A 54,193-nucleotide genomic window follows, 5' to 3' on the forward strand; every position below is an offset into this window, starting at 1 on the left:
TGCGTAACCGGGCATTGACAGACCTGTTCGAGCCGGGTTCGACAATGAAGCCTATCTCCATGAGCGCGGCGCTCCAAACGGGCCGCTGGAAGCCCAGTGATCTGGTCGAGGTCTGGCCAGGCTGGTTGCGCATCGGTCGCTACACCATTCGTGATGTCACCAGATCCGAAGGGCGCGAACTGGACCTGACCGGCATCCTCATCAATTCGTCCAACGTTGGCATGAGCAAGATCGCCTTCGATATCGGTGGCGCAGCCATTCATGACGTCATGAGCAAGGTCGGTTTCGGTCAGGCGACCGGCCTGGGCTTCCCCGGTGAGCGAGTCGGCAACCTTCCCAGTCATCGCGAATGGCGCCGGGCCGAGACCGCCACGCTTTCCTATGGGTACGGCCTGTCGCTGACCGCGGTGCAATTGGCTCATGCCTATGGCGCGCTGGCCAACAATGGTCGCCTTGTGCCCTTGTCGCTGACCCGCGTCGATCAGCAGCCAGAGGGCGTCGAAGTGGTTCCGCCAGAGGTTGCCAAGACGGTCCAAGGCATGCTGCAGGAGGTCATCGAGGCCCCGCGCGGCGTGTTCCGGGCCCAGGTGCCGGGTTATCACGTGGCGGGTAAGAGCGGTACTGCACGTAAGGCATCGTCAAGCAGCCGGGGCTACCAGGAAGATGCCTATCGCTCGATGTTTGCCGGTTTCGGGCCGATGAGCGATCCGCGCATTGCCATTGCGGTGGTGATCGACGAGCCCAGCAAGGGCGGTTACTACGGGGGCCTGGTGTCGGCTCCGGTATTCAGTCGCGTGATGTCCGGCGCGCTGCGCCTGATGAATGTTGCCCCCGACAATCTGCCCCCAGTGGAAGAAGTCCAGACGGCCGAGACGGCCAAGCCGAAGGGAGGGCGGATCTGATGCCGATGCCGTTGAATCAACTGCTACCGCAGGCCGGCAGCGCCACTTTGATCCGTGAGCTGACGCTGGACAGCCGCAAGGTGCGTCCGGGTGACCTGTTCCTCGCTGTGCCTGGCTTGCAGCAGGACGGTCGCTTGCACATCGCGGATGCGATTTCCCGCGGCGCGGCCGCGGTCGCTTACGAAGTTGACGGCGCGGCCGAAATGACGGCAGTAAGCGCTGTGCTGGTGCCGGTCCGCGACCTGGCGGAGCAGTTGTCAGCGATCGCTGGACGTTTCTATGGCGAGCCAAGTCGCAGCCTCCACCTCGCTGGGGTTACCGGAACCAACGGCAAAACCAGCGTGACCTATTTGATCGCCCAAGCGCTGGATCGTCTGGGCGAACGTTGCGGGATCATCGGTACCCTCGGCACTGGTTTTCATGGTGAGCTAGTGCTCGGCCAGCACACCACCCCGGATGCGATCGGTGTGCAGGCCAATCTTGCGAACCTGCGCAAACAGGGCGCACGCGCCGTGGCTATGGAGGTGTCATCCCACGGTCTGGATCAGGGCCGGGTTGCAGCGCTGGCGTTCGATGTTGCCGTATTCACAAACCTGTCTCGCGACCATCTGGATTATCACGGATCGATGGAGGCCTACGGTGAGGCCAAGGCGCGACTGTTCACGGTGCCCGGGCTCAGCTGCCGTGTGATAAATCTCGATGATGCGTTCGGGCGCGTCCTTGCTGCTGAAAAAGGCGAATCACGGCTGATCACTTACAGCCTGGACGATGCCTCCGCTTATCTTTACTGCACGCAGGCGCGGCTGGACGACGATGGGATTCATGCTCGCCTTATCACACCGCAAGGAGAGCGTTCGCTGCGCAGCCCGCTGCTGGGCCGTTTTAATGTCAGCAATGTCCTTGCTGCGATAGGTGCGCTGCTGGGAATGAACTATCCGCTGGACGAAATTCTCTCCGTATTGCCGGAGATCGAGGGTCCTGTCGGTCGCATGCAGCGTCTGGGCGGCGGCGATCGCCCATTGGTGGTGGTTGATTACGCACATACGCCCGATGCCTTGGAGAAGGTTCTTGGGGCACTGCGACCTCATACCCGCGGCAAGCTGCTGTGCCTGTTCGGCTGCGGCGGCGAGCGTGATCGTGGCAAGCGTCCGCTGATGGCTGAAGTCGCCGAGCGGTTGGCTGATCGAGTCGTGGTGACCGATGACAATCCACGCAATGAGGATCCCATACAGATTCTCGACGAGATCCGTGCCGGCTTCAGCACACCGGAAAACGCGACCTTTGCGCCGGGGCGCGCCGCAGCCATAGCGAGCTGCATCGCGGCTAGCCATGTCGACGACGTGGTGTTGCTGGCCGGCAAAGGCCATGAGGATTACCAGGAAATCAAGGGAGAGCGCTTGCCGTTCTCCGATCTCGACCAGGCCGCGATCGCCCTGGCTGCGTGGAGGGGCTCCGATGCTTGAAGCCATGCGTTTGACGGATCTTGTCGCCTCACTACCCGCTGAGTTGGTGGGTGCTGATGTGTCATTCAGCTCGGTTAGCACCGATAGTCGTGCGATCGCGCCGGGGCAGTTATTTGTCGCCCTGACCGGCCCTCGTTTCGATGGTCATGCATACCTGGCCGAGGTCGCGTCAAAAGGCGCCGCCGCCGCTTTGGTCGAACGGCGTGTGGAAAATGTTTCGTTGCCCCAACTGGTGGTTGCGGATAGCCGCATCGCTTTGGGCCAGTTGGGTGCGATGAATCGCGCTGCCTTTGCCGGGCCTGTAGCGGCAATTACCGGTTCCAGCGGCAAGACCAGCGTCAAGGAGCTGCTCGCCAGCATCCTACGCGCCGCCTACGGTGCCGACGCGGTGCTCGCCACTCGCGGCAATCTCAATAACGATCTTGGCGCTCCGTTGACTCTGCTCGAGTTGGCACCACAACACAGCGCAGCGGTGATCGAGTTGGGCGCATCGCGTCCCGGAGAGATCGCATATACGGTCAGCCTGACGCAACCAGATGTCAGCTTGATTACCAATGCCGGTACCGCCCATGTCGGCGAGTTCGGCGGGCCCGAGAAAATCGTCGAGGCCAAGGGCGAGATACTCGACGGACTCGGCGCCGATGGCATCGCGGTGCTCAATCGCGACGACAAGGCCTATTCGATTTGGGAGCGACGGGCAGCCGGTAAACGCGTGCTAAGCTTCGCGACGAAGAGTCCCCTGGCTGATTTCCATCCCGCTTCGATTGCCTACGATCCGCGCGGTTGCCCGAATTTCGTACTAAACGGGCCCTCCGGATCCATGCGTGTGCAGCTTAATCTGCTCGGCCGCCACAGCGTGGCCAATGCACTCGCCGCAGCGGCCGCGGCGCATGCGCTGGGTGTCGCGCCGGAACACATCGTCGCCGGCCTGGAGAGTTTGCAGCCGGTCAAGGGCCGAGGTGTTGCGCAGATGCTAGGCAATGGCGTGCGCCTTATCGACGATACCTACAACGCCAATCCGGCATCGATCTGCGCGGCCATCGACGTGCTGACCGGCTTTGCCGGGCGCACCGTGTTGGCGCTAGGCGACATGGGCGAACTGGGCGATTGGGCCGAGCAGGGGCACCGCGAAGTCGGCAGCTATGCGATCGGCAAAGTCGATACGTTATTTGCCGTCGGTCCGCTGATGAAGCATGCCGTCGATGCCTTCGGTGCTGGTGGTCGTCATTTTGCCGATCAGCAAAGCCTGATCGCGGCCCTGCGCCTGGAGCAGGGCAACGCCACCACTATTTTGATCAAGGGATCACGGAGCGCCGCGATGGACAAGGTCGTCGCTGCGCTTTCCGCATCCAGCACGGAGAAACGTTGATGCTGCTGCTACTCGCCGAGTATCTGCAACAATTCCACACGGGCTTCGCGGTCTTTCAGTATCTGTCCCTGCGTGGAATTCTCGGCGTACTCACCGCGCTGGTGCTCTCCCTATGGATGGGGCCCTGGTTGATCCGCACCTTGCAGTTGCGCCAGATCGGTCAGGCTGTACGTACTGACGGTCCGCAGTCGCACCTGTCAAAATCCGGCACGCCGACCATGGGCGGGGCATTGATCCTCAGTGCCATCGGTATCAGCACGCTGCTTTGGGCTGACTTGGCCAACCGCTACGTCTGGGTGGTCTTGGCCGTCACGTTGCTGTTCGGCGCGATTGGCTGGGTCGATGACTATCGCAAGGTCATTGAAAAGAATTCCCGCGGCTTGCCAAGTCGCTGGAAGTACCTCTGGCAGTCCGTGTTCGGTCTCGGTGCTGCGATCTTCCTTTATATGACTGCGCAAACGCCGGTAGAGACGACACTGATTCTGCCGCTGCTGAAGAACATCGAAATACCGCTGGGTATTGGCTTCGTAGTCCTGACTTACTTCGTCATCGTCGGTTCGAGCAATGCGGTGAATCTCACCGACGGGCTCGATGGCTTGGCGATCATGCCGACCGTGATGGTCGGTGGCGGGTTGGGCATCTTCTGCTATCTGTCGGGTAACGTGAATTTCGCCGAGTATCTGTTAATTCCCTACGTACCGGGTGCCGGCGAGTTGATCGTGTTCTGCGGCGCGCTGATCGGCGCTGGGTTGGGCTTTCTATGGTTCAACACCTACCCGGCCCAAGTCTTCATGGGTGACGTCGGTGCGCTGGCGCTCGGCGCCGCGTTGGGGACTATCGCAGTGATCGTCCGCCAGGAAATCGTGCTGTTCATCATGGGCGGCGTGTTCGTGATGGAAACCCTGTCGGTAGTAATTCAGGTCGCCTCGTTCAAATTGACCGGCAAGCGGGTTTTCCGCATGGCACCGATTCATCACCACTTCGAACTCAAGGGCTGGCCCGAGCCCCGTGTGATCGTGCGCTTCTGGATCATCACGGTGATTCTGGTTCTGGTCGGTCTCGCCACCCTGAAACTGAGGTAATAAAGAGTGCTCATCGCTTCCGATCAGTTCCGCATCGTCGTCGGTCTCGGCAAGAGCGGTATGTCCCTGGTTCGTCATCTGGCGAGCCATGGCGTACCGTTTGCCGTGGCTGATACGCGCGCGAACCCGCCGGAACTTGCCGCTCTTCAAGCGCAATATCCGGGCATCGAAGTGCGTTGTGGCGAGCTTGATCCCGAGTTTCTTTGCCGCGCCAGCGAATTGCTGATCAGTCCAGGGCTGCCGCTCAGTACGCCGGCGCTGCAGGTTGCCGCGTCCCGAGGCGTGAAAATCTCAGGCGACATCGAGCTGTTCGCCCGCGAAGCCAAGGCGCCAATCATCGCGATCACCGGTTCCAATGCGAAAAGCACCGTGACCACGCTAGTCGGCGAGATGGCCGTCGCAGCCGGTCGCAAGGTGGCGGTGGGTGGAAATCTAGGCACCCCGGCACTGGATCTGCTTAGCGATGACATCGAACTCTATGTACTCGAACTGTCGAGCTTCCAGCTCGAAACTACCAACCAATTGAATGCCGAAGTCGCGACCTGCCTGAACGTCAGCGAGGACCACATGGATCGCTACGACGGGCTGCCTGCCTACCATCAGGCCAAACACCGGATCTTCCGCGGTGCGCACCAAGTCGTGATCAATCGCGACGATCGCCTTAGCCGTCCGCTAGTTGGCGATGACGTCCCGATCTGGTCGTTCGGCCTCGGCAAACCCGATTTCAAGGGCTTCGGACTGTTCGAGGAAAATGCTCAGAAGTACCTGGCCTTCCAATTCGACGCCCTGATGCCAGCGGACCAGTTGAAGATCCGCGGCGCGCACAATCAGTCCAATGCATTGGCTGCCTTGGCCCTCGGGCATGCGGTAGGGCTGCCGTTCGAACCGATGCTGGCGACCCTGCGCAGCTTCGCCGGGCTCGCGCACCGCTGTCAGTGGGTCGGCGAGCGCAAGGGCGTTGCTTACTATGACGATTCCAAGGCCACCAATGTCGGCGCCGCGCTTGCAGCGATCGATGGGCTGGGCAGCGACATCGCCGGCAAACTGGTGCTGATCGCTGGTGGTGACGGCAAGGGCGCGGATTTCTCCGCTCTGCACAACCCTGTCGCACGAAATTGCCGCGAAGTCATCTTGCTTGGGCGTGATGCCGAACTTCTGGCTGTTGCCCTCAAAAGCGCGGCGCCGATTCATCGTGTTCAGACGCTTCAGGAAGCCGTGCAATTGGCGGCCAGAAATGCGCAAGCAGGCGATGCGGTGCTGCTTTCACCGGCCTGTGCCAGCCTCGATATGTTTGTCAATTTCGAAGATCGCGGACGTCAGTTCGCCACTGCGGTGGGGGCGCTCAACTGATGCTCGCCTTCCTGCGCACTGCACCTTCGCCCCTGTTCGGCCGCCGCGGTCTGGACCTCGACTTCCCGATGCTCGCTGGCTGTTTGGCGCTGCTGGGGCTGGGCCTGGTGATGATCACCTCGGCGTCTTCCGAAGTCGCTGCGGTGAATGCCGGTAACTCCATGTATCACATGGTCCGCCATCTTGTTTACATACTGCTTGGCCTTGGCGCTGCTGCTGTTGTGTTGATGGTTCCCCTGTCGGCTTGGCAACGGCTGGACTGGATGCTACTGCTGGGCGCGTTCGCCTTGCTGATTCTCGTGCTGATTCCCGGCATCGGTCGTGAGGTCAACGGCTCCATGCGCTGGATCGGCTTCGGCGCGTTCAACGTGCAGCCTTCGGAGATAGCCAAGCTATTTGTCGTGGTCTACCTCGCGGGCTATCTGGTGCGCCGCCAGGAAGAGGTACGTGAAAGTTTCTGGGGCTTCCTCAAGCCGTTTCTCGTGCTGCTGCCAATGGCGATGCTGCTTCTGCTTGAACCCGACTTTGGCGCAACCGTCGTTATGATGGGCGCGGCGGTGGCGATGCTGTTTCTCGGCGGCGTCGGCTTGATCCGATTCAGCCTGCTGGTGCTGTTAGCCGTCGGTGCTGTGTTCGTTCTGGTACAGACACAGGAATATCGCCTGCAGCGCTTGATCACTTTCACCGATCCCTGGGCTGACCAGTACGGTGCCGGCTATCAATTGACCCAGGCGCTGATCGCGTTCGGTCGCGGTGAATGGCTGGGGGTCGGGCTAGGAAACAGCGTGCAGAAGCAATTCTATCTGCCTGAAGCGCACACCGACTTCGTGTTTTCGGTTCTGGCTGAGGAGCTGGGCATGGTTGGCGCTTTGCTGACCATCTTGCTGTTTGCGTTCGTTGGCGTGCGCGCCCTGTACATCGGTCTAGCTGCGGAACGGGCGCGGCAGTTCTTCGCGGCTTATATCGCCTGGGGTGTCGCATTCCTCTGGCTCGGGCAGTTCCTAATCAACGTCGGTGTGAACGTCGGTTTATTGCCAACGAAAGGCCTGACTCTGCCATTCCTCAGCTATGGCGGCAGCTCGCTGGTGGTGACCTGCGCCAGCATGGCGTTGTTGCTGCGCATCGAGTGGGAAAGCCGCACCGTATTGGGCAGCGAAGATGCTGAGTTCAGCGAAGACGATTTCGCCGAAGTGCCTGCGGCCAGGAACAAGGGGGTCGCAGATGGGCGCTAACGTGCTGATCATGGCCGGCGGAACCGGCGGGCATGTATTCCCGGCGCTGGCCTGCGCCCAGGAATTTCAGAACCGTGGCTACAGCGTGCACTGGCTGGGTACGCCTCGCGGCATCGAGAGCGAAGTGGTTCCAGCGGCTGGCTTGCCGCTGCACTTGATTCATGTCAGCGGGCTGCGCGGCAAGGGCGTGGCTTCTTTACTCAAGGCGCCGTTACAGCTACTGCGTTCGTTGTGGCAGGCCCGTCGCATCATGCGCGAGCTTAAGCCCGTTTGCGTATTGGGTCTCGGTGGCTACGTAACTGGTCCCGGAGGATTGGCGGCGAAGCTTGCCGGGATACCGCTGATCATTCACGAGCAGAACGCCGTGGCCGGTACCGCAAACCGTAGCCTGGTGCCATTTGCACAGCGCGTTTGCGAAGCCTTTCCTAATACATTCAACAACAGCGACAAACGGCGTACGACCGGTAATCCGGTGCGCCACGAACTGTTCGTCGAAACACCAAGGCAGACCCTGCTCAACCGCAGGCCACGCCTGCTGGTGTTGGGTGGCAGCCTGGGTGCCGAGCCCTTGAACAAGCTGCTGCCGGAGGCGCTCGGTCAGCTGGCTCAGGAGCTGCGTCCCGAGGTTTTTCATCAGGCTGGCAAGCAGCACGCCGGCATTACTCAGGAGCGGTATACCGCTGCCGGAGTCGAGGCCGAAGTAGCCCCCTTCATTAAAGACATGGCCCGCGCTTATGCCTGGGCCGATCTGGTGGTCTGCCGCGCTGGCGCCCTGACTGTCTGCGAGTTGGCGGCGGCCGGGTTGCCTTCATTTCTGGTGCCGTTACCGCACGCGATCGACGATCACCAGACCCGCAATGCTGAATATCTGGCGAAGGAGGGCGCAGCCGTTCTTCTCCCCCAAGCAAAAACCGATGCTGCCGCGCTGGCCGCGCAGCTGACCGAGGTAATGATGCAGCCGGAAAAACTCAAGGCCATGGGAGCTACGGCGCGCCGTCTGGCTCGGCCGGACGCCACCCGCACCGTCGTCGATATCTGCCTGGAGGTGGCGCATGGCTAAATCCCCCGCAGCGGTAAAAGCCGAGGTGCGTCGCATGCGCCGTATCCGCCGAATTCATTTCGTCGGCGTTGGCGGTGTCGGCATGTGCGGCATAGCCGAGGTGTTGCTCAACCTAGGGTACGACGTCTCCGGTTCGGATCTGAAGACTTCCGCAAGCACCGAGCGTCTGCAGAATTTCGGCGCGCAGATTTTTATTGGACACCAGGCCGGCAACGTGGCCGGGGCGGACGTGCTGGTGGTATCGAGCGCTGTCAACGCTGCCAATCCCGAGGTCGCATTCGCGCTTGAGCAGCGGATTCCTGTCGTACCGCGCGCCGAGATGCTTGCCGAGCTGATGCGCTACCGCCACGGGATCGCCGTTGCCGGCACTCACGGCAAAACCACCACGACGAGTTTGCTGGCCTCAGTGTTTGCCGCGGGCGGGCTTGACCCGACGTTCGTCATTGGCGGCCGTCTAACTGCGGCGGGAACCAATGCACAGTTGGGCACCAGCCGCTACCTGATTGCCGAAGCCGATGAGAGCGATGCCAGCTTCCTGCATTTGCAGCCGATGGTTGCGGTGGTGACGAATATCGACGCCGACCATATGAGCACCTATGGCGGCGACTTTGGCAGGCTGAAGAAAACTTTCGTCGAGTTCCTACACAACCTGCCGTTCTACGGGCTCGCGGTGCTTTGCGTCGACGATCCGGTAGTGCGCGAGATCATTCCCCAGGTCGGCCGCCCGATTACCACTTACGGCTTCAGCGAAGATGCCGACGTGCGCGCTATCAACATTCGTCAGGAAGGCATGCGTACCTTCTTTACCGTGCTGCGCGATGGATTCGATGCGCTCGATGTGTCGGTCAAGATGCCAGGCAATCACAATGTCCTCAATGCGCTGGCGACAATCGCCATCGCCACAGACGAGGGCATCGATGACGACGCGATTGTCCAGGGACTGGCGGAGTTTGGCGGTGTCGGCCGGCGCTTTCAGGTCTATGGCGAGCTGCCGGTAGACGGCGGCAGCGTGATGCTGGTCGACGATTACGGCCATCACCCGCGCGAAGTCGCAGCGGTGATCCAGGCTGTTCGCGGCGGCTGGCCCGAACGTCGTCTGGTGATGGTCTATCAGCCCCATCGTTTCAGTCGTACCCGCGATCTGTACGACGACTTCGTTCAGGTGCTGACCGACGCCAATGTGCTGTTGCTGATGGAAGTCTATCCGGCCGGCGAGGAACCCATTCCCGGAGCTGATAGCCGCCACCTGTGCCATAGCATCCGCCAGCGCGGCCAGCTCGATCCGATCTACATCGAGCGCGGAGTTGAACTGGCGCCCCTGGTCAAGCCGCTGCTGCGTGCGGGCGACATTCTGCTTTGCCAGGGCGCCGGCGATATCGGCGGATTGGCTCCCCAACTGATCAACAGTCCCCAGTTTGCTGGCGATGCAATCGCCGCGAGGAAGAGCGAATGACTGCCCTGCAATCGACTCGTGATCCCCAGGCGTTCGGCCGGGTTGCCGTGCTGTTCGGCGGCAAGAGTGCCGAGCGCGAAGTGTCCCTGAAATCCGGCGCTGCGGTGCTGTCGGCGCTACAGGCCGCGGGAGTTGATGCCTTCGGCATCGATGTTGGCGATAATCTGCTGACGCGTCTGAGCACCGAGCGCATCGATCGCGCCTTTATCGTGCTGCATGGGCGTGGCGGCGAAGATGGCAGCATGCAGGGCCTGCTCGAATGCGCGGGGATCCCCTACACCGGCAGCGGCATCCTTGCTTCTGCACTGGCCATGGACAAGCTGCGCACCAAGCAGGTATGGCAGAGCCTCGGCCTGCCAACACCGCGTCATGCTGTGTTGGCCAGCGAGGCTGACTGTCAGGCAGCCGCCAACGATCTCGGCTTCCCACTGATCGTTAAACCGGCCCATGAAGGGTCGAGCATAGGCATGGCGAAAGTCGGCGGCATCGCAGAGCTGATCGCCGCCTGGCGTGCTGCCAGTGCCTACGATTCTCAAGTGCTGGTCGAACAGTGGGTTCAGGGACCTGAGTTCACCATCGCTACGCTACGCGGTTCGGTATTGCCGCCGATCGGGTTGGGCACGCCGCACAGCTTCTACGACTACGACGCCAAGTATGTCGCCAACGATACCCAATACCGCATTCCCTGCGGTCTGGATGCCGCTAAGGAGCAGGAACTCAAGGATCTGTCCGCCCGTGCCTGCGACGCCGTGGGTATCCAGGGTTGGGCGCGTGTCGATGTCATGCAGGACGGTGCCGGTGCTTTCTGGCTGTTGGAGGTGAACACCGTTCCGGGGATGACCGATCACAGTCTGGTACCGATGGCTGCACGTGCTGCAGGGCTGGATTTCCAGCAATTGGTGCTGGCCATCCTCGATGCCAGCCTGGCGGTAGGGAACTGACCATGATCACCACGCTGCGTCACTCACAACCCGCCACTGGTCGCGCCTCGCGCAAGCCGGCACAGCGCGGTGCGAGTCGCCTGGTGCAACGTGAGCCGCTTTCGGCGCGTCTGCCGCGCCCAAGCCTGAGTTCGCTTAAGCGTGTCCTCTGGCCGGTGCTGTTGGTGGCGCTGGTGGTCGGGCTTTACGAGCTGGGCGAGCGGCTAGCGCCTTATGCCGATAGGCCAATCGCCAAGGTCAGCGTTCGTGGCGAGCTGACCTATGTCGATCAGCAGGTCGTACAGGCGCGTATGGCGCCGTTCGTCGAGGCCAGTTTTTTCAAGGTTGATCTTGATGCCTTGCGTCACGACCTTGAACAGATGCCATGGATAGCGCATGTCGAGGCACGTCGGATCTGGCCGGACCAGGTCATGGTTCGCCTCGATGAACAGCTGCCTATCGCCCGCTGGGGCGACGAGGCGCTGCTGAACAACAACGGTCAGGCCTTTGCGCCGAATGACCTGACTCAGTATGAACACTTGCCGCAATTGTATGGTCCGAAGCGGGCCCAGCAGCGGGTGATGCAGCAGTACCAAGTGCTCAACCAGATGTTGCGGCCGCTCGGCTTTTCCATCGCTCGCCTAGAGCTGCGTGCAAGGGGCAGCTGGTTCGTGACGACCAAACAGGGCGTCGAGCTGCTGCTGGGCAGGGACCAGATAATCGAAAAAATGCGTCGCTTCACTGCCATCTACCAGCAAGCGCTGGCGCAGGAGAGCGAGAAAATTGCGCGGATCGACCTCCGCTACGCCAACGGCCTGGCCGTGGCCTGGCGCGAGCCGAGTCCGACCACGACGGAAGAACCCGTCGTTGCGAAGAATTGAGGAATGAAACACATGTCTAGCGTGCAAAGCGGCAAGATGATCGTCGGTCTCGATATCGGCACCTCTAAGGTGGTGGCGCTGGTGGGCGAAGTGACGCCGGACGGCGAGCTCGAGATCGTCGGAATCGGCACACATCCGTCGCGTGGGTTGAAGAAAGGCGTGGTGGTCAATATCGAGTCCACCGTTCAGTCGATTCAGCGAGCCGTCGAAGAAGCGCAGCTGATGGCCGGCTGCCGCATCCACTCTGCCTTCGTCGGTCTGGCCGGTAATCACATCCGCAGCCTCAACTCCCACGGCATCGTCGCCATTCGTGACCGCGAAGTCAGCAATGCCGATCTCGAACGTGTGCTAGATGCCGCCCAGGCCGTGGCGATCCCGGCTGATCAGCGCGTGCTGCATACCTTGCCCCAGGATTACGTAATCGATAATCAGGAAGGCGTCCGCGAGCCGCTGGGCATGTCCGGCGTGCGTCTGGAAGCCAAGGTTCATGTGGTCACCTGCGCAGTGAACGCGGCACAGAACATCGAAAAGTGCGTGCGTCGCTGTGGCCTGGAAGTCGATGACATCATTCTCGAGCAGCTCGCTTCGGCCCATGCAGTGCTGACCGATGACGAAAAGGAATTGGGTGTCTGCCTGGTGGATGTCGGCGGTGGTACCACTGACATCTGCATCTTCACCGAAGGCGCGATCCGCCATACCGCGGTCATTCCGATCGCTGGTGACCAGGTCACCAACGACATCGCTATGGCGCTTCGCACCCCGACCCAATATGCCGAAGAGATCAAGATTCGCTACGCCTGCGCACTGGCCAAACTGGCTGGCCCAGGAGAAACCATCAAGGTACCGAGCGTCGGAGACCGTCCGCCGCGGGAACTCTCACGGCAGGCTCTGGCCGAAGTCGTGGAGCCTCGTTATGACGAGCTCTTTACGCTGATTCAGGCCGAACTGCGTCGCAGCGGCTATGAGGATCTGGTTCCGGCAGGGATCGTCCTCACAGGCGGTACAGCGAAGATGGAAGGAGCCATCGAGCTGGCTGAAGAAATCTTTCACATGCCGGTGCGCCTGGGCGTACCGCACAGCATCAACGGACTCACGGATGTCGTCCGTAATCCAATCTATTCAACGGGTGTGGGCCTGTTGCTGTACGGCATGCGCAAGCAGACCGACGGTATCTCCATGTCCGGTCTCGGCAGTGTCGCCGAAGAACCCAAAACATCTGTCGTGGACCGGCTCAAAAGCTGGATCCAGGGCAATTTCTGAGCAGTGCGGCTGTACCTAAAACTAGAAAGCTGGAAGGAGAGAGGGAAATGTTCGAACTCGTAGATCATACCCCGCAGAGTGCAGTGATCAAGGTCATTGGCGTAGGCGGCGGCGGCGGTAATGCCGTCAATCACATGGTGCGCAACAGCGTTGAAGGCGTGGAATTCATCTGCGCCAACACCGATGCCCAGGCGTTGAAGAAAATCGAAGCGCGGACCGTATTGCAACTGGGTTCCGCCATCACCAAGGGCCTGGGCGCCGGGACCAATCCCGACATCGGCCGTCAGGCCGCGATGGACGACCGCGAGCGCATCGCTGAAGTGCTGCAAGGGGCCGACATGGTATTCATTACCACCGGCATGGGCGGTGGTACCGGTACTGGCGCCGCCCCGGTCATCGCTTCGGTCGCCAAGGAAATGGGTATCCTGACCGTCGCCGTGGTGACGCGTCCGTTTCCGTTCGAAGGTCGCCGCCGTATGCAGGTTGCAGACGAAGGCATTCGTCAGCTGTCCGAGTGCGTTGACTCGCTAATCACCATCCCCAACGAAAAACTGCTGACCATCCTCGGTAAGGATGCCAGCCTGCTGGCCGCCTTCGCCAAGGCCGATGACGTGCTCACCGGCGCGGTGCGCGGCATTTCCGACATCATGCAGCGTCCCGGCCTGATGAACGTCGACTTTGCCGACGTGAAAACTGTCATGGGCGAAATGGGCATGGCCATGATGGGTACCGGTTGTGCTACTGGCCCGAACCGCGCACGCGAAGCCACCGAAGCGGCCATCCGCAACCCGCTACTCGAGGACGTAAATCTGCAGGGCGCTCGTGGGATCCTGGTTAATATCACCGCTGGTCTGGATCTTTCGCTCGGCGAGTATGCAGCTGTCGGCGAGATCATCGAAGCCTTCGCGTCCGATGAGGCGACTGTCAAGGTCGGCGCCGTCATTGATCCGGACATGCTCGATGAGCTGCACGTTACCGTTGTTGCCACTGGTCTCGGTCCTCGTAATGAGAAGCCGGTCAAGGTTGTGGACAATACACTGCAGACCGCTGCTGTCGCGCCTCAGGCCGCGCCGGCTCCACGGCAGGATCAGGCAGCGGTGAATTACCGTGACCTGGAGCGTCCGACCGTCATGCGCAACCAGGCCCACGCGGCCGCTACGGCAGCAAAGATGCATCCTCAGGAGGATCTGGACTATCTCGATATTCCTGCATTCTTGCGTCGTCAGGCTGATTGATTGCATGTATCAGGACTATTGGGGTGATTGGTATTCAGCAAAGTGGGCTTCTGCTATGATCGCCACCTTTGTTGGAAACCATTCGCAACAGCGCAATAGCGAAACCAAGCCATGATCAGACAACGCACCTTAAAGAACATCATTCGCGCCACCGGCGTCGGCCTGCATTCGGGAGAGAAGGTGTATCTCACCCTGAAGCCGGCCCCAGTGGACACCGGGATAGTGTTCTGTCGCACCGATCTCAATCCACCCGTGCAGATTGCCGCGCGGGCTGAGAACGTTGGCGAAACCACCATGTCGACGACGCTGATCAGCGGTGACGTCAAGGTCGATACGGTGGAGCATTTGCTTTCGGCAATGGCTGGACTTGGAATCGACAATGCCTGTGTCGAGCTTTCCGCCTCGGAAGTGCCGATCATGGATGGCAGCGCTGGACCCTTCGTATTCCTGATTCAATCGGCCGGCCTGCAGGAGCAGGACGCCCCCAAGAAGTTCATCCGTATCATCCGTGAGGTCACAGTGGAGGATGGCGACAAGCGCGCCACATTCCTGCCATTCGAAGGCTTCAAGGTGAGTTTCGAGATCGATTTCGACCACCCGGTTTTCCGTGGTCGCACCCAGACCGCCAGCGTGGATTTCTCCAGCACTTCCTTCGTCAAGGAAGTCAGCCGTGCACGAACCTTCGGTTTCATGCGCGACATCGAATTCCTCCGCTCGCACAACCTGGCCCTGGGCGGGAGTGTCGACAATGCGATCGTGGTCGATGAAGACCATGTGCTCAACGAAGACGGCCTGCGTTACGAGGACGAATTCGTGAAGCACAAGATTCTCGATGCAATTGGTGATCTGTACTTGCTGGGCACCAGCCTGATCGGCGAATTCCGCGGCTTTAAATCCGGACATGCATTGAACAACCGTTTACTGCGCACCTTGATGGAACAGAAGGATGCGTGGGAAATGGTGACCTTCGATGATTCCCAGACCGCACCGATCTCCTACATGCGCCCGGCAGCTGCCGGCTGAGTAGTACTCTCTTTCCTTTTTGAGGCCACCTTCGGGTGGCTTTTTTTTTAGCTTCAAGTTTCCAAGAAGCGGCATCAACGCCCTAATCTACGAACCACACGCTGACCCCGCTATCCTTTGCCACCGGCTGGCACCTGAGCGTCCGGACCGGTCCAATGTTCTTCAGCTAGTAGCTTCAATTCATGCCGTCGAGCAGGCTGGCCATGTCGTCGGCGTGTTCCTCTTCTTGCGCGAGGATATCTTCGAAGATGCGCCTTGTGGTGGGGTCTTTGTCGCCAATGTACTGGACGATTTCTCGGTAACTATCGATGGCGATGCGTTCGGCGACGAGGTTTTCGAAGACCATATCGCGCAGTCCATTGCCTTCGGCATATTGCGCGTGTGCCCGCTCGCTCAGGCTGTCCGGGTTGAAGTCCGGCGCGCCACCGAGCTGTACGATACGTTCGGCCAGTCGGTCGGCATGCTCCTGCTCCTCATTGGCGTGCTCGAGAAACTCATCGGCGGCAACGCTGGATTTCAGTCCTGTCGCCATGTAGTAGTGGCGCTTGTAGCGCAGGTAGCAGACCAGTTCGGTCGCCAATGCCTCGTTGAGCAAGTTGATCACGGTGTCGCGATCCGCCGAATAGCTTTCGGTCACCGCACCGTTTTCGACATGCTGTCGAGCGCGCTCGCGCAGGGTCTGTTTGTCGCTCAATTGTACGTAGCTCATCATGGTCTCCTGAATGCTGGGCTGTGGCTTATTGTTCAGCCACGCTCTGACCACTGCGCCTATTGGCGTCTCTCTGGGCCGTTAGCTGTGATAGATGGACAGACGAAAAGTTTAGCCAGGGGCTTCGTCCGCTGGCCGATCAGGTTTGCCCGGCTCCTCAATGGGGACCGGTTCGCCGGGTTCTTTCCGCTCTGGCACCGGAATGGGGCTTGGCGTGCCGTCATCTCGAGGGTCGGGTTCATGCATGGTTGTGTTCCTTCAGCTGAGCGCCTTGATGAGGTCGTCTTTGCGCATCTTCGAGCGTCCATGAACGTCACGCTCACGGGCTTTCTGCATCAACTCATCTCGGGTGAGGTCGGTGAGTGACGTGCTGCCCGAGCGGTTGCTGCGCGCCGAGCCTTTATTTGGCGAGTCGCCGTCACGAGTCTTTGCCGCTCGGTGCGCCGAATCCTTGCGGTCCGCTCGCTTGGCCGTCTCGCTTTTCTTTTGCCCTGAACCGCCCTTGCGCTCGCCGCCACCGGATTGCTTGTTGACCGTGGCCCAGGCGCGCGCTTCGGCTTCCTTCTCCGGTACACCGCGATCTTCATAGCTGTCTTCGATGTGCTCGGCTTTACGCTGCTGTTTATCCGTGTACTTGGATTTTTCGCCTCTGGGCATGACCTCTCTCCTCGTGCAGGTATGGGATGACCGCGGGCCGCAGATGCCTGACTGCAAAACTGGTCCGCTACAGCTTTGCTGTTCTGTTTTGGTCCACATGGCAAGTTGGGAGTTTCACTCGTGTTAGCATCACGCGCCTCGTTCGGCACCGGTCCGTTCTAGCTCGCATGATTCAGGACGTCAGCGATGGCTATGCGAGCAAGGTCGGATATAGCTGGAAATATAATTGTCAGCAGGCTTTGGTTCGGGGGAACAAAAACCATTTATGTTGGCCTGAACAAAGCACGCGCCGCGCTAGCTCGGTGCTTTAGCTCGATGGACGTGTATCGAATCTGTTTTACAAATCCATGCTTGCCGCTTTAACCGGCGGGCTTTCGATGAGGCGATAACCAGATGCGAATCCTTGTATGCGGTGCCAGTGGCCAGGTCGGCCACGAGTTGGTAGACCGTGCCCGTGCATATGGTCTCGAGGCGCTTGGCATGACCCGGAGGCAGCTGGACATCACCAACAGTGGTCAGGTTCGACAGCTAATCCGTCAGCTCAAGCCCGGGCTGATCATCAACGCGGCGGCGTACACCCATGTCGATAACGCCGAGACGCATAGCGATCAGGCTTACGCCGTCAATCGCGATGGTGCCGCACGGCTCGCTGAAGCAGCCCGGGAGGCAGCTATTCCGCTGCTGCACATTTCGACCGATTATGTCTTTTCCGGCGAAGCCCAGACGCCTTACAACGAAACGGACGAGGTCGCGCCAACTGGCGTTTACGGCGCGAGCAAGCTGGCGGGGGAAGCGGCCATTCAGGCTGTTCTAGACCAGCATGTAATTCTGCGGACCAGCTGGGTCTATGGAGTGCATGGCCATAACTTCGTGAAAACCATGCTGCGCCTGGGGCGCCAGCGCGATTCGCTATCGGTGGTCGCCGATCAGTTCGGATGCCCCACCCAGGCAGGCGGCATCGCCGATGTTTTGCTGCAGCTATCCCAGCGTTATGCTCGCGAAGGTACGCTCGCCTGGGGGCTTTACCATTACAGCGGTCAATCGTTCTGCTCCTGGTTCGATTTCGCCGTGGAAATTTTCCGCCAGGCAGAGGCCAAGGGCATTCTTCCCAAGCAGCCGCAGGTGTCGTCGATCACGACCGCGCAATACCCGACACCCGCGCGCCGTCCGGTCTGGTCAGTTCTAGATTGCTCCAAGTTCGAAACAACCTTTGGCATTGCCGCACATGATTGGCATGAAGGTCTGGGGGCCGTGCTCGATGCGCTGGGCAGTACAGATGCTTATCCGGCGAGTTTAGCTGCCCACCACTCTCAAGCCTGATTCGCTGACCTATCCGGGTTCGACAATCGGACGACGCTGTCCCGGATTCGAACAGTTAGCTGATTGATGATCTCGCCCCGAAGTCGGAGTATTCTTTGCGCCTTTTTGCGGGGCGACAAGAGGTCGCGCCGGTTGCTGGAGAATGCCGCGTGGTCGTGTTTCAGGCGATTTTGCCTATTTTTGGCGTGATCATGCTTGGCTACGTGCTCGGCTGGCGGCGCTGGCTCGCCGGCGAAGCCGCTACCGGCCTCGCGAATATCACGTTCAAGTTGTTCATGCCGGCTGTTCTGTTTACCGGTATCGCCCGAGCGCAACTGAGCGATGGCATGTCGTCCATGCTATTGCTGGCGTATTTCGGACCGGTACTTGCCATCCTCGTCGCGGTCGGGCTGGTCACACACCGTTTGCTCGGGCGGGCTTCTCCGCTGGGACTTACGGCCGCCTACTCGAACAACGTGCTGGTCGGGATTCCTCTTGTGACTACCTTGCTAGGGTCGGCGAGCCTGGTATACGTGTTCGCCATCCTGGTTTTCCACAGCCTGATCCTGTTTTCGCTGCAGAGTTTCTACAGCGCGTTCGGCTCGGGGCAGAAGGTCAGCGGCAAGGCTCTACTGAAGAATCTCGCCAACCCGCTCATTGTCGGTTTGTTGCTTGGCGCTCTGCTGAACGCTTCAGGCATCAATCTGCCACAGCCGATCTGGCGCGTAGCCGACTGGCTGGCGCAGGCGGCGCTGCCTTGCGCGCTGATGGTGCTGGGTATCAGTCTCTCGCGCTACCGTTTGCGTCCCAGTCTCACTTCGCTGGGGCTGACATTGATCAAGCTGGGCCTGTTTCCGCTACTGGTGTGGTACATCAGCGGAATACTGCCGGGGCTGAATGAGGAGGCTCGCAGGGTTCTGGTGCTCCTGGCGGCCTGCCCGAGCGGCGTCAATGTGCTGGCCTTCGTGGTCAACCAGGAGGACACCCGCGCAGTCAGCTCGACCGTGTTCCTGTCGACCGTGCTAGCGGCTGTCAGTCTACCGCTGTGGATGATGTTGATATCTGCCTGAATGCGCCCTTGTTCAGGGGCGCTCGCCATGCTGATCGGCACGCATGTTAGGGGCGATGATGTCCTCAAGGCGCAGCCCGGTCAGGCCGTGGATGGTGCGCCACAGGTAATAAAAGATCGCCATCATCATCAACATGCTGGGAATGGCAATCATCGGATAGCTGAGCAATGTCATGCGACCCAGCTCTGCATTGAACGCCTCGCTACCGGCCGGGCTGTGAACGATCCACTTGGCCAGCACGTAGTTCATGAAGGACGAAAAGAAGAAGGTGCCGCTGAGCAAGTATGTGGCGCGCAATAGTCGAGTTTCGAAGTGATCGATCTGGCCATTGCGCTCGAGTTGCTCATGGACTTTGGCGACGTTAAGCACCTTGGGGTTGTAGAGCAGCGTGCGGATCAGTGGAAAGCGTGTGCGGGTGGAGGCGAGTACGGCAATGCCGATGATCCCGGGAATCGCGGCTTCCTTGATCGCCAACCATTGTGGGTCCAGCTGCAGCAGTCCGATCCCTCCGGTTAGCAATACGCTGAGCAGGCCCAACAAGGCGATCCAGTTATATTTGCGGTACTTCGCCAGCTCGAACAGGCCCCAGCCGAGGGGGAATGCCAGCGCCAGCAATAGCGCACCGTCCGCGCCGAGGCGCTCTTCACCGCTGAGCTTCATCAGAATCAGCGAAGGGATCAGGATGCTTATTGCCAGGTCAATCAAGGGCCGGGGCTTGTGCTCGGTCGGCTGATCAGCGTCCGGTTGATTGGTGCGGGTATCGGTCATGTGATTTGGTTCTTCTCGGAGGAAGGTGAATGATCGCCCGTGCGCGCATGCTTAGCCATAGGGCAATGGTGGTGTACCGTGACGGCAGGTTACTGATCAGAAGCAGCGCTCCTGCTTCTTCGCTTCCCCGACCATTGCGCGGCTTCGAATACCGTTACGATGAGGATTGCCAGGGCGAAGGGCAGCAGTAGATAGAAAGCCCTGAACACGATCAATGCCGCCAAGACGTCAGCGGTATTCAATTCTGGCAATGCGGCGAGAAAGGTTACTTCCAGCACGCCAAGTCCGCCGGGCGCATGGGATAGCAAGGCCAGCGAAAAGGAAGCAAGGAACACCCCGAGGATCACCAGGTACCCGGGATTGTGCATGGCAGGAAGCGCAAAATAGATGATCGCGGCGGCGCAGGCGAGTTCCAGCGGTGCGGCGACGAGCTGCCTGCCAACAATTGGCAGGCGCGGATAGTCGATTCGCCATTTGCCGACATGCAGTGGCGCAAAATGTCGCCATGCGCCGATCACATAAAGTCCGACCAGGCATAGCAGGAAGGAGCCGGCTGCAATCGATAGCCATGGTTCGGCGTCTATGACCCTGTTCAGCAGTTCTGGTCGCAGGACCAGCACAGTGCCGCCGGCTAGCAGAGTGCCGAGGACGAACGTTAGCGAGCAGAACACGATCAGCACGCCGATTTCTTGCGGCGTAAGCCCCTTGCTGCGATACGCACGGTAACGCACGAGCGCACCGGAAAATACAGACGCGCCTATGTTGTGGGCCAGCGCATAGGTGGTGAACGAGCAAAGCGTGATGAACCACCAGGAGATCTTTTTGCCTAGATGGGCTATGGCTATTCGATCGTACCAGGCCAGCGCGACGTAGGCGCCAAGCGTAGCCAGGCCGGCCAGCAGCCAATTGTGATAGCTGATGGCTTCAAGGCTCTCGGTGAGCTCAGCCAACGAGATATTGCGAATCTCCTGATAGAGCAGGTAGCCGGAAAGCAACACCGCCGTGATGCCGACAAGGGTCCAGGCGACATCGCTCCTCTTCATCATCGTGTTGGCTCCTTGGCGAAGGCTTTTTGCCTCGAAGCGAAAGCTCGGACAATCGGTGATCGGCGCATCGCGGAATATTCGGCCGGTCTGTTTATCGGCACCGGTCTGTGCGTTTTGTTCATTCTACGCGGCGGCGCTGGGGTGGGGCATCCACGGAGTGGCAAGAGGTCCATCAAAGAGCCGATTGGTGAAAAGGTGTGCTTATGCCAGATATTCCCCGCGATCCAGGTGTGGACAGTTCTCTATCGCTGCTCAGCGAGGGCTATTCGTTCATTCCGAATCGCTGTCAGCGGCTCGAGTCCGACATATTTCAGGTCCGCCTGTTGATGCAGAACACCATTTGCATGACTGGAGAGGACGCAGCGAGGCTGTTTTACGATGACCAGCTGTTTCAGCGGCAGCACGCGGCGCCGCGCATGTTGAAAAAGACCCTGTTTGGCCAGGGTGGGGTGCAAGGTCTGGATGATGCGGCCCACCGACATCGCAAGCGGCTATTCCTTTCGCTGCTGACAGGCGATGCCATTGCCGAGCTGGTGCGGTTGAGCGAAACAAATTGGCAGGCCGCTATTGCGACGTGGCAAAGCTGTGATCGCGTCACGCTGCTGCCTGAGGTGCAGGCGATTCTTGCTCGTTCGGTATGTGAGTGGGCTGGCGTGCCGCTCGCCGCTGGGGAGCTGCAGCTACGGCGCGATCAACTGGCAGCCATGATTGACGGTGCGGGCGGCGTTGGCGCTCGTCATTGGCGCGCGCGCAAAGCACGCAAAGAGGCGGAATGTTGGATGGTGGAGCTGCTCAGGCAGGTGCGCACCGGGGAACTGGTTCTTGACGAGACTCGGGCGTTGGCGGTTGTTGCTCGATATGTCGATCCGGACGGACAGGCCTTGGACGAAAAGGTCGCTGCCGTGGAAATGCTCAATCTGCTGCGCCCGACCGTAGCGGTAGCACGCTTTGTTATCTATGCCGCGCTGGAACTGCCGGCCCATCCACAGTGGCGCCAACGATTGCAGTGGGATGACGCCGTGCTGGAGCCCTTTGCCCAGGAAGTTCGGCGGCTCCATGCATTCTTTCCGTTTACCGCCGCGCGTGTACGAAAGGATTTCGAATGGAAGGGCTATCACTTTCCAAAAGGCACGCGGGTGTTGCTGGATCTGTACGGCACCAATCGAGACGCACGGCTCTGGGAAGCGCCCGAGCAGTTCCGCCCCGAGCGCTTTGCCGCGTGGGATGGTGGAGCTTTCGACTTCATTACCCAGGGCGGCGGTGATGCAGCGACGGGGCATCGTTGTCCCGGCGAGCCTTTGGCAATCGCGTTGCTGATGAGTGCGCTGCGCATGCTGACGCGCCGGATGAACTATGCGGTACCTGCGCAGGATTTGCGCATGCACGAGTCACGAATGCCTGCGCAACCGGAAAGCCTATTTATCATCACTGGCGTCACGCTGCTGCAGCCGAACTCGTAAACCGGCCGCGGTCAGAGGAGCGACGAGCGATCCGTGGCGGCCGCTCTGATTTCAACCCAATGTTCGATGAGCTCGCGCAGCTGGGACATCTCGACAGGTTTGGACATATGCCCGTCCATCCCGGCGTCGCGGGCGCGTTCGCGATGCTCGCTGAGAATATGTGCGGTAAGCGCCACCACTGGAGTATGTGGGCGGCGCTCAGAGGCTTCCCAGGCACGTAGTCGCGCTGTTGCCTCGAAGCCGTCCAGGACCGGCATTTCGCAATCCATCAGTACCAGGTCGTAGGGTTGTGCCTTGATTGCTGCGAGCGCTTCCTCACCATTGCTGGCGGTATCCGGCTTTAGGTTGAGCTTGTTCAACATGCCACGGATGACTTTGGTAGAAATGCTGTTGTCTTCGGCCACCAGAATGCGAAAGTCGTCCGGCACCGAAAATGAAGTGCTGGATCGAGTGATGGAAGGCTGTGCGACTGCGCGGGTATTGCGGCGAGCCAGTTCATCCGCCAAGGTGGTTTTCAGCGTATAGCCGGCAACGGGTTTGGCCAGGATGCGTTTGATGCCGGCGTTGCGCGCGATGACCTTGCTCGGCGCGCTGCTCATGCCGGTCAGCATGATCAGCAGAACGTCATGGTTGAGGCTGAAGTCCTCCTTGATCTTGGTGGCGAGCTGCATGCCGGTCATGCCCGGCATGTCCTGGTCGAGTAGGACGACATCGAAATATTCATGCAAGTGCGCTTTGGTGCGGAGTAGGGCGAGCGCTTCCTTGCCTGAAGCCACAGCACTGACGTCAACTCCCCAACTGCTGCATTGCTGGCTGAGTACTTTGCGGCAGGTGTCGTTGTCGTCCACTATCAGCAAACGCGCCCCTCGCAGGGGGCCATCGAGATCACTGTTGGGCTGCTCCGAGATATCGACCCCCAACGGTAGGCTTATCCATAAGATGTTGCCGGTAATGCCGCCGGTCCGGATGCCGAACTCACCATCCATCAGGTGAACCAGCTGTCGCGCGATGATCAATCCGAGACGGCCGCCATGGCGGGTTGCGGCGAGAAAGTCGCGGCTGTCCAGCGCGGCGTTGAGCAGGGCATCGCGTTCCTGCGCTTCCAGCGGGCGGCCACTGTCTTGAATGGTGATGCGCAATCGTGGCTGCGCCTCGCTGTCGTCCACGGCAGCGATCAACAGTACCTCGCCTTCCTCGGTCTGCTTGAAGGCGTTCTCGAGCAGATTCAGCAATGTTTGGCGCAGGCGGGTCGGGTCGCCTGCAACGACATGCGGCATCTGTGGCTGGATAAAACTGATCAGCTCGACTTTCTGCTGTTCAGCCTTGGCGCGGAAGATGCCCAGGCAATCTTCGATCAGCGCGTTGAGGTCGAATTGAACATCGTCAAGCTCGACCTGCCCGGATTCCAGTTTGGAAATATCGAGAATTTCGTTGATCAGGTTGAGCAGCTCGTTGCCGGAGCTGTGAATGGTCTGCACATAGTCACGTTGCTTGGCTGACAGCGAGGTGCTGAGCAAGAGCTCGCTCATTCCCAAAACGCCATTCATGGGTGTGCGAATTTCATGGCTGATCTTCGCCAGGAAGTCTGCCTTGGTCCGTAGCTCGGCGCTGGTGACTGCTTCGGCGGTATGCAAGGTTCGGTTGTCAGCCTGAATCTGGCGCTGCCGCTCGAGCAGGGCAAAGCTGAGGATCAGCCCTGAGCATGTCGTCATGCTGAACACTACGCCGGTCAGCCAGTCGGGATCGAGCTGGTTGAGGCCAAGCAGGGTTGGCAGAACGAAGACAAAGCCGGCATCGAACAGCAGCATGCCGGCGACGAGCAGCCGGGCCGGATCGTAGTTCTGACGCCAATACCGGATCGCCACCGCCGTAACACTGACAGCGGCGCCCAGCACCATGGCATAGATCAACCAGCTGAACCAGAGCTGGCCGGTGAGCAGTATCGTTGCCGCCAGCGCGGTGACGATGCCTAGTTGCAGTGCGAGCAGCCAGCTGACCCAGGGTTTTCTGCGGTGGTGAAAGAAACCGAAGGTGAAGGCCAGCAAGGAAATACAGGCCAGCAACGCTGACATGTCAGCTATCAGCGGTTGGCTGTAGATGAGTTTCGGCAACCACACCGCCAGCAGACCAAGGTTCGCCACGGCACAGCTAAGCAGCGCGCCATGCAGCAAGGCGAGCCACACATGGCTGTAACTGAGGGTGTAGGCGAAGCGCAGCAGGTTGTAGATCGTGAGCAGTGCTAGAGCGCCGAACAGTGCCCCGAAGAGATAAGCGGGACGGGCCTGCTCGACGAGGCCAAGCTCGTCGACGGTCTGAAACCAAGCCATGATCGGGTGTGATGACTGTAAGCGGATATACGCTTCGCGAGGCGCGCCGTCGTTGGGCAGCGCAAACAGGTAAGCGCGGGCAGGCAAGGGTCGAGACTCCAACGGCCTTAGCTCACCGGTCTCTACATGGCGCTCAAGTTGTCCATCACGGAGCAAGTAGAAATCGACATACTGCACGCGCGGGGCAAATATTCGTAACCAATTCGGTTGGCTGAGGGCCGGTAGGCTCACTTGCAACCAGATGGCGTTGTCATTCGCCGGGGCAGAGTAGGAGAGCTTGTCGATACGTTGGAACAGACTGCGTTGATCCAGTATTTCATCAAGGGTGAGCAGACCGGATTGATCGATGAGCAATCGCCAATTGGGCTGTGTCGCTTGTGTAGCGTCGGCAACGGGTTGCGCTGGGGAGGGGGGCGATACTGAGGTGACGGCAAATGCAGGCGAAGCATTCAGCGCAGTCAGTAATAGACCGAAGGCAAAAGCAATGGCGACCCAGAGTCGACGCACGATTGAAGTCCCTTCATCTGTGTGACGGCCGATTATAGCCGCGGCAACCGAACGCTGTAATGTGCGCGGCGCTTTGCATCGGCCGTCGCGCACGTTTCCCTGATATTTGTGCTCAGCTTTCGCCTTGTTCGCGAGCGATTGCACGATAGCCGATGTCGTGGCGATAGAAATGACCATCCCACTCGATACGTGCGGCCAGAGCATAGGCGTTCTGCTGGGCAGCGGAAACCGTGTCGCCCATTGCCGTAGCGCAGAGCACTCGGCCGCCGGATGTCGTAATCTCGTCACCTTTCAGGGCGGTGCCAGCATGGAAAACCTTGCCTTCCAGCGTTGCTGCAGCCTCCAACCCGCGAATCGGTGTGCCCTTGGCATAGTCGTTCGGGTAGCCGCCGGCGGCTAGCACCACGCCGAGGCTGGGGCGCGGGTCCCATTGCGCTTCGATCTTATCCAGCGCCTTAGCCAGCGCTGCCTCGATCAGCAATATCAGGCTGGACTGCAGTCGCAGCATGATCGGTTGGGTTTCCGGATCGCCGAAGCGGCAGTTGAACTCGATGACCTTGGGCGCGCCGCTGCGGTCGATCATCAGGCCGGCGTAAAGAAAGCCCGTATAGACGTTGCCTTCGGCAGCCATGCCTTTGACGGTCGGCCAGATCACCTCGTCCATGACGCGCTGGTGCACCTCGGCGGTGACCACCGGTGCAGGCGAATAGGCGCCCATGCCGCCGGTGTTCGGGCCGGTATCGCCATCACCGACACGCTTATGATCCTGGCTGGTGGCCATCGGCAGGACGTTGGCGCCATCGACCATGACGATGAAGCTGGCTTCTTCGCCGTCGAGGAATTCTTCGATGACCACCCGCGCACCGGCATCGCCGAAGGCATTGCCGGAGAGCATGTCGCGCACGGCTTCCTCGGCTTCAACCAAAGTCATGGCGACGATAACGCCCTTACCGGCAGCAAGGCCGTCGGCTTTGATCACGATAGGCGCGCCTTTCTCTTGCAGATAAGCCAGCGCCGGCTCGATCTCGGTGAAGTTCTGGTAGTCGGCGGTAGGAATTTTGTGGCGGGCCAGGAAATCCTTGGTGAAGGCCTTGGAGCCTTCCAGTTGTGCGGCGGCGGCAGTTGGGCCGAAGCAGTCCAGGCCGCGTGCACGGAACAAGTCGACCACACCTTTGACCAGTGGAGCCTCCGGGCCGACGATGGTCAGCTGCACGTTCTGCTCGGCGAAATCCGCCAGCTGTTCGATAGCCAGCACATCAATGGCGACGTTCTCGCACTTCGCTTCAGTTGCGGTGCCGGCATTACCGGGGGCGACGAAGACTTTTTTAATCCGAGGATCCTGCGCCACCTTCCAGGCCAGTGCGTGCTCGCGCCCGCCGCTGCCGATGATCAGTACGTTCATGAAAATCTCCTGGTGGGTCCGAACGATGCCGGATCGTTGGGTATCGCTTCGCTTCCCAATCTACGAATCTCGAAGTCGTATCGGGTCGGTAGATGCACCGCGCCCGGCTCTTCACCCAGCGGAGTTGCCGTTTGGCAATGAGTATTGGGGAAGAGCCGGGCAACGCCGCAGATGCCTGTCCGAATGCGACCGTTATTAGTGTCTGAAGTGGCGCATGCCGGTGAACACCATGGCGATGCCGGCTTCGTCTGCCGCGGCGATAACTTCGGCGTCGCGCATCGAACCGCCTGGTTGGATCACCGCGGTGATGCCGGCTTTGGCGGCATTGTCGATGCCGTCGCGGAAGGGGAAGAAGGCATCCGAGGCCATGACCGCGCCGGGTACCGGTAGGCCAGCATGTTCGGCTTTGATCGCGGCGATGCGGGCGGAATTGACCCGGCTCATCTGGCCGGCGCCGACGCCCACGGTCTGGCGATTCTTGGCGTAGACGATGGCGTTGGATTTAACGAACTTGGCCACCTTCCAGGCGAAGATCAGGTCGTGGATTTCCTGCTCTGTCGGGGCGCGCTGGGTCACGATCTTCAGATCCTCGGCAGTAATCATGCCGATGTCGCGGCTTTGTACCAGCAAGCCGCCGTTGACCCGTTTGTAATCCCAACCCGGTGCGCGTTCGGCCGGCCATTGGCCGCATTCGAGCAGGCGCACGTTGGCCTTGGCGGCGACGGCCTCACGGGCTTCGGCGGAAATGCTCGGCGCAATGATCACTTCGACGAACTGGCGCTCGACGATGGCGCGGGCGGTTTCACCGTCCAGCTCGCGGTTGAAGGCGATGATGCCGCCGAACGCCGACTCGCTGTCAGTGGCATAGGCCAGCTCGTAGGCCTGGCGGATGCCGCCTTCGTCTTCCGGCACCACGGCGACGCCGCAAGGGTTGGCGTGCTTGACGATGACGCAGGCCGGCTTGACGAAGCTCTTCACGCATTCCAGTGCGGCGTCGGTATCGGCGACGTTGTTGAAGGAAAGTTCCTTGCCCTGCAGCTGGCGGGCCGTGGCGACGCAGGCTTCGTCGGCGGTTTCGACGTAGAACGCCGCTATCTGGTGAGGGTTCTCACCGTAGCGCATGTCCTGTGCCTTGACGAACTGGGTGGTGAAGGTGCGCGGCAGCAGGCTGCGGCCTTCGGTGGACAGGTTCTCAGCGCTCTGATCGACGGTGCCCAGGTAGTTGGCAATCATGCCGTCGTAGGACGCGGTGTGCTCGAAAGCCTTAAGAGCCAGGTCGAAACGCTGCGCATAGGTCAGGCCACCGTCCTGCAGGTTCTCGATGACACTGGCGTAATCATCGGCGTTGACGACGATGGCGACGTCCTTGTGATTCTTCGCCGCGCTACGGACCATGGTCGGTCCGCCGATATCGATGTTCTCGATGGCGTCCGGCAACGTGCAGCCAGGCTTGGCGACCGTGGCGGCAAAGGGATAAAGATTGACCGCGACCAGATCGATCGGATTGATGCCGTGCTCCGTCATGACCGCGCCGTCGAGATCGCGACGTCCGAGGATACCGCCATGAATCTTCGGGTGCAGCGTCTTCACCCGGCCGTCCATCATTTCCGGGAAGCCGGTGTAGTCGGCGACTTCGATCGCGGCGATGTCATTTTCACGTAGCAGCTTGAAGGTGCCGCCTGTGGACAAGATCTCGACACCGAGGGCGACGAGCTCGCGGGCGAATTCAACGACGCCGGTCTTGTCGGACACGCTGATCAGGGCGCGGCGAACGGGAAGGCGGAGGGAATGATCGGTCATAACGGTTCCATCAGAGGTTTAGCTGCAAGCCGCAAGAGAAAAGCGCTTCCACTTGAGGCTTGTAACTTGAGACTTGTGGCTCAGAGAAGATCGTACTGCTTGAGTTTCTTGCGCAGAGTGCCGCGATTCAGGCCCAACAGTTCGGACGCCTTGGTCTGGTTACCCTTGATATAATTCATCACGGTTTCCAGAAGCGGCGCCTCTACTTCGGAAAGCACCAGGTTGTAAACGTCCGTGACGTCTGCACCTTCAAGATGGGCAAAATAGTTGTGCAACGCCTTCTCCACACTGCCGCGCAGGGTCTGACCTGCTTCGCTTGGTGTGTTGAGGTGCTGCTTGAGGTTCACGTTGTCGCTCACGGATGTTGTTCCAGTTACCAATGTTTCGTTCAACAGCGTCATGCAGCCACCCCTTTTCCATCCCCCGAGTCAGGGCTTGTTCGGCGTTCGGCGAAGAACGCTCGAACACTGGCGCATTGCGCGTCCCTGTCTTCCAAACCGTTGAACCGGGCGCGGTATTCGCGCGCGCCAGGAAGTGTTGCGAGATACCAACTGACGTGCTTGCGTGCGATGCGCACCCCCATGACGTCGCCGTAGAAGGTGTGAAGAGCGCTCAGATGTTCCAGCAGGATGGCTTCGATTTCGGCCAGATCCGGCAGAGCCAACAACGTGCCGGTCGCGAGATAATGATCGATTTCGCGAAAGATCCAAGGCCTGCCCTGGGCTGCTCGGCCGATCAACAATGCATCGGCACCCGTTGCTTTCAGCACCTGACTGGCCTTCAGCGGTGTGTCGATATCCCCATTGGCAAATACCGGTATCGATACTGCCTGCTTGATTGCAGCAATGGTGTCGTACTCGGCGTCGCCCGTATAAAGGTCGGCGCGTGTGCGGCCATGCACGGCCAGCGCCGCGATTCCCGACTGTTCGGCGATCTTCGCTACCGTGAGCCCATTCTTGTTTTGCCTGTCCCAGCCGGTGCGGATCTTCAAAGTCACTGGAACATCCACCGCGGCTACAACGGCTTCGAGTATTTCGGCGACCAGCAATTCGTCTTTCATCAGCGCCGACCCGGCGGCCTTATTACAGACTTTCTTCGCCGGGCAGCCCATATTGATATCGATGATCTGCGCGCCCAGCTCGACGTTGCGAACCGCGGCTTCGGCGAGCATCTGCGGATCACCGCCCGCGATCTGCACGGACCGCGGTTCAGGATCACCCTCATGCAGTAGGCGCAGGCGCGATTTGCGGCTGTTCCATAGGCGTATGTCACTGGTCACCATTTCCGAAACGACCAAGCCTGCACCGAGGCGTCGGCATAACTGACGGAACGGCTGATCGGTCACGCCGGCCATGGGCGCGAGGATCAATCGATTCGGAAGGGTATAAGGACCGATGCGTACCGCTGACATGAAGATTCCCTGCTTGGAGCCTGCTTGTTAGGTCGATCGGGACAGCAAAAAAGGGTGTGCATAATACCCGCTCCGGATGACGGGTTAAAGGTTGTTTTGAACAAATTCTGAACAGCCTCAAGCTTATAACCGGCGGCTGAATTGGCACGCCGATGCGACCGACGGTGATCGCCTTCGGAGGCTGCGCGACGCCGAAAGCCGGCTAGGGGCTATTCGGGAGACCGGAAGCTCAGGCTGTAATTAACCGCCTTGGCGCCTGGGTCGAGAATATCCAGAGCGATGTGAATGGGGATCTGCGATGGCATTTCCCTTTGCCCGGCAAGCTCTCCGGAAAGATACTCGCCAGGTTTGAAGGTGCGGCTCGCCAGTGTCTGCTGATTGATGTCGGCGAAGCGGACTTCCAGCAGCGGGAACGGCTGCGCGAAGGCCGCGCGGTTGTAGATGATCGCATCGACTACCAGCGCACCAGCGAAGTCGGGATGGCTGCGAACCACCAGATTACTGCTCCGGATCTGGCTGATGTCGACCTTTGGCGGTAGCTCGCAGCCCAGAGAAGGACAGAGCTGCGCGAGCCAAGGGCGATATTCGTCCTGCCGCGCGAGTTCGTCGAAGTTGTACGCTACATACTGCCCGCCCAGTGCCAGCAGGGCGATCAGGTTCAACGCGCCCCAACCCAGCCAGCGGCCCCATGGTCGACGTCGGGCCTCCCAGTCGAGTTGCAAAGGTTCATCATCGAGCTCGAACAGCGGGTCATCCCGTTCTCGGCGCGGCTGGCTGGGTTGAAGGTCTGGTGCAGCGTCGGCTGCAGGGTCGGTTTGCGGCAGCGCATCGTCTGTCTCGTCGATGCTGCCTATGGCTGGTTCGACGCGTTCCCGTGAATTCTGCGAGTCCAGATGCTCGGTCAGTGGTCCGCGGGAACTCGCGAGCGGGCTCGGCGGTGCGGGGCGTTCACGCGTAACAGGGGCGAAATGCAGTTCCGTCGCATCTAGATCCGGCTCGGGAGGGAAGGGCTGTTCCGCTGGCATTACGGTTCTGGGCGTCGGGGCTGTTGCCTGATCGCTTTCCTCACTCAGCAGCTGCTCAGCCCAGGCCTCGTCATCGGCGGTCGGCTGATCGTTATCGTAGGGTCGAAGGCTTTCTCCGGGCTGCGGCTCCAGTTCGAGGAACTCGCGCGACAATTCAAGTTCCTGTCGCTCGAGCTTTGCCAGTTCCTCGTCCAGATCGAGGCTGTCCAGGTCGAGATCGTCGTGGATCCACAGCGTGTTGTCTTCCGCTTGCGGCTTCGTTGGTGGTTGCGGGCGAGGCTGTGGCGTTTCGCTAACGGCAAATGGTATCGGCTCTGCTGTATCGACAACGACATTTTGCGCTAGATCGTCCCCATGCAGATGGCGGGTTGCATTGAACACCTCCATGCACGCGCCGCAGCGCACTACGCCATGGGCGGCGGCGAGCTGGGCGCGGTTGACACGGAAGCTGGTGCGGCAATGCGGGCACTGGGTGACGAAATTGGTCATGCGTTGGTCCGGCGGAAATGCCGGTTAGTCTAGCGCATGCGCGGCAGTGGCGGGCTCGCGGATAACGCAACGTTGCTGTCGCGTTCCGGAGTGTCAAACCGCCGCGTGGTTCAGACCCGTCGAATGCCGGTGATGCGCACCCAGCCATCCTTATCTGCGATGGGATCAAGATCGAATTGCTCGATGTAGGCGGCGCGGACTTCTTCGGCCTGTTCGGCGAGGATGCCGGATAGGGCCAGGCGGCCGCCCGGTTTGACCCGCGCGGTGATCTGCGGCGCAAGCGCCACCAGTGGACCAGCGAGGATATTGGCAACGACCACGTCGGCCTGACCATCCGGCAATTGTTCAGGCAGGAACAGTGGGAAGCGGGCCGGGTCGATGCCGTTGCGCCCGGCATTGTCGCGGGATGCTTCTATGGCCTGGATATCGATATCGGTACCGATCGCTTTCTCGGCTCCGAGCAGCAGTGCGGCGATGGCAAGGATCCCTGAGCCACAACCGAAATCGAGTACCTGCATGCCGGTCAATCGTTGCCCATCCAGCCACTCCAGGCATAGCGCAGTAGTAGGGTGGGTGCCCGTACCGAAGGCGAGGCCGGGGTCGAGCAGCAGATTCACCGCGTTCGGTTCGGGTGCGGCGTGCCAGCTGGGTACGATCCACAAGCGGCGACCAAAGCGCATGGGGTGGAAATTATCCATCCAGCTGCGCTCCCAGTCCTGATCTTCGATGCGTTCCAATTGATACTCAGGTAGCTCGTCTCCGATCAATAGCTGCAGATGGGCGAGGAGGTTGCTTTCCTCGACGTCACCCTCGAACAAGGCCAGCAGGTGGGTGTGCGACCACAGCGGCGTGGTGCCCAGATCGGGCTCGAATATGGGCTGGTCCTCGGCGTCCATGAAGGTCACCGATACCGCGCCGACGCCCAGCAGTGCATCCTCTAGGGTTTGCGCCTGTTCTGGAGCGATGGCAAGACGAAGTTGTAACCAGGGCATGCGAAACTCCCTTCGAGAGCAGCTTCAATCGACAGATCTCAAGCTGCAAGAAAAAGAAAGGGAGCGGCTATGCCGCTCCCTTTGGGTGCACATCATATCGCTCGCAGTTTAGTGCTTATCCATACCCAGCTTCTTTTCGAGGTAATGGATATTCACGCCGCCCTTGCAGAAGCCTTCGTCACGAACCAGATCCCGGTGCAGCGGAATGTTGGTCTTGATGCCGTCGACGACGATTTCGTCCAGCGCGTTGCGCATGCGCACCATGGCTTCTTCACGCGTGGCGCCGTAGGTGATCAGCTTGCCGATCAGCGAGTCGTAGTTCGGCGGAACCGAATAGCCGCTATACAGGTGCGAATCGACGCGTACGCCGTTGCCGCCCGGTGCATGGAAATGCTTGACCTTGCCTGGGCTGGGCAGGAAGTTCGACGGGTCCTCGGCATTGATCCGGCACTCCAGAGAATGCCCCCGGATGACGACGTCTTCCTGCTTGATCGACAGCTTGTTTCCGGCAGCGATGCTGAGCATCTCTTTGACGATATCCACGCCAGTCACCATTTCCGTCACCGGATGTTCGACCTGCACGCGCGTGTTCATCTCGATGAAGTAGAAGCGACCGTCTTCGTAAAGGAACTCGAAGGTTCCGGCGCCACGGTAGCCGATCTCGACGCAGGCGTCGGTGCAGCGCTTGAGTACTTCGGCACGGGCCTTTTCATCGATGTAAGGGGCAGGCGCCTCTTCCAGAACCTTCTGATGGCGACGCTGCAAGGAGCAGTCGCGGTCGCCCAGGTGAATCGCGTTGCCCTGACCATCGGAAAGCACCTGGACTTCCACGTGACGTGGATTGCCGAGGAATTTTTCCAGGTAGACCATCGGGTTGCCGAACGCAGCACCGGCTTCGGTACGGGTCAGCTTGGCCGACTTGATCAGGTCTTCTTCCTGATGAACCACGCGCATACCGCGACCACCGCCGCCACCAGCGGCCTTGATGATCACTGGATAGCCGACTTCTCGGGCGATGCGCAGGGCTTCGGTCTCGTCTTCCGGCAGCGGGCCGTCGGAACCGGGCACCACTGGCACGCCTGCTTTGATCATTGCGTCCTTGGCCGACACCTTGTCGCCCATCAGGCGGATGGTTTCGGCTTTCGGTCCAACGAAGGCGAAGCCGGAATTTTCCACCTGTTCGGCGAAGTCGGCGTTTTCAGCGAGGAAGCCGTAGCCCGGATGAATCGCCGTTGCGCCGGTCACTTCCGCTGCGGCGATGATCGCCGGGATGTGAAGGTAGGAATTGGTTGCAAGGGCTGGGCCGATGCAGACGGACTCGTCTGCCAAGGCCAGGTGCATTAGTTCGCGGTCGGCGGTGGAGTGCACCGCGACAGTCTTGATCCCCAGCTCCTTGCAGGCTCGCAAAATCCGCAGTGCGATTTCACCGCGGTTGGCGATTAGTACTTTTTCCAACATCGCTGGCTCTCCGCGGTTCAAACGATGGTGAACAGCGGCTGGTCGTATTCGACCGGCTGACCATTCTCCACCAGGATGGATTCGATGGTGCCGCTGGTTTCGGCCTCGATGTGGTTCATCATCTTCATCGCTTCGACGATGCAGAGGATGTCACCCTTCTTCACGCTCTGACCGACCTCAACAAAGTTGGCAGACGTTGGGGAGGAGGCGCGGTAGAAGGTGCCGACCATCGGCGAGCGGACCACGGTGCCGTTGAGCTTAGGCTGTGCCGGAGCAGCATCGGCAGCGGGAGCTGCAGCAGCTGGCGCGGCGGCCGGTGTTGGCATCGGCGCCTGGGCGTAGTAGGGCTGCTGCATGGCGACTTGCTTGCTGTGGCGGCTGATGCGTACGGACTCTTCGCCCTCGTGAATTTCCAGTTCGTCGATACCGGACTCTTCCAGCAGTTCGATCAGCTTTTTAACTTTGCGAATATCCATGAAGCGGTGACTCCCAAGTAAGTTCAAAGGGCATTGCTGCTCGCTTCTTCGAGGCCGGGCACGTTCGCTGTGCGCGGTCCTGTCAGGAAGCAGCGAGTTGTTCCAGGGCGGCCTCCAATGCCAGGCGGTAGCCGCTGGCGCCAAGGCCGCAGATCACCCCTACCGCGACATCCGAGAAGTAGGACTGATGACGGAAAGGCTCACGCTTGTGCACGTTTGACAGGTGCACTTCGATGAATGGGATGCTCACAGCCAGCAGCGCGTCACGTAGCGCGACGCTGGTGTGTGTGAAAGCGGCAGGATTGATCAGAATGAAGTCCACGCCTTCGCTGCGGGCGGCATGGATTCGCTCGATGAGTTCGTACTCCGCATTGGATTGCAGGTGCAACAGGTGATGGCCGGCGTCGCGGGCCCGCTGCTCAAGGTCCTGATTGATCCGCTCCAGCGTAACCGCGCCATAGACGCCGGGTTCGCGGGTGCCGAGCATATTCAGATTCGGGCCGTGGAGGACCAGAAACGTCGCCATGAGTATTCCTTGTTGTTCTGTCCGGAAGGCGCCCTGTTAGCGCTCGATCCGGTGAGGGGGAAAAACTATGCACGAAGCGAGGGCTGACTGTCCAGTCATGTCTTGATCGGCGTAAATGGCCGCATTATGTCTGGAGATTGCGGCAAGGAACCTGTCTAAAGATAGGCTTTGGCGCGGTTCAGCCGTTCAGCGAACTGGCTCGCGTCGATTTCACCGACGACGCGTACGTCTGCCATTTCCCGGCCGGTGCGATCGAAGAACAAAATCGCGGGCGGACCGAAAAGTTTGTACTGGTCGAGTAGCGCGCGTTGTTCCGGGTTGCTGTCGGTGATATCGAAGCGAATCAAGCGATAGTCGGCGAGGCGTGGCGCGATCGCCGGGTCGGCGAACACTTCACGCTCGATCACCTTGCAGCTGATGCACCAATCGGCATACCAGTCGAGCATCAATGGCTGTCCCGCCGCGCGGGCCGCGGCGAGCTGGGCGTCGAGTTCCGTTGGTGTGGAAACCGTATGCCAGCCCGCGACCTCGCTGGCGGCGCCTCCTGCCGCAACGAACGTCGAGCGTGGCAGCGGGCGCAGAGGGTCGGAGCCGCCCTGCAGCGCGCCGATCCACGCTGCCAGTGCGTAGACCAGCAGTGCCAGGCCAATCAATTGCGCGAGCTTCTGCCTCGACGTCTTCTGGGTAGATTCGAGCGCTCCGAGAAACAACGCCGTGCCAGCCGCCAGCAAGCCCCACAGCGCCAGCGCCAGCGATCCTGGCAGCACGCGTTCGAGCATCCATACCGCAACCGCGAGCAAGAGCACGCCGAAGACATTGCGTACAGCGACCATCCAGGGTCCGCTCTTGGGTAATAGCGCGCCGCCGCCCGTGGCAAACAGGATCAGCGGAGCGCCCATGCCAAGACCCAGAGCGAAAAGCTTCAGGCCGCCACCGAGCGCATCGCCGCTGGCGCTGATGTAGAGGAGCGCGCCGGCCAGCGGCGCGGATACGCAAGGCGAGACCAGCAGGCTGGATACGGCGCCCAATAATGCGGCGCCCATGAACGAACCGCCCTTGGCATTCCCCGCCAGGTGGTCGAGACGACTGTGCAATGCCTGCGGCAAGCGCAACTCGAAGAGGCCGAACATGGCCAGGGCAAAAGCCACGAAGAACAATGCGAAGGGCACCAGAACCCAGGGTGATTGCAGACGTGCCTGCAAATTCAGCTCGGCACCGAACACGCCCATCAGCGCGCCCAGCAGGGCGAAGCCGCCGGCCATCGGCAGGACGTAGGCGAGCGACAAAAGAAAGCTACGCATGCCGCCTGTCTGCCCACGCAGTACCACGCCGGAGAGGATCGGCAGCATCGGTAGCACGCAAGGTGTGAAGGTCAGACCCAGCCCGGCGAGGAAGAACAGCGCCACCGATCGCCAGGATAATGCACCGCTATCGCTGTCAGCGCTGGCGGTATTGGAATCTGAAGAGGCGGGGGCTGGCGTGCCGCCGATATCCAGCGATTCCGTTTCCGGCGGATAACACAGGCCTTTATCGGCACAACCCTGGTAAGTGACCTGCAGCACGAACGGTCGATTGTCGGGGTTCTGCACCGGCAGCTCAATGTCGAGCACACCGTAATACACCTCGACCTCGCCGAAATAATCGTCCGTCTTCTGCTTGCCTGCAGGTAGGCTTGCTTCGCCGATGACCACGCCCGCGTCGCTGGCCTTGAACTGGAATCGGTGCCGATAGAGGTAATAGCCTTCCGCGGCGACGAAGCGCAGTTTGATCTGCTCGGGTGTCGTGTCGATAAGACTCAGGCGGAACGCCTCGCGCACCGGGAGAAAGTCTGCGCTGTTGTTCAGCCCGCCCAGGGTGGCGCTGGGACGACTATCGAACAGGCCGGCGGCGGCGGGCAGGGCGAACAGCAGGATCAGCAGACTCAGCAAACGGCGCATAGTCATCTCACAGGTAACAATGGCGGCATGATACCCAAGGTGATGAATCGCCGCCCGGGCGCAACGTCGCACTAGCGCGTGTTCTGTAACCAGATTGTGCCGTCGCGTTCGACAATGGTTAGCGCGCGCAGCGCCTGGCCGGTGCAGGGGCCTGCCACGCATTCACCGCTATCGATGAGAAACAGCGCACCGTGTATGGCGCACTGGATGAGGCTGCCACTGCTGTCGAGAAACTGGTCAGGCTGCCATTCCAGCGGAGTTCCGCGGTGCGGACAGCTATTTTCGTAGCCATACAGGGCGCCGTCCTTGCGCACGACAAGCAGACGTTGACCCTTTATCTCCAGGCCTTTGCTATTGCCTTCCGCGACTTCGCTCGCGGCGCACAATCGGATCATGTTACCTCCACGGTGGAACCGGGATTATCGCTTAGGCAATTCCATTTAGCGCAGGGCTCTGTTCGGATTAGTGCTGGCAGACCTATGGGATGGCTTTTATTCTTCGCGTCGACTTCCAACTGGCGACGCTATTGATGAGCTCTGTGCTATCTGCACGCCCCTTGTTCCTTTCGCTGGGCCTGTTGTGGCTGGTTGCCTTCTGGCTTTCGCTCGCGTTGGGGCCGGTCAGCCTGTCGCTCGACGACACTCTGCAAGCCATGCTTCGTCTGCTTGGCATTCCGCCTGGTGAAAAAGTCGGGCAGGCCGAGCTCATTCTCGGGCAGATACGTTTGCCGCGTGCTTTGCTCGGGATGGCCGTCGGCGCGGTGCTCGCGTTGTCCGGTGTCGCCATGCAAGGGCTGTTTCGCAATCCACTGGCGGACCCGGGCTTGATCGGAGTGTCCAGTGGTGCCGCGCTGGGCGCCGCCGTGACCATTGTCGGCGGTGAGCTGGCAGGCGGTATCCCGACGTTATTGGAGCCCTATCTGCTGTCGCTTAGCGCTTTCATCGGCGGTCTCGGCGTCACCGCATTGGTGTATCGCCTCGGGCGTCGCGATGGTCGCACTCACGTCGCCACGATGCTGCTCGCTGGCATCGCGCTGACCGCCCTGGCTGGCGCGGCGATCGGGCTTTTTACCTATCTTGCCGATGACACCACACTGCGAGCCCTGACCTTCTGGAATCTGGGCAGCCTCAACGGTGCCAGCTATGCACGGCTCTGGCCGCTCCTGCTGGTGACGGTGGCAGTCGCCTTCTGGTTGCCGCGGCGAGCCCAAGCGCTGAATGCGCTGTTGCTTGGAGAGTCTGAGGCGCGTCATTTGGGGGTCGACGTCGAGCGGCTCAAGCGCGAACTGGTGTTCTGCACGGCAATGGGTGTCGGCGCGGCAGTGGCCGCAGCCGGCATGATCGGCTTCGTCGGGCTGGTGGTCCCGCATCTAATGCGTCTGGTGGTCGGACCCGACCACCGCTTACTGCTGCCAGCTTCGGCGATAGCGGGCGGTAGTCTGCTACTGCTGGCTGACGTGCTGGCGCGGCTTATGCTGGCGCCCGCCGAGCTGCCGATCGGTATCGTTACCGCTTTGCTGGGCGCACCCTTCTTTCTATACCTGTTGCTGCGAGGGCGACGCTGATGCTCCAGGCCCAGGGGATTTCGGTACGCCGCGGTGCCGCGACGGTACTCCACGATATTGACCTCCAATTGGCGGCTGGCGAAGTCTTAGGCGTGCTGGGCCCCAACGGTGCTGGCAAAAGCACCTTGCTCGGCGCTCTGAGTGGCGAGCTGGCGGTCGGTACCGGACAGGTACTGCTGCATCAAAAGCCGCTGCACGCCTGGGATGGCCCAGAGCGGGCGCGCTGCTTGGCGGTGCTGCCGCAGAGCTCGAGTCTGAGCTTCGGGTTCTTGGTGGAGGACGTAGTCGGCCTCGGTCGATTGCCCCATGCCAGCGGCCGCGAGTTCGATGACCAGATCATCGCGGCCGCATTGCACGCCGCGGACGTCCAACATCTGGCCCGACGTAACTACCTGACGCTGTCCGGCGGCGAGCAACAACGTGTGCACTTAGCGCGCGTTCTCGCGCAACTTTGGCCGGGTGGATCCGGGCAGGTGCTACTGCTCGACGAACCCACCGCCATGCTCGACCCAGCGCACCAACATAGCATTCTGCAGTCGGTACGGCGCTTTGCCGAGCAGGGCGGCGCGGCGCTGGTGATCCTGCACGATCTGAATCTCGCCGCGCGTTATTGTGATCGCCTGTTGCTGCTCGCCGATGGGCGCGCCCGGTTATGTGGTGCTCCGGACCAAGTGCTGCGTGCTGAGCCGCTGAAGTCCGTATTCGGTCTCGAGGTGCTGATACAGCAGCACCCGGAGCGTGGTCATCCACTTGTCATTGCCCGTTGAGGGGTGCAGATGCGATTTTTCTTGCCCGTCGCCGTGATCCTGCTCACCGCGTGCCAATCGATGCCATCCCTGCCGGCTTGGCAGAGCCCCGAAGGCCTCGATCATCCGGATCTGGGCCAGATCGTTGATCTGCGCAGCGGCGAGCGGCTTTCGCCGCAACAGCTATTGAACGAACTGGCCGATGCCGATCGAGTTCTGGTTGGTGAACGTCATGACAATCCTGACCATCACGCCCTGCAGCGCTGGCTACTTCAAGCGCTGGCACAGCGGCGCGAGCAGGGCAGCGTTTTGTTGGAAATGCTCAACCCCGATCAGCAGGAGAGGGTTGCGAGCGTACAGGAGTTTATTGCGCGAGGGCGGCGGCCAGCGGACCTGCCAGCGGCGTTGGGATGGCAGAGCGGTTGGAAATGGGAGCTGTACGCGCCGCTAGTCGAGTACGCTCTGGCACAGCCTTATCCACTACTGCAGGCGAACCTTGATCATGCGGAAATATCCAGCATCTACCGCAGCGAGCCGCTGCTTACCGGTGCGGCCGCTACGGCGAAGGTACAAGACACTCTGCTGGCGCAGATCCGGGTTTCTCACTGCGGCCTGCTGCCCGAGGCGCAACTACCGGCAATGCTTGCAGTGCAGCAGCAACGCGACCGCCGAATGGCTCAGCAATTAGAGGTGGCGCCGAAGCCTGCAATGTTGTTGGCTGGTGCCTTTCACGTAAGGCGTGACCTCGGGGTGCCTTTGCATCTAGGAAATGGCGGAGCCGCCGACGTACGTGTATTGATGCTTGCCGAGACCGGGGAAACGGTGGAGGCGAAACAAGCCGATTTCGTCTGGTTTACTCCGGCCCAGGCGCGACAAGACCTTTGTAATGCATTTCCCGAAAAGCTCAGAAACCAGAATTAAGGCGAGTGCATTTTTGTCAGGCAAAAAAAGACCCGGCAAGAGCCGGGTCAAAACCGTGATTAGCCTGATGAGGAGATAATCTGAAAGTCCGACTGCCTGGTCTTTCAGCTTACCAACTGGCCTCGCGACCAGTGGTGCTAATAATAACAATTCTCATTTCATAGTCAACAATTGATTTGAGAATAACTATCAGACTAGAAAGGCCTCTAGTGAGCCTTCAAGCGGAGATCGGCAGCCGCAACTGGGTAACTTCCTTGTTGAGCAGATCGATGCGTCTGGCCATGCTTTCTATCAGGCTGTGGGCAATTTTCGGATTGCTCTGCATCAAGCTGAGAAATTGATCCTTGGGTATCACCATGACGGTACAGGCCGCGGTGGCGACGACGGTTGCGCTGCGTTTTTCGCGGGTGAATACAGCCATCGCGCCGAAAATTTCATCGCGTTGCACGTCGCCGACCTTTTGCCCGTCGACAATCGCTTCGGCGTGCCCTTCGATGATGATGAAAACGTTATCTGCATCGTCGCCCTGATGGATCAGTTCTTCGCCGGCCGCGAAATGCTGAAAACCCGTCGTCGGATGGATCTCGGGTTGCTGCAGCCGGGCGAGGGCATCGGACAGCAGGGCCGTCTGGCCAATCAGATATTGGGTAAAGAGTTCCTGTCGGCGTTGATCGGCGTGAATATGTTGGAATACCGCACTGCGCGAGTAGGGAATCAGGCGAATCGACTCTTCACTTCGATAACGACAGACCGGCAACTCGATGCCTTGGCGGAGACCCAGGATGTCTCCTTCCTGCATGTAGAACAGTGGCCGCTCGTCCACCAGCGCATGCAGCAGCCCGCTCTCGATGACGAACAACTGCTGTTCAGGCAGCTCGCTGCTCAAATCATCGGAACACTTGACTTCAATAGCAGAGCCGGAGGGTGCGAGGCCTTCCAATAGCTGGGCGGGGATCCCTTGCAGGCGATTGATCAGTCGATCGGCGTAGGCCGGTTGTTCCCCGAGTAGATACATGACGGTAGTCCTTGAGCCTGCGAGCTTGCAAAGGTTGAGCGATGCGCGCGCTGACAATAAGGCCGCAGGTGCTAAGGAGTAAATCTCGCCACGTAGAGGTTGTGAGCTAGCTCTTGTTGCCGTGGTGACAACTATTCAAATGCTGGTTCAGCTCGCTCTTGAGGGTATCTGGCAGTTCTTTCCAGTTCGTGTCACGCAGAGCTCCTTCAATGGCGTACAGCAATACTCGGGATGCATTGAATCCTCGTGATTTGACCGCCTGGTAGGCGCTGACCGAACCGAGCCGGCGCAGATCATCGGCGGTGTGGATGCCTGACGCGTGCAGCCATTGCGCAGATGTCTTGCCCAGGTTCTTCAAGGTCAGCAGCTCGTCGTGCATGAGTGGCTCCTATCGGCCCGGATAACCGGCGAGGAAGTGAAGCGGCCAGCGAACCCTGCGTTGTCGATCCGGATCGCCCCACAGGCTTGCAAGCTCGGGTTCTAGCTGGGTCACCGGATCTTTGCCGTGGGCTTGCTGCCATTGCCTCACTGCCGACCAGGTGCGCAAGTAGCCAAGCAACTGGGGCAGGTTCCAGAGCGCCTCGATGGCAAAATCCGGCGGTTCGATGGTTTCGAAGGGCACCTGAATGTCGCGATAGCCGGCATCGACGCTGGCACGTCCTTGCGGCCAGTAGCCGCGCAGCGTTTCGCCATGTAGGCGGGCAATGACGGCATCCACCGCAGGGTCGATACGAAGCAGGCTGTAGCACCACGCGCAGAACAGACCATTCGGGTTGAGCGCTCGAGTCGCTTCTGAAAAGAACGCTGGAGTAGCGAACCAGTGCAGCGCCTGGGCAACCACAATCAGATCAGCCAAGCCATCGCGCAGGGGCAGCTGCTCTGCCCGAGCAGCGAAACGCTGTGCCGATTGCCAGGTCCTGCCGCTGATCAACTGATCAGGACTGGCATCGCAGGCAAGCACGGTATCGAAGTGGGCCAGTAGAGGAAGAGTCGCCTGGCCGCTACCGGCGGCGATGTCGAGAGCGCAGCGGGGTTGTGCGCATTGCTCAGCAAGCCAGCGGAACAGACTGTCCGGGTAAGTTGGCCGGAACTGGGCGTAATCTTCCGAACGGATCGAGAAAAGCTGGACGCTATCACCCATAGTGGCGATCCGGTGGCAGCAATAGCAGAACGCAGTGGGGCATGGTCAATTTCCGCAGGCAGACCTGCGCAAGTATAGAAGCACCGCCGGCTTCTGCCCGCAGCGGTGCTTGATCAATGTTGTCGCATCCAGCGCAACGCCGCCAGCTCTCGAATCTTTAGATGCCAGGAAGGCGCAGGCGAATCGCGCTGACCAGATTGTCGAGGCTGCCAGCATCGGGCGTATCGACCCGTCGGCTGAGCAGTTGCTCGCTCTCGGTCAACGGCTCGCGTGCCGCCTGCTGCGCTTTGACTACCTCCATGGTCGCATCGGATGGGTCGTTGCCTTCGGCCTGTCGTTGCGCGAGCCATTGTTCGATGACCGCGTCGGGAGCCTCGCAATCGATAATCACGAACGGCACTCCGGTGGATTCTGCGGCCTGCCAGGCCGTTTGGCGGTGCTGTTGCTTGAGATAGGTAGCATCGATCACCACCGAGAAGCCCGCATTCAGTGCCGTCTCGGCTAGCGAATGCAGTCGCTTATAGGTGGCTTCGCCAGCTTCGGCACTGTAGATGCCAGCATCCATCTCGCTGGATTGTGCTTGCGGCTGCTCCCCGTACAGCCGCTTGCGCTCGACATCCGAACGCAGCCTGAGCGCGCCCAGCGCCTCGACCAGGCGTAGCGCGACTTGGCTTTTGCCCACCGCCGAGACGCCATGGGTAATGGCCAGAAAGCGAGACGGAATCGCACTGTAACTTTCGGCCAGATTGGCGTAACTGCGGTACTGGCGCAGGATGACCCGACGCTGAACGGCGTCCTGCTCCTGATAAAGCCGGAACAGGTTGACCTTGGCGCGAACCAGCGCGCGATAGGCTTTGTACAGATTGAGCAGTTCGAGTGCGGCGTAATCGCCGGTGCGTTCCAGCCAGCCGTTGATAAAGCGCCGCGCCTGGCATTTCAGTCCTCGATCTTCCAGATCCATCGCGAGGAATGCTGCGTCGCAGGCGATATCGATCAGACGGAAGGGTTCGTTGAACTCGATGCAATCGAACAGCACCACTTTGTCTTCAATGATCGTGGCGTTGCCCAGGTGCAGATCACCGTGACATTCACGAATAAAGCCGTGCCGGGAACGCTGCTCCAGCAGTGGCTGCAAGCGGGCAATGCTCGTTTCGGTCCAGTCGGACAGCGCATCGAGTTGTTGCAGATCGGCCTGCTCTGTCAGTAGAGGACGGATCTGTTCGAAGTTCTGCCGCATCGGTGCGACGATTGCTTCAGCGCTGTTCAGCGCATGCCCTGCAGGCACTTGGGGAACGCTTAGGTGAAACTGCGCGATTTGCTCGGCGAGCGCGTCGATATGGGCGTCGGTCAGTTCGCCGCGAGCTTGCACTTCGGCCATCAGCTGTGACTGTGGGAACTCGCGCATTTGCAGCACGTACTCGATCGGCTCACCGCTACCGTCGATCATGGGTGCGTCGGCGCTGCCAGTGATCGGTAGTACTTGCAGGTACAGGTCAGGTGCCATGCGTTGATTCAGGCGTAGCTCTTCCTCGCAGAAATGCTTGCGAGCCGCCAGATCGGTGAAATTGAGAAAGCCGAAGTCCACAGACTTCTTCATTTTATAGGCGTAAGTGCCGGTGAGAATTACCCAGGAAATATGGGTTTCGATGACCTTGAAACCCTCGACCGGGTGGGGATAAAGGGCCGGGTTCTGCAGCGCGGCGACCAATGCTTGGCTCACAGTCATTCCTTGTAGAGTTTTTTGAATGGGCGTGTGAGCACATCGGGATACAGTTCACACAGTCTGAGACCGCCTCATTATGTCGTTCTGTGATGGGCCTGCAAACCGCCAAGAGGCGGTCTTGCGGGCAAATCAAAGTGCGTATAATGCGCCGCCATGACTAAAGCACGCTCTCCTCGTTCCCGTTCGAAACGCCGCTCCGGTGGCTCCCGCCCCTGGCTGGGCTGGGTTATCAAACTATCTATTGTGGCTCTGGTGATACTCGCAGGTGTCGCCGTTTACCTCGATGCCGTGGTGCAGGAGAAGTTCTCCGGCAAACGCTGGACTATCCCGGCAACGGTCTATGCCCGGCCGCTCGAATTGTTCGTCGGGCAGAAGCTCGCAAAGAATGATTTCCTGACCGAGCTCGATGCGTTGGGCTATCGCCGCGAAAATACGGTAAGTGGTCCCGGCAGCATTTCGGTGGCTGGCAATGCCGTGGAAATTCATACGCGCGGATTCCGCTTCTATGAGGGTGCTGAAGAGTCGCAGCGCATCAGGGTGCGGTTCTCTGGCGACTTCGTTGCTGGCCTAGCGCGCGCCAATGGTGGCGAGCTTCCGGTTGCGCGTCTCGAACCACTAACGATCGGCGGGCTTTATCCGGCGCATAACGAAGATCGTATTCTCATCAAGCTCGACCAGGCGCCACCGTACCTTGCGGAAACCTTGGTCGCCGTTGAAGATCGGGAGTTCTTCGATCATTTTGGCGTGTCGCCCAAGTCCATCGCTCGTGCCGTCTGGGTGAACCTGACCGCAGGCGAGGTTCGCCAAGGTGGTAGCACGCTGACCCAGCAGTTGGTCAAAAACTTCTACTTGACCAACGAGCGCAGCCTTAGCCGAAAGGCCCTTGAGGCGATGATGGCGGTGCTGTTGGAGCTGCATTACGACAAGCAGGAAATTCTCGAGGCCTACCTCAACGAGGTATTTCTCGGTCAGGACGGCCGCAGAGCCATTCATGGTTTCGGCCTGGCCAGCCAGTATTTCTTTGGTCGGCCGCTAGCCGAGTTAAAGGTTCAGCATGTTGCGCTGCTGGTTGGCATGGTAAAGGGACCGACTTACTACAACCCTCGGCGCCATCCGGAACGGGCACTGGAACGTCGCAATCTTGTTCTCGATCTGTTAGCTGAGCAACAGGTTCTGAGCCCTGAGGAAGCCGCGGCAGCGCGGAAGACACCGCTTGGCGTTACACAGCGGGGTAGTCTTGCCGATAGCTCCTATCCGGCGTTCCTGGATCTGGTCAAACGTCAGTTGCGTGAGGATTACCGCGAGGAAGACCTGACGGAGGAGGGCCTACGGGTCTTTACCAGTTTCGATCCGATTTTGCAGGTGAAAGCCGAGAAGGCGATGAGCGAGACGCTGAAGCGCCTCGGCAAGGCTGCGGAGAAAGTCGAAGGGGCGATGCTGGTCACCAACCCCGAGACCGGCGAGATTCAAGCGATGCTCGGCGGCCGTCAACCAGGGTTCGCGGGATTCAATCGTGCTCTGGATGCGTCCCGGCCCATTGGCTCTCTGATCAAGCCGGCTATCTACCTCGCCGCTTTGGAGAAGCCCAGCCAGTACACCCTGACCAGTCTCTTGGAGGACGAACCGTTTTCGGTCAAAGGTGCCGATGGGCAAGTATGGAAGCCGCAAAACTATGGGCGTACCGCTCACGGCACTGTGTATCTCTATCAGGCATTGGCTCATTCCTACAATCTGTCCACGGCTCGCCTCGGCCTCGATTTGGGTGTGCCACACGTGCTGAAAACGCTTGAGCGGTTGGGTGTTTCACCAGAGTGGCCAGCTTATCCCTCGATGCTGTTGGGTGCTGGCGGGTTGCGGCCTATCGAGGTGGCGGGCATGTACCAGACACTCGCCAACGGTGGTTTCAATACACCGCTTCGAGCCATTCGCAGCGTCGTCGCTGCCGACGGCGAGCCGCTCAGCCGTTATCCATTCAAGATCCAACAGCGTTTCGATGCTGGTGCTATCTATCTGACTCAGTACGCCATGCAGCGCACCATGCTAGAGGGCACAGGACGCTCGGCCTACAATTACGTGCCAAAGTCGTTGGCATTGGCGGGCAAGACGGGCACTACCAATGATTCGCGCGATAGCTGGTTCGCCGGGTTCAGTCAGGACTTACTGGCTGTGGTCTGGCTAGGCCGTGACGACAATGGCAAAACTTCGCTGACCGGGGCCACCGGAGCATTGCAGGTCTGGGCAGACTTCATGCGGCGTGCCGATCCGCTGCCGCTGCAGTCGCCAATGCCGGACAATGTTGAGATGGTGTGGGTGGATGCGCAGACGGGGCAGGGTACGCTGGAGAATTGCCCTGACGCTGTGCAGATTCCTTATATTCGCGGCAGCGAGCCCGCAGTGGGTCCTGGTTGCGGCATTCGGGCTCCGGCTGAGTCGGTCATGGACTGGGTTCGTGGCTGGTTGCCATAAGCGTTTACCAGTTGAACGGCATTTCAAGAGGTTCGAATATTGAGCAAGCGATGGATTATGATTCTGGCGGCCGCGACGGTGGTGCAGGGCTGCGCAACGGTCAAGCGGGGCGCAATACCCGTCGTCGATTCGGGAGCTCCGGTTTCCGAAGAAGTGTCGGCGCGGCAACCTTCTCGCGTCGGCAACTCGCCCGCGCCGACGACGCGCTCTGCGCCCGCGGACTCCGGCGTAATGGTCATGGTGCCGCAGCAGAACTCCGAACCTTTGCAAACGTTCGCTGCGCCGGATATCACCTTCTCCGGTTCTTCGAGCCCGGTTTCCGATGCGCCTGGACAATGGACCCCGCCGGTGCAACCGGCCCCAGGCCCGACGCCGCGCCAGCCGGTGCCCAATGGTATCCCTTCCAATAGTGGAACGTTGTCTGCTGACGAGCGGCTTGACGGACCGGTGCTGGCGCTACTGACCACGGCTCAGCAGCAACAGGGCGGTGGTGATCTGAATGGTGCAGCGTCCAGCCTCGAGCGTGCTCAGCGTATTGCGCCGCGCGAGCCGCAGGTGCTGTACCGTCTGGCTCAGGTGCGCCTTGCTCAGGGGGATGCAGTACAGGCCGAGCAGTTGTCTCGGCGGGGGTTGAGTTACGCCAACGATCGCCCGGCGCTGCAGGCCAGTCTGTGGGAATTGATCGCTCAGGCGCGTGAGCGTCAGGGTAACGCCGCGGGTGCCGCGCAGGCTCGTGAGCGGGCAAAGGTTGCGATGTGATGGATCAACGCATCCCGGAACTGGCTGAACAGTTGCTGCTGATAGAACAAGAGCTGCGTGTGCTCGGCGTGTGGGCAGCGTCGCCGCCGGATGCGCAGGCTTTGGTCAGCCAGGAGCCGTTTTGCGTCGATACGTTGTCGTTCGATCAATGGCTGCAGTGGCTATTCCTGCCGAGAATGAAGACCATCCTCGAACGCGGTGAGGCGCTGCCGACCGTTTCGGGGATTCTGGCGATGGCGGAAATGGTCTATCGGGACCGGCCGCAGCAAGTGGCTGGCCTGCTCAAGGCGCTGGAAAGGTTTGATGTGCTGATCAGCCGCGGCGAGGCTTGATGCGCGTCAGTCCGCGAGACTGATGTGGTGCCCGATATACATCAATCACACGTGTCGGCGATTTTCTGTTTGGTTTCGCCGATACGAGTTTGGCGCTCTTCTTCGTTCAGGCGCCGCATCTCTCCTTCTTCTTCCACGCGCACCCGTGGATTGTTCTGCAGTTGCGCCAAATTGGTTCGTAGCGTTGTGCAGTAGCGCTGGCGTTCTGCTTCCTGTTCGGCCACCTGCTTCTTGACCTGGCGATTAATGCTGCGCTGTTCGGATACGCCCGCTGGCGCGGGCTCGACCGGCTCTGCCGCGCTAGGCTTGGGCGGTGGCGTGGCGGTGTTGAGTACTTCGGAGGATTGACCCTCCGGTGGTTGTGCACCGAAGTGGGTTACCCCCTGTGCATCCACCCATTTATAAACCTGGCTGGCCATGACGCCGCTGCTCAATGCAACAAGCAACAGTCCGCCCGCGAGAATCGTCAAACGCATGCTAATCCCTTCTGTGGTAGAGCCAGCCGGTACTATACGCAAAAGCCGTGAGCCTTCATTCTGCGCTGGATCACAGCTGAAAACAGTTGAAGGGCAACAGCAGACTTGACTTGACTGGGCCTAATCCGAACAATTCCATGCTTGCTGTTCTGAAGGGCCGTCGCAAGCGCGCCTTTTAGTAGGCAATCATGAGGTGCACACCCGCGCCGACTGTAACACCCGCAACGCGTTACCTCGCGCTGGGAGGAACGCCCCGCAACACTTGGGGTTTCCTAATACTTGCTAATCAGCAGCTGACGTAGTCGGCGACCACCGTCGCTCATGCGCTGCCTGGCAGTAAACCTATTTCTGGCCGGTCCGACGCGGAGCGGCTATCTGGCGTTTAGAGGTGAACAACGTGGAACTTTTATCCGGCGCTGAAATGGTCGTCCGCTTCATGCGCGACGAGGGCGTTAAGTACATCTACGGGTATCCGGGTGGCGCCTTGCTGCACATCTACGATGCACTGTTTAAGGAAAAGGAAGTCACGCACATCCTTGTGCGTCACGAACAAGCCGCTACTCACATGGCTGACGGTTACGCTCGCGCCACCGGCAAGGCCGGTGTCGTGTTGGTGACATCCGGCCCTGGCGCCACCAACGCTATCACCGGCATTGCCACCGCCTATATGGACTCGATTCCGATGGTGGTGATCTCCGGCCAGGTGCCGAGCACCATGGTCGGCACCGACGCCTTCCAGGAAACCGACATGATTGGTATCTCCCGGCCCATCGTGAAGCACAGCTTCATGATCAAGCATCCTTCGGAAATCCCCGAAGTGATGAAGAAGGCGTTCTACCTGGCTCAGTCCGGTCGTCCCGGCCCGGTTGTCGTCGATATCCCGAAGGATATGACCAATCCCGCCGAAAAATTTGAATATATCTATCCGAAAAAGGCCAAGCTGCGCTCCTACAGCCCGGCCGTGCGGGGGCATTCCGGTCAGATCCGCAAGGCTGCGGAACTGCTATTGGCAGCCAAGCGGCCGATCATTTACGCCGGTGGCGGCGTGATCATGGGTGGTGCTTCGCCGCAACTGACCGAACTCGCGAAAATGCTCAATCTGCCCGTTACCAATACACTGATGGGGCTTGGTTGCTATCCGGGCAGCGATCGTCAGTTCGTCGGCATGCTCGGCATGCACGGCAGCTATACAGCCAATCTGGCGATGCATCATTCCGATGTGATCTTGGCCGTGGGCGCGCGCTTCGACGATCGCGTCATTAATGGCGCGACTAAGTTCTGCCCGAACGCCAAAATCATTCATATCGACATCGATCCAGCATCGATCTCCAAGACCATCAAAGCTGACATCCCGATCGTCGGTCCGGTGGACAGCGTACTTACCGAGATGGTTGCCATTGTCAAGGAAATCGGCCAAATGCCGAATGCCGAGACGGTTGCAAGCTGGTGGAAGCAGATTGAGGAGTGGCGTGGTAATCGCGGCCTGTTCCCGTATGACAAGGGTGACGGTACGATTATCAAACCGCAGGCGGTTATCGAAGCGTTGTGCGAAGTGACCAAGGGCGACGCTTATGTGGCTTCTGATGTTGGTCAGCATCAAATGTTCGCGTCTCAGTATTACAGGTTCGACAAGCCCAATCGCTGGCTCAATTCTGGCGGTCTCGGCACCATGGGCTTCGGCTTCCCGGCAGCTATGGGTGCCAAGCTGAACTTCCCTGAGGCTGACGTTGCCTGTGTCACCGGCGAAGGCAGCATCCAGATGAATATTCAGGAGCTGTCGACCTGCCTGCAGTACGACCTGCCGGTGAAAATCATCAATCTCAACAATGGTGCACTGGGCATGGTTCGCCAGTGGCAGGACATGATGTACAGCAGCCGCTACTCGCACTCTTATATGGAATCGCTGCCGGATTTCGTCAAGCTGGTCGAAGCCTACGGGCATGTAGGTATGCGCATCACCGACTTGAAGGATCTCAAGCCGAAGTTGGAAAAGGCCTTCGCCATGAAGGACCGGCTCGTGTTTCTCGATATCGCTGTTGATACCAGCGAGCACGTTTATCCAATGCAGATCAAAGATGGCGCCATGCGTGACATGTGGCTCAGCAAGACGGAGCGGACCTGATCATGAGACACATCATCTCTCTGCTAATGGAAAACGAACCAGGTGCGTTGTCCCGCGTGGTGGGCCTGTTCTCGCAGCGCAACTACAACATCGAGAGTCTCACCGTTGCGCCGACTGAAGATCCGACCCTGTCGCGACTGACCTTGACCACCGCGGGCCACGAGGAGGTGATCGAGCAGATCACCAAGAATCTCAACAAGCTGATCGAAGTGGTCAAGCTGGTGGATCTGTCTGAGAGTGCGCACATTGAGCGCGAGCTGATGCTCATCAAGGTGAAGGCTACCGGCGCGCAGCGTGCCGAGGTCAAGCGCACCACTGACATCTTCCGTGGGCAGATCGTCGACGTGACTTCAAACGTCTACACCATCCAGTTGGCCGGTACGACCGACAAGCTGGACAGTTTCATCCAGGCCATCGGCACTACATCGATTCTGGAAGTCGTGCGCAGCGGCGTCACCGGGATTTCCCGTGGCGACAAAGTGCTGAGCATCTAACACGATTTATCGAATGGCCCGAACGGCCAGTAACAGGGGTAATTCCATGAAAGTTTTCTACGACAAAGATTGTGATCTTTCCATCATCCAGAGCAAGAAGGTCGCGATCATTGGATACGGCTCTCAGGGCCATGCGCATGCCTGCAACCTGAAAGATTCCGGTGTCGACGTGACTGTCGGCCTGCGCGCTGGCTCCCCGTCCGTTGCCAAAGCCGAGGCCCATGGTCTTAAAGTTGACAATGTCGCAGCGGCAGTTGCTGCGGCCGATGTGGTAATGATCCTTACCCCTGACGAATTCCAGGGCCGTCTATACCGTGACGAGATCGAGCCGAACCTGAAAAAGGGCGCCACGCTGGCCTTTGCTCATGGTTTCTCGATCCATTACAACCAGGTCGTGCCCCGTGCTGATCTGGACGTGATAATGATCGCGCCAAAAGCGCCAGGTCACACCGTGCGCTCCGAGTTCGTCAAAGGCGGTGGTATCCCCGATCTGATCGCGATTTATCAGGATGCGTCCGGTAATGCCAAGAACGTTGCCCTGTCCTACGCCTCGGGTGTTGGTGGCGGCCGCACCGGCATCATCGAAACCACTTTCAAGGACGAAACCGAAACCGACCTGTTCGGCGAACAGGCCGTTCTATGTGGTGGTTGCGTCGAGCTGGTCAAAGCTGGTTTCGAAACTTTGGTCGAAGCCGGCTACGCGCCGGAAATGGCTTATTTCGAATGTCTGCACGAACTAAAGCTGATCGTCGACCTGATGTTCGAGGGCGGTATCGCCAACATGAACTACTCGATTTCCAATAACGCCGAATACGGCGAGTACGTCACCGGTCCGGAAGTCATCAACGCCGAGTCCCGTGCTGCGATGCGCAATGCGCTGAAGCGTATCCAGGACGGCGAGTACGCGAAGATGTTCATCACCGAAGGCGCAGCCAACTATCCGTCGATGACAGCCTATCGCCGCAACAACGCTGCCCATGGCATCGAAGTAGTTGGTGAAAAGCTGCGCTCCATGATGCCTTGGATCGCTGCTAACAAGATTGTCGACAAGAGTAAGAACTGATACTGGTTCTGTTTGAAAAGAACGCGGCCTAGGCCGCGTTCTTTCGTTATGCCTGCGGGCATCTGATATAAACCGATGCTGGCGGCCAGATGAACCCGCTGTGCCAGGATCTGTCGAAATTGTTCAAACCTGTTGTAAGGTGAATTTACATGAGTGAGCACCCCGAAGAGCCGAGCAAGCCAGTCGAGCCGGAAAGTCTTCTGCCTATCGACGAGCACGTCGAAGAAATCCAGGATTCCGACGGTCGAAAAGTTCGCCATCGTGGCATTTACCTGCTCCCAAACCTTTTCACTACCGCCAATTTGTTTGCTGGCTTCTTCTGCATAATTGCCGCGATCAACGGTAACTTCTATGTCGCTGCCGCCACGGTATTCGTGGCGATGGTACTGGATAGCCTCGACGGACGAGTGGCGCGGCTGACCAACACCCAGAGTGCGTTCGGTGCCGAATACGATTCGCTGTCCGATATGGTTGCCTTTGGCCTGGCACCCGCCGTGTTGGCATACGAATGGGCGCTGTCCGGCTTGGGTAATGTAGGGCTGACCGTGGCGTTCATTTATGTCGCCTGTGCTGCGTTGCGTCTCGCGCGTTTCAATACGCAAATCGGTAAAGTCGACAAGCGCTGGTTTATCGGTCTGGCCAGCCCTGCGGCGGCTGGTGTGGTTGCCGGTTCGGTGTGGGCGGTCTGGGCGCTGGACGAGCCGGGCATTCGAGGCGTGGATCTTCCCATTGCGGTGGTAATGCTGTTTGCGTTGCTAGTAGCGGCGGCAGGTTTGTTGATGGTCAGCAACATCAAGTACTACAGCTTCAAGGATCTCGATCTCAAAGGCCGGGTGCCCTTCGTTGCAATCCTCGTGGTGGTCTTGGTTTTCGCCGTAGTGTTCAGCGATCCTCCTCGTATTCTACTTTTGATCTTTCTTGCCTATGCCGTTTCGGGCCCCGTGCAATTTTTGATGCGTCGTCGCAAGCGCGTCTAAAGTTGATTTCTACAGTGATCCGCTGTCTATTGGAGAGCCAGGCCTTAGGCAGCGGAGCACTTCATGTTTATAAAAATTCCCCGTCGCGGCGATTGCCGCGAATCAGAGGTCATTCCCGAAGCGCTATATCTGAATCGCCGGCAATTGTTGCAGGGGTCGATGTTGTCAGTGGCTGCTAGCGGATTACCGGTACTGGCGCGTGCGGACGAGGGGCGTTATGCGCAGGTAGATGCAGTCGATGCTCCCGCATGGTTCGATGCAAAGCTCGACCAAGCGCACTGGGAAGCAGTCACCGCCGACGGCGAATCCATTACGCCTTATCGAGACGCTACCCATTACAACAACTTCTACGAGTTCGGTCCGGATAAGGGCGACCCTGCCCGTCACGCGCCGAAGCTGGTGACCGAGCCCTGGACTGTCATGGTCGATGGAGAGGTGGCGAATCCGGGGCGGTACTCAGTGGATGATTTGTTCTCTCCGACTCAGCTTGAAGAGCGTATTTATCGCTTACGTTGTGTCGAGGCGTGGTCAATGGTCATTCCGTGGCTGGGCTTTCCTTTGGCTGAATTGGTTCGTCGTCTGGAGCCAACCTCCAATGCGAAGTATGTGCGCTTCGAGACCTTGGTCCGGCCCGAGCAAATGCCAGGGATGCGTGCTGGCTTTTCTTTGATCGACTGGCCCTATGTCGAGGGGTTGAGAATGGACGAGGCGATGCATCCACTGAGTCTGATGGCAGTTGGTATGTATGGGCGCGTCCTTCCAAATCAGAATGGCGCGCCTCTTCGTCTGGTCGTTCCTTGGAAATACGGGTTCAAAAGTATCAAATCCATCGTTCGCATCAGTTTCGTTCGTGATCAGCCGGCTACGACTTGGGAAACCATGGCGCCTCAGGAGTACGGCTTCTATGCCAACGTCAATCCGCACGTCTCTCATCCTCGGTGGTCGCAGGCGCGGGAGCGTAGGCTCCCTGGTAGTCTGTTCAAACCCAACGTTCGCGAAACGATTTTGTTCAACGGTTACGCTGATGAGGTCTCACACCTGTATGCCGGAATGGATCTGAGCAAGGATTATTGATGCGGTATCCCCGCTGGCGGCTACTTCTCTTCGTCGGTATAGCGAGCGTGCCTTGTTACTGGTTGTACTTGGGGGCGATCGCTGCGCTAGGGCCGGACCCCGGCAAAGTGCTGGTAGATAATCTGGGGCAGGGTGCTCTGGTGCTGCTGTTGTGCTCGCTCGCAATGACACCTTTGCAGACGCTCACCGGATGGTCGGGCTGGATCGCGTTCCGTCGTCAGTTGGGCCTGTGGTCCTTCGGCTATGCAGTGCTGCATCTTGCGGCTTATCTTTATTTCTTGCTCGGGCTCGATTTCACAGGCTTTACGGCTGAGCTTGTTGATCGTCCATATATAGCTGTTGGCGCGATAGCATTGCTGGGATTGCTCGCTCTCGCTGCAACCTCTACCCGCTGGAGCATGCGCAAGCTGGGCAAGCGTTGGAAGAAACTGCATCGGATTATTTATCCGGTGCTTCTTATCGTTCTGCTGCACATGCTATGGGTCGTCCGAGCGGATGCCGGGCGATGGGCTGCTTACGCTACGGTTGCCGCCATGCTGCTATTAGCGCGATTGCCGGTCATGAAAAAGAGGCTGAGCATGTTCGGCAGGTCGAAGCGTGGAAGGATCATCGGAAGCAATCCTGAAAACAACCATTGACGCCTCGTTTTGAGCCCCTATAATGCGCACCTTCTCCGGCGCAGGTCTTTGGTTAAACCTCTTGTAAATCAAGTGGTTAGCTTTATTTAGGGC

Annotated in this window: 49 protein-coding genes (1 of these 49 running past the window's edge); 28 read left to right on the top strand and 21 right to left on the bottom strand. The window is 59.7% G+C overall.

Features of this window, described 5'->3' with window-relative positions; all coding sequences use genetic code 11:
- The 13 genes from D7241_RS15540 to lpxC all read left to right on the top strand — a co-directional run.
- Positions 1 to 902 carry the 3' portion of a peptidoglycan D,D-transpeptidase FtsI family protein gene (locus D7241_RS15540; RefSeq protein ID WP_408102261.1) on the top strand. 832 nt of this gene lie to the left of the window's left edge, so 902 of the gene's 1,734 nt are visible here — the last part of the coding sequence; its start codon lies beyond the left edge, outside the window; the stop codon is at positions 900 to 902.
- Positions 902 to 2,365, top strand: coding sequence for a UDP-N-acetylmuramoyl-L-alanyl-D-glutamate--2,6-diaminopimelate ligase (locus D7241_RS15545; protein ID WP_255983092.1), 1,464 nt, complete (start codon positions 902 to 904; stop codon positions 2,363 to 2,365). Before D7241_RS15540 ends, D7241_RS15545 begins: the two co-directional genes overlap by 1 nt.
- Entirely contained in the window at positions 2,358 to 3,734 is a 1,377-nt protein-coding gene (gene murF / locus D7241_RS15550) for a UDP-N-acetylmuramoyl-tripeptide--D-alanyl-D-alanine ligase (RefSeq protein ID WP_408102262.1), read from the top strand. The genes D7241_RS15545 and murF overlap by 8 nt, the downstream gene beginning before the upstream one ends.
- Positions 3,734 to 4,816 (top strand): phospho-N-acetylmuramoyl-pentapeptide-transferase, encoded by a 1,083-nt coding sequence (gene mraY / locus D7241_RS15555; protein WP_255983087.1) that lies wholly within the window; start codon positions 3,734 to 3,736, stop codon positions 4,814 to 4,816. The genes murF and mraY overlap by 1 nt, the downstream gene beginning before the upstream one ends.
- A gap of 6 nt (positions 4,817 to 4,822) precedes the next feature.
- A complete protein-coding gene (murD, locus tag D7241_RS15560; RefSeq protein WP_408102263.1) occupies positions 4,823 to 6,166 on the top strand; it encodes a UDP-N-acetylmuramoyl-L-alanine--D-glutamate ligase in 1,344 nt (447 codons plus the stop codon).
- On the top strand, positions 6,166 to 7,398 hold the full coding sequence (ftsW, locus tag D7241_RS15565) for a putative lipid II flippase FtsW (protein WP_408102264.1): 1,233 nt from the start codon (positions 6,166 to 6,168) through the stop codon (positions 7,396 to 7,398). Before murD ends, ftsW begins: the two co-directional genes overlap by 1 nt.
- Positions 7,388 to 8,458: an undecaprenyldiphospho-muramoylpentapeptide beta-N-acetylglucosaminyltransferase gene (murG, locus tag D7241_RS15570; RefSeq protein WP_408102265.1), complete on the top strand. Its 1,071-nt coding sequence runs from the start codon at positions 7,388 to 7,390 to the stop codon at positions 8,456 to 8,458. The genes ftsW and murG overlap by 11 nt, the downstream gene beginning before the upstream one ends.
- On the top strand, positions 8,451 to 9,911 hold the full coding sequence (murC, locus tag D7241_RS15575; RefSeq protein WP_408102266.1) for a UDP-N-acetylmuramate--L-alanine ligase: 1,461 nt from the start codon (positions 8,451 to 8,453) through the stop codon (positions 9,909 to 9,911). Before murG ends, murC begins: the two co-directional genes overlap by 8 nt.
- A complete protein-coding gene (locus D7241_RS15580; protein WP_408102267.1) occupies positions 9,908 to 10,852 on the top strand; it encodes a D-alanine--D-alanine ligase in 945 nt (314 codons plus the stop codon). Before murC ends, D7241_RS15580 begins: the two co-directional genes overlap by 4 nt.
- Before the next feature lie 2 nt (positions 10,853 to 10,854).
- Positions 10,855 to 11,712, top strand: a complete 858-nt coding sequence (locus D7241_RS15585) for a cell division protein FtsQ/DivIB (RefSeq protein ID WP_408102268.1) — start codon at positions 10,855 to 10,857, stop codon at positions 11,710 to 11,712.
- Between the two features lie 12 nt (positions 11,713 to 11,724).
- Positions 11,725 to 12,972: a cell division protein FtsA gene (gene ftsA, locus D7241_RS15590; RefSeq protein WP_408102269.1), complete on the top strand. Its 1,248-nt coding sequence runs from the start codon at positions 11,725 to 11,727 to the stop codon at positions 12,970 to 12,972.
- A gap of 47 nt (positions 12,973 to 13,019) precedes the next feature.
- Entirely contained in the window at positions 13,020 to 14,207 is a 1,188-nt protein-coding gene (ftsZ, locus tag D7241_RS15595) for a cell division protein FtsZ (protein WP_255983071.1), read from the top strand.
- A 111-nt stretch (positions 14,208 to 14,318) separates the two neighbouring features.
- Entirely contained in the window at positions 14,319 to 15,230 is a 912-nt protein-coding gene (gene lpxC / locus D7241_RS15600) for a UDP-3-O-acyl-N-acetylglucosamine deacetylase (protein ID WP_255983069.1), read from the top strand.
- A 175-nt stretch (positions 15,231 to 15,405) separates the two neighbouring features.
- On the opposite strand, the gene D7241_RS15605 is transcribed toward lpxC, so the two are convergent.
- A complete protein-coding gene (locus D7241_RS15605) occupies positions 15,406 to 15,939 on the bottom strand; it encodes a bacterioferritin (protein WP_408102270.1) in 534 nt (177 codons plus the stop codon).
- Between the two features lie 258 nt (positions 15,940 to 16,197).
- Positions 16,198 to 16,596, bottom strand: coding sequence for a Rho termination factor N-terminal domain-containing protein (locus D7241_RS15610; protein WP_408102271.1), 399 nt, complete (start codon positions 16,594 to 16,596; stop codon positions 16,198 to 16,200).
- Positions 16,597 to 16,989: 393 nt separating this feature from the next.
- Here D7241_RS15610 and rfbD point away from each other — a divergent pair, with 393 nt between their 5' ends.
- Positions 16,990 to 17,916, top strand: a complete 927-nt coding sequence (gene rfbD, locus D7241_RS15615) for a dTDP-4-dehydrorhamnose reductase (RefSeq protein ID WP_408102272.1) — start codon at positions 16,990 to 16,992, stop codon at positions 17,914 to 17,916.
- Between the two features lie 149 nt (positions 17,917 to 18,065).
- A complete protein-coding gene (locus tag D7241_RS15620) occupies positions 18,066 to 18,965 on the top strand; it encodes an AEC family transporter (protein WP_408102273.1) in 900 nt (299 codons plus the stop codon).
- A gap of 12 nt (positions 18,966 to 18,977) precedes the next feature.
- Here the strand turns inward: D7241_RS15620 and D7241_RS15625 are convergent, their stop codons facing one another.
- On the bottom strand, positions 18,978 to 19,733 hold the full coding sequence (locus D7241_RS15625; protein ID WP_408102274.1) for a VC0807 family protein: 756 nt from the start codon (positions 19,731 to 19,733) through the stop codon (positions 18,978 to 18,980).
- Between the two features lie 89 nt (positions 19,734 to 19,822).
- Positions 19,823 to 20,779 (bottom strand): YbhN family protein, encoded by a 957-nt coding sequence (locus tag D7241_RS15630; protein WP_408102275.1) that lies wholly within the window; start codon positions 20,777 to 20,779, stop codon positions 19,823 to 19,825.
- Between the two features lie 203 nt (positions 20,780 to 20,982).
- Between D7241_RS15630 and D7241_RS15635 the strand changes: the two genes are divergently transcribed.
- Positions 20,983 to 22,239, top strand: coding sequence for a cytochrome P450 (locus D7241_RS15635; protein WP_408102276.1), 1,257 nt, complete (start codon positions 20,983 to 20,985; stop codon positions 22,237 to 22,239).
- An 11-nt stretch (positions 22,240 to 22,250) separates the two neighbouring features.
- Here the strand turns inward: D7241_RS15635 and D7241_RS15640 are convergent, their stop codons facing one another.
- From D7241_RS15640 to D7241_RS15695, 12 genes are all read right to left on the bottom strand, one after another.
- Positions 22,251 to 25,073: a response regulator gene (locus tag D7241_RS15640; RefSeq protein WP_408102277.1), complete on the bottom strand. Its 2,823-nt coding sequence runs from the start codon at positions 25,071 to 25,073 to the stop codon at positions 22,251 to 22,253.
- 112 nt (positions 25,074 to 25,185) lie between these two features.
- Positions 25,186 to 26,475, bottom strand: coding sequence for a phosphoribosylamine--glycine ligase (gene purD, locus D7241_RS15645; protein WP_408102278.1), 1,290 nt, complete (start codon positions 26,473 to 26,475; stop codon positions 25,186 to 25,188).
- A 195-nt stretch (positions 26,476 to 26,670) separates the two neighbouring features.
- Entirely contained in the window at positions 26,671 to 28,275 is a 1,605-nt protein-coding gene (purH, locus tag D7241_RS15650; RefSeq protein WP_408102279.1) for a bifunctional phosphoribosylaminoimidazolecarboxamide formyltransferase/IMP cyclohydrolase, read from the bottom strand.
- Positions 28,276 to 28,355: 80 nt separating this feature from the next.
- Positions 28,356 to 28,676, bottom strand: a complete 321-nt coding sequence (gene fis, locus D7241_RS15655; protein ID WP_408102280.1) for a DNA-binding transcriptional regulator Fis — start codon at positions 28,674 to 28,676, stop codon at positions 28,356 to 28,358.
- A complete protein-coding gene (gene dusB, locus D7241_RS15660) occupies positions 28,673 to 29,686 on the bottom strand; it encodes a tRNA dihydrouridine synthase DusB (protein ID WP_408102281.1) in 1,014 nt (337 codons plus the stop codon). The genes fis and dusB overlap by 4 nt, the downstream gene beginning before the upstream one ends.
- A 209-nt stretch (positions 29,687 to 29,895) precedes the next feature.
- Positions 29,896 to 31,200 (bottom strand): DUF3426 domain-containing protein, encoded by a 1,305-nt coding sequence (locus D7241_RS15665; RefSeq protein ID WP_408102282.1) that lies wholly within the window; start codon positions 31,198 to 31,200, stop codon positions 29,896 to 29,898.
- 110 nt (positions 31,201 to 31,310) lie between these two features.
- Positions 31,311 to 32,192, bottom strand: a complete 882-nt coding sequence (prmA, locus tag D7241_RS15670) for a 50S ribosomal protein L11 methyltransferase (protein ID WP_408102283.1) — start codon at positions 32,190 to 32,192, stop codon at positions 31,311 to 31,313.
- Between the two features lie 108 nt (positions 32,193 to 32,300).
- Positions 32,301 to 33,650 (bottom strand): acetyl-CoA carboxylase biotin carboxylase subunit, encoded by a 1,350-nt coding sequence (gene accC, locus D7241_RS15675; protein WP_255983040.1) that lies wholly within the window; start codon positions 33,648 to 33,650, stop codon positions 32,301 to 32,303.
- 17 nt (positions 33,651 to 33,667) lie between these two features.
- Positions 33,668 to 34,126, bottom strand: a complete 459-nt coding sequence (gene accB, locus D7241_RS15680) for an acetyl-CoA carboxylase biotin carboxyl carrier protein (RefSeq protein WP_255983038.1) — start codon at positions 34,124 to 34,126, stop codon at positions 33,668 to 33,670.
- 82 nt (positions 34,127 to 34,208) lie between these two features.
- Positions 34,209 to 34,652 (bottom strand): type II 3-dehydroquinate dehydratase, encoded by a 444-nt coding sequence (gene aroQ / locus D7241_RS15685; RefSeq protein WP_408102284.1) that lies wholly within the window; start codon positions 34,650 to 34,652, stop codon positions 34,209 to 34,211.
- 155 nt (positions 34,653 to 34,807) lie between these two features.
- Entirely contained in the window at positions 34,808 to 36,589 is a 1,782-nt protein-coding gene (locus tag D7241_RS15690) for a protein-disulfide reductase DsbD (protein ID WP_408102285.1), read from the bottom strand.
- Between the two features lie 71 nt (positions 36,590 to 36,660).
- Positions 36,661 to 36,984 (bottom strand): Rieske (2Fe-2S) protein, encoded by a 324-nt coding sequence (locus D7241_RS15695; RefSeq protein WP_408102286.1) that lies wholly within the window; start codon positions 36,982 to 36,984, stop codon positions 36,661 to 36,663.
- A 134-nt stretch (positions 36,985 to 37,118) separates the two neighbouring features.
- Here D7241_RS15695 and D7241_RS15700 point away from each other — a divergent pair, with 134 nt between their 5' ends.
- Genes D7241_RS15700 through D7241_RS15710 form a run of 3 tightly spaced genes read left to right on the top strand, consistent with a single transcriptional unit; the run spans position 37,119 to position 39,820 of the window.
- Positions 37,119 to 38,153, top strand: a complete 1,035-nt coding sequence (locus tag D7241_RS15700) for a FecCD family ABC transporter permease (protein ID WP_408102340.1) — start codon at positions 37,119 to 37,121, stop codon at positions 38,151 to 38,153.
- On the top strand, positions 38,153 to 38,920 hold the full coding sequence (locus D7241_RS15705; protein ID WP_408102287.1) for a heme ABC transporter ATP-binding protein: 768 nt from the start codon (positions 38,153 to 38,155) through the stop codon (positions 38,918 to 38,920). Before D7241_RS15700 ends, D7241_RS15705 begins: the two co-directional genes overlap by 1 nt.
- Before the next feature lie 9 nt (positions 38,921 to 38,929).
- Complete coding sequence (locus D7241_RS15710) at positions 38,930 to 39,820, top strand: ChaN family lipoprotein (protein ID WP_408102288.1); 891 nt, start codon at positions 38,930 to 38,932, stop codon at positions 39,818 to 39,820.
- A 217-nt stretch (positions 39,821 to 40,037) separates the two neighbouring features.
- On the opposite strand, the gene D7241_RS15715 is transcribed toward D7241_RS15710, so the two are convergent.
- The 4 genes from D7241_RS15715 to D7241_RS15730 form a co-directional block, all read right to left on the bottom strand.
- Complete coding sequence (locus tag D7241_RS15715; protein ID WP_408102289.1) at positions 40,038 to 40,835, bottom strand: cyclic nucleotide-binding domain-containing protein; 798 nt, start codon at positions 40,833 to 40,835, stop codon at positions 40,038 to 40,040.
- Between the two features lie 106 nt (positions 40,836 to 40,941).
- Entirely contained in the window at positions 40,942 to 41,214 is a 273-nt protein-coding gene (locus D7241_RS15720) for a TfoX/Sxy family protein (protein WP_408102290.1), read from the bottom strand.
- Positions 41,215 to 41,223: 9 nt separating this feature from the next.
- Positions 41,224 to 41,976, bottom strand: coding sequence for a class I SAM-dependent methyltransferase (locus tag D7241_RS15725; RefSeq protein WP_408102291.1), 753 nt, complete (start codon positions 41,974 to 41,976; stop codon positions 41,224 to 41,226).
- 157 nt (positions 41,977 to 42,133) lie between these two features.
- The gene (locus D7241_RS15730; RefSeq protein ID WP_408102292.1) at positions 42,134 to 43,696 is read right to left on the bottom strand and encodes an AAA family ATPase; all 1,563 of its coding nucleotides are present in this window, start codon (positions 43,694 to 43,696) and stop codon (positions 42,134 to 42,136) included.
- Positions 43,697 to 43,852: 156 nt separating this feature from the next.
- On the opposite strand from D7241_RS15730, the gene mrcB reads away from it, so the two are divergent.
- From mrcB to D7241_RS15745, 3 genes are read left to right on the top strand one after another with little or no spacing between them, the layout of a single operon-like run.
- Positions 43,853 to 46,165, top strand: a complete 2,313-nt coding sequence (mrcB, locus tag D7241_RS15735; RefSeq protein ID WP_408102293.1) for a penicillin-binding protein 1B — start codon at positions 43,853 to 43,855, stop codon at positions 46,163 to 46,165.
- Positions 46,166 to 46,222: 57 nt separating this feature from the next.
- Positions 46,223 to 46,924, top strand: a complete 702-nt coding sequence (locus D7241_RS15740; protein ID WP_408102294.1) for a tetratricopeptide repeat protein — start codon at positions 46,223 to 46,225, stop codon at positions 46,922 to 46,924.
- Positions 46,924 to 47,256: a YqcC family protein gene (locus D7241_RS15745; RefSeq protein ID WP_408102295.1), complete on the top strand. Its 333-nt coding sequence runs from the start codon at positions 46,924 to 46,926 to the stop codon at positions 47,254 to 47,256. Before D7241_RS15740 ends, D7241_RS15745 begins: the two co-directional genes overlap by 1 nt.
- 41 nt (positions 47,257 to 47,297) lie before the next feature.
- Here the strand turns inward: D7241_RS15745 and D7241_RS15750 are convergent, their stop codons facing one another.
- On the bottom strand, positions 47,298 to 47,732 hold the full coding sequence (locus D7241_RS15750) for a DUF4124 domain-containing protein (protein WP_408102296.1): 435 nt from the start codon (positions 47,730 to 47,732) through the stop codon (positions 47,298 to 47,300).
- Between the two features lie 397 nt (positions 47,733 to 48,129).
- On the opposite strand from D7241_RS15750, the gene D7241_RS15755 reads away from it, so the two are divergent.
- From D7241_RS15755 to msrQ, 6 genes are all read left to right on the top strand, one after another.
- Positions 48,130 to 49,854, top strand: a complete 1,725-nt coding sequence (locus D7241_RS15755; RefSeq protein ID WP_408102297.1) for an acetolactate synthase 3 large subunit — start codon at positions 48,130 to 48,132, stop codon at positions 49,852 to 49,854.
- A 2-nt stretch (positions 49,855 to 49,856) separates the two neighbouring features.
- Positions 49,857 to 50,348, top strand: a complete 492-nt coding sequence (ilvN, locus tag D7241_RS15760) for an acetolactate synthase small subunit (protein ID WP_256049824.1) — start codon at positions 49,857 to 49,859, stop codon at positions 50,346 to 50,348.
- A 46-nt stretch (positions 50,349 to 50,394) separates the two neighbouring features.
- Positions 50,395 to 51,411, top strand: a complete 1,017-nt coding sequence (gene ilvC / locus D7241_RS15765; RefSeq protein ID WP_408102298.1) for a ketol-acid reductoisomerase — start codon at positions 50,395 to 50,397, stop codon at positions 51,409 to 51,411.
- A 149-nt stretch (positions 51,412 to 51,560) separates the two neighbouring features.
- The gene (gene pssA, locus D7241_RS15770; RefSeq protein ID WP_408102299.1) at positions 51,561 to 52,388 is read left to right on the top strand and encodes a CDP-diacylglycerol--serine O-phosphatidyltransferase; all 828 of its coding nucleotides are present in this window, start codon (positions 51,561 to 51,563) and stop codon (positions 52,386 to 52,388) included.
- 63 nt (positions 52,389 to 52,451) lie between these two features.
- Positions 52,452 to 53,462: a protein-methionine-sulfoxide reductase catalytic subunit MsrP gene (gene msrP, locus D7241_RS15775; protein WP_408102300.1), complete on the top strand. Its 1,011-nt coding sequence runs from the start codon at positions 52,452 to 52,454 to the stop codon at positions 53,460 to 53,462.
- Entirely contained in the window at positions 53,462 to 54,100 is a 639-nt protein-coding gene (gene msrQ / locus D7241_RS15780; RefSeq protein WP_408102301.1) for a protein-methionine-sulfoxide reductase heme-binding subunit MsrQ, read from the top strand. The genes msrP and msrQ overlap by 1 nt, the downstream gene beginning before the upstream one ends.
- The last annotated feature ends 93 nt before the right edge of the window (positions 54,101 to 54,193 follow it).

Source organism: Stutzerimonas sp. VN223-3, from assembly GCF_045999685.1.
Taxonomy (GTDB): Bacteria; Pseudomonadota; Gammaproteobacteria; order Pseudomonadales; family Pseudomonadaceae; genus Stutzerimonas; species Stutzerimonas stutzeri_AR.

Bases quoted from the DNA above. Each gene is read 5' to 3' on its own strand.
- D7241_RS15750 (WP_408102296.1), bottom strand. From the start codon at position 47,732: ATGCGTTTGACGATTCTCGCGGGCGGACTGTTGCTTGTTGCATTGAGC.
- rfbD (WP_408102272.1), top strand. From the start codon at position 16,990: ATGCGAATCCTTGTATGCGGTGCCAGTGGCCAGGTCGGCCACGAGTTG.
- mraY (WP_255983087.1), top strand. From the start codon at position 3,734: ATGCTGCTGCTACTCGCCGAGTATCTGCAACAATTCCACACGGGCTTC.
- D7241_RS15635 (WP_408102276.1), top strand. From the start codon at position 20,983: ATGCCAGATATTCCCCGCGATCCAGGTGTGGACAGTTCTCTATCGCTG.
- D7241_RS15610 (WP_408102271.1), bottom strand. From the start codon at position 16,596: ATGCCCAGAGGCGAAAAATCCAAGTACACGGATAAACAGCAGCGTAAA.
- D7241_RS15580 (WP_408102267.1), top strand. From the start codon at position 9,908: ATGACTGCCCTGCAATCGACTCGTGATCCCCAGGCGTTCGGCCGGGTT.
- ftsZ (WP_255983071.1), top strand. From the start codon at position 13,020: ATGTTCGAACTCGTAGATCATACCCCGCAGAGTGCAGTGATCAAGGTC.
- msrQ (WP_408102301.1), top strand. From the start codon at position 53,462: ATGCGGTATCCCCGCTGGCGGCTACTTCTCTTCGTCGGTATAGCGAGC.
- aroQ (WP_408102284.1), bottom strand. From the start codon at position 34,652: ATGGCGACGTTTCTGGTCCTCCACGGCCCGAATCTGAATATGCTCGGC.
- lpxC (WP_255983069.1), top strand. From the start codon at position 14,319: ATGATCAGACAACGCACCTTAAAGAACATCATTCGCGCCACCGGCGTC.
- pssA (WP_408102299.1), top strand. From the start codon at position 51,561: ATGAGTGAGCACCCCGAAGAGCCGAGCAAGCCAGTCGAGCCGGAAAGT.
- D7241_RS15630 (WP_408102275.1), bottom strand. From the start codon at position 20,779: ATGATGAAGAGGAGCGATGTCGCCTGGACCCTTGTCGGCATCACGGCG.
- purD (WP_408102278.1), bottom strand. From the start codon at position 26,475: ATGAACGTACTGATCATCGGCAGCGGCGGGCGCGAGCACGCACTGGCC.
- ftsA (WP_408102269.1), top strand. From the start codon at position 11,725: ATGTCTAGCGTGCAAAGCGGCAAGATGATCGTCGGTCTCGATATCGGC.
- purH (WP_408102279.1), bottom strand. From the start codon at position 28,275: ATGACCGATCATTCCCTCCGCCTTCCCGTTCGCCGCGCCCTGATCAGC.
- fis (WP_408102280.1), bottom strand. From the start codon at position 28,676: ATGACGCTGTTGAACGAAACATTGGTAACTGGAACAACATCCGTGAGC.
- accC (WP_255983040.1), bottom strand. From the start codon at position 33,650: ATGTTGGAAAAAGTACTAATCGCCAACCGCGGTGAAATCGCACTGCGG.
- dusB (WP_408102281.1), bottom strand. From the start codon at position 29,686: ATGTCAGCGGTACGCATCGGTCCTTATACCCTTCCGAATCGATTGATC.
- murC (WP_408102266.1), top strand. From the start codon at position 8,451: ATGGCTAAATCCCCCGCAGCGGTAAAAGCCGAGGTGCGTCGCATGCGC.
- accB (WP_255983038.1), bottom strand. From the start codon at position 34,126: ATGGATATTCGCAAAGTTAAAAAGCTGATCGAACTGCTGGAAGAGTCC.
- ftsW (WP_408102264.1), top strand. From the start codon at position 6,166: ATGCTCGCCTTCCTGCGCACTGCACCTTCGCCCCTGTTCGGCCGCCGC.
- D7241_RS15700 (WP_408102340.1), top strand. From the start codon at position 37,119: ATGAGCTCTGTGCTATCTGCACGCCCCTTGTTCCTTTCGCTGGGCCTG.
- D7241_RS15710 (WP_408102288.1), top strand. From the start codon at position 38,930: ATGCGATTTTTCTTGCCCGTCGCCGTGATCCTGCTCACCGCGTGCCAA.
- D7241_RS15720 (WP_408102290.1), bottom strand. From the start codon at position 41,214: ATGCACGACGAGCTGCTGACCTTGAAGAACCTGGGCAAGACATCTGCG.
- D7241_RS15715 (WP_408102289.1), bottom strand. From the start codon at position 40,835: ATGTATCTACTCGGGGAACAACCGGCCTACGCCGATCGACTGATCAAT.
- D7241_RS15545 (WP_255983092.1), top strand. From the start codon at position 902: ATGCCGATGCCGTTGAATCAACTGCTACCGCAGGCCGGCAGCGCCACT.
- D7241_RS15695 (WP_408102286.1), bottom strand. From the start codon at position 36,984: ATGATCCGATTGTGCGCCGCGAGCGAAGTCGCGGAAGGCAATAGCAAA.
- ilvN (WP_256049824.1), top strand. From the start codon at position 49,857: ATGAGACACATCATCTCTCTGCTAATGGAAAACGAACCAGGTGCGTTG.
- D7241_RS15665 (WP_408102282.1), bottom strand. From the start codon at position 31,200: ATGACCAATTTCGTCACCCAGTGCCCGCATTGCCGCACCAGCTTCCGT.
- murF (WP_408102262.1), top strand. From the start codon at position 2,358: ATGCTTGAAGCCATGCGTTTGACGGATCTTGTCGCCTCACTACCCGCT.
- D7241_RS15585 (WP_408102268.1), top strand. From the start codon at position 10,855: ATGATCACCACGCTGCGTCACTCACAACCCGCCACTGGTCGCGCCTCG.
- D7241_RS15605 (WP_408102270.1), bottom strand. From the start codon at position 15,939: ATGAGCTACGTACAATTGAGCGACAAACAGACCCTGCGCGAGCGCGCT.
- mrcB (WP_408102293.1), top strand. From the start codon at position 43,853: ATGACTAAAGCACGCTCTCCTCGTTCCCGTTCGAAACGCCGCTCCGGT.
- D7241_RS15705 (WP_408102287.1), top strand. From the start codon at position 38,153: ATGCTCCAGGCCCAGGGGATTTCGGTACGCCGCGGTGCCGCGACGGTA.
- prmA (WP_408102283.1), bottom strand. From the start codon at position 32,192: ATGCCCTGGTTACAACTTCGTCTTGCCATCGCTCCAGAACAGGCGCAA.
- D7241_RS15625 (WP_408102274.1), bottom strand. From the start codon at position 19,733: ATGACCGATACCCGCACCAATCAACCGGACGCTGATCAGCCGACCGAG.
- D7241_RS15740 (WP_408102294.1), top strand. From the start codon at position 46,223: ATGATTCTGGCGGCCGCGACGGTGGTGCAGGGCTGCGCAACGGTCAAG.
- D7241_RS15725 (WP_408102291.1), bottom strand. From the start codon at position 41,976: ATGGGTGATAGCGTCCAGCTTTTCTCGATCCGTTCGGAAGATTACGCC.
- ilvC (WP_408102298.1), top strand. From the start codon at position 50,395: ATGAAAGTTTTCTACGACAAAGATTGTGATCTTTCCATCATCCAGAGC.
- D7241_RS15745 (WP_408102295.1), top strand. From the start codon at position 46,924: ATGGATCAACGCATCCCGGAACTGGCTGAACAGTTGCTGCTGATAGAA.
- msrP (WP_408102300.1), top strand. From the start codon at position 52,452: ATGTTTATAAAAATTCCCCGTCGCGGCGATTGCCGCGAATCAGAGGTC.
- murG (WP_408102265.1), top strand. From the start codon at position 7,388: ATGGGCGCTAACGTGCTGATCATGGCCGGCGGAACCGGCGGGCATGTA.
- D7241_RS15690 (WP_408102285.1), bottom strand. From the start codon at position 36,589: ATGCGCCGTTTGCTGAGTCTGCTGATCCTGCTGTTCGCCCTGCCCGCC.